Origin of the sequence: Prevotella sp. AM34-19LB (genome assembly GCF_003468525.1) — a bacterium.
GTDB lineage: Bacteria > Bacteroidota > Bacteroidia > Bacteroidales > Bacteroidaceae > Prevotella.
On record NZ_QSIG01000028.1, the window covers coordinates 1 to 43490 of the forward strand.

Genomic DNA, 43490 nt, shown 5'->3' on the forward strand with positions numbered 1-43490 from the left:
GGTCACCGCGATTTGCCGGGCATGCAGAAAGCCTGTCCCTGCTTCGATGCCACGAAGCTTCAGCCTCTGCTGGCTTCATAGCATCTCATGAAATTCTCCCAACCTGTATATTCTGGCAGGTTGGGGGAATATCCAGAGTTTCACGTCTTTCACTTCCGTACCTTGGTCGGCTTCATCTGCCCAAGTGAGCGATACTGACAAACCGCCTTCTTCCTCACCGTCATGAACATCATGGTCGCAACTTGCCAACAGGCATGGGACGCATAACAGCACCCATAACCAAATATTAAATCTTCTTTTTGCTTTCATTTTCTATCTTGTTTTATGGGTTACTGATGATTGTCTGTTGTCTCTACTCGGCGAGCTTTCTGGGCTTCGCGAGATCCGTCGCTTCCCTTACCTGCAGCCGAAATGCGGCTTGCCGCTATGCCTTTCTTTACCAGCCAGGCTTTCAGGGTTTCTGCTCGCTGGCGAGAAATGCGCTTGTTCACCGCTACGCTGCCCCTGGTGTCGCACCAGCCTGTCACCGTCACCTTCATATCCGGATTCTCCTTTAATATATGGAGGATTTCGTTCAGCTTGGATTCCTCGTCAGGTTTGATGGCGATACTGTTGAAATTGAAGTAGATAACAGGGAATTTCACCTCTGAGGTTTCAGCAATGTCTTGTTCTGCAACCTTGGTTTCTGCCTTATCCGCCTTGGCAGCCGACTCTTGCTGTTGGGTGTTCTCCTCTGGGGTAGTCAGCTGTTGCTGGACTTCCGGCTGAGGAATGATTGAGGTTTCCATCATCTTCCTTTTCTTTGCCTTGGTGAAGCTGATGCCCAGTCTGATGCCGCTTTCCCAAACGAAGTTGTTCTTGTGGAGATGTTCCGGCATTCCGTCCATACGTTCTCCTGTAAGACAGGTCAGACCGGAATAGATGCCCAATTTCAGACATGAGGTCAGTTGGTAGCCCACCTGCAAGTCTGCGCCATAACCCAAATGCCAGTTGGTAGAACCTTTCATTTCCTTGGCATCATCGGCTATAGTCTGGATATCAGCCTTGGTAGTTACTGCATATATATGAGGTGAAACAGCCAAATCCCATCGGCTGTCAGCTGTTTGAGGGAACAACCCAAGGAGGTTAACGTTCACTCTTGCCCCATATCTGCCCATTCTGACATGGCTTTTCAAATTGGCATACTCCCAACTGTCCATGCCTAAGACACCTGTCTTGTAAAGCACACCGTCGCTACCCAACCAATAGTTACGTTCTACGCAACAGTCTTGTGCTGACAAGTTCATTTCTCCATACTTGGCAGATAACTCTGCCGAGAATATGGAGTGAAACGATAGCCACCATATAAACCAGCAGCCCAACCGAGGTGCGTCTTGTCGTGTCCGAAACTTGAGAAAGTTGAGAAACCGAAAGGCATTCCACCCTCAATACCGACGTACCAGCCATGCGAAATTGCCTTTCCATCTTCTTTCACTTCTGCTTTCACAAAAGAAAATGGAAGAATAAATGCAAGCATTGCGACCAGCAACCGTTTTTCTATTGTTAAATAATTTATCATATCATTCATTTTTTTACCGTAAAAATAAAAATCTATCTCCAATTACAGGACAAGTATCCACCATAAAGCTAATTCATCCATTCTATCCGAAACTCACTCCAGGAAATACAAGAGGTTTGTTAGGAAGATAAATATGGATGCCAACAGCAAATAGATATAAAAGCGTTCTCTACTTGATGAAGTCACGAATGCTATAGCGAGCCTTCCAATGATTCTCAAGATACATTCTGTACTCATGTATCATGGCATATCCGAAGATAATACATGATATGAGTACAAACACCCCGATGATGATCAGGCTAATTCTATCCTTGGCATTGTTTCTATTACTTCTTTCATATTGCAAATATAGTGAATTTCTCCGAAAGAAGGTGTAGTTTTTACCTGTTCATGTGTCGCATTCGCAGGAATGCGACACCTTTTTGGCTGTTTTTCGTAGAAAAACAAAAACTCGTTGTACATCCACATAAGAACTTACAACGAGTTTTTAGTTATTTATATTGGGAGTTTTGACACGCCCTCCGCATGATTATTTATTTTGTTATATCAAAAGCTACATAATATTCTAGATCAGATTCTACTACACCGTCATGGCCTATAGTACCATGTAAATAGTAGCATCGTCCATCATCAGAACAATAATAATCAGCATAAGAATCTTTTACTATGCCTGCATTACATAAAAGTTCAAATTCTGCAAAGGTGACGAGTCGTCCCCCGATAGCCTCTGCCTTTGCTGCGGCTGCCTCTTTGTTTTCAGCTGCCGCTTGTATGGTCTTGCAGGCTACGACAGCAGAAGTGCCGGTAGAAGAGAAAACGATGCAGTCATAACTGCCGCTTTCGTTGGCAAGTATGTAGTCTTCACCAACATTCAGCAACTTACCTTCCTTGTCCGAAGTGCTCCAGGTGGTATTGACATCTATAAGGAATTGCTGGTTGACCTTTGCGCCATACTTTCCTGTGATGTAAGTCTGATAGTTAGCTTGTACGGGTACATTACTTATCGTCTTTTCTTCTTCTTCATTGTACTGTGTAATGAAATTATCAAGGTTCGCCTCATCCGCACTTGCCAACACGTAGAAACTGCCTATTTCCACAGGAGAATCGGTTGTCCCATGTATTTCGTTTTCGATGGACAGTGTCTTGGTGTCAGATTCTGTTCCTGTTGTCGTACCGTCTGCCACATTGAAGCTCGATGGGCGGCTATAAGTCACGGTCATGCTTCCAGGCTCCAACACATCGGTTTCCCTCAAAATTACTTTGGCTACAGCACGATTCAGCGTGACGTTTACCTGATTACCATTGCTTACTTTAACCGATTGGCTTGCATAAAAAGCCTCGGCATTGGCATCTGCCTCAGTGCTTTTCAAGTCTTTCACACTTGTCAAGTCCGCTGCGTCATAGTTCGTACTGCCATGGTCTGCCCAGAAAAGACACTTGTATGTACCCGGAGGCAACAGGATGGTAAAGCTGTTGTTTTCGAAAGTTGTTTCCTGCTTTACTTCTGTCGTACCAGCCTCATCATAGACAGCAACCACATAACGCAAGCCATCCACGGTAGCTCGTGTTTGGGGCTTCTCGTCGGTTGCGAGTGTGAAAGTCACTTGTTGTACTGTGTTGTTTCCCTTGTCGGTAAACAACTCCTCGTTCTGACTGCACGATGCCAGCATCGCTGCGATGCCCAGCATCAAAAAAACTTTTTTAATCATTTTCAAAAACATTTTTAATCATTTTCAAAAACATTTTTAATCATTTTCTAATTGTATATTTACTTGTTACTTAAAACCACACATTGTATATTCCGCTCCATTCGGTATTTATGTCGATGCCGCCCTTGTTGATGCCAGCCGTAAGAAAATTGCCATACACTGTCGTAAGGTGGCTATTCCGGTAATTTATCCGAACACCCGAAGCACGACATAACGTGTTACCTTGGTTGTCGGTTACGGTAACTGTAACATTGACAAGTGACTCTGTTCCATTTACCAACACCCAATCGCCGCCTACCAGAACCTCATTGTCAACATCATTATAATGAAGTGATACCTGCGAGTAACTTATACCACCTACGGCATCATTCGGTTTTCCTGTAGAAACATTAAATCCAGAGGGGAAATATCCCTCATACTGAACCTTTACCGTCAGATTCTTCAACGGGGGGTATATATCTGGCTTCGCTTCCATCAGCTTGCGGTAGTTTTCTACGTCTTTGGCTATGAGGCGGTACTTTGCCAATGGGCGTTGGAGTTGCACATTCATTGTTGCGCCCTCTTCGGCCAGCGTGATGTCACTTTTGTTATAGTACGCCGCATCCTTGGCATCGGTGTTCGCCGTGTATGGCTTCGTGACGATGGACACTGCTTTCAGGCTTTCCGTATGATAAAATGTGTCGGCAAGCGGATTGTCAGCGTGGGCATAGTCCGTCCACAGGCGCAGGTCGTAAGAGCCTTCTGCCAATTCAAGCTCCACGAGATATGTGCCGTCGGCTTGCGGGACGGGTGTCACGGCTTTGTGAAGCACCACGATGTCCGTGCCTGCCTTGCAGAGTTCTGCCACACACCTTATTGTATTGGCGGTTCCGGCGGCACGAGTCTTGCTCTTCTCTGGTGTGTAATCCGGCAGTTTCGGGGCGGGCAGCGTGAGCTGCAGACGGAGCGTGGACAGCGTGAAAACACCCCGCTGCAGGAAGACGGTGACAGGGCTGATGCCGTCCTCCGTCACATTCACCTCCGCTATGCCCGAAAGCAGGTTGGTCTCGTGGCTCATTTCCATCTCCAACCACTCGTGCAGGGCAGTGAGGGTAGAGGCCTCCGCCGCTTCTTCGTCCGCATTGATGACCACCGCTACCGTGTAGTGTCCGGCTTCTAAGGGATGCAGGACGGCAGCAATGCCCCGTGCGTCCGCATAGTTGTAGGTGGCGTAGAGGTTTCCCCCCGTGCCGTAGATGTAGAGCTTGATTGCCCCGATAGGCACGTCTGGACATTGGGTATTGTCGATGGTTACGGCCATACCCCTCTCTTCCTCGTGCGGGTCACGGTTGCAGGCTGTCAGGCACACGAACATGAGCAGCGTACATATCTTCAGATAGATGTATCTTCTTTTCGTATTCATCGTCTTTGGTTCTACTTTATTTCTTTTTCAGTCACGGCACGGATGCCCCATAGAGGAAAGAACAAGCCATCTCATTTTTACATAATTCATCTTCATATCTTTTGTTTTTGAATTAATAATTTCTTGTAAAAATAAATACTTTTGTGCGTTCTGTCGAATCTTACCACTATGCAGCGGCATTATCCACCGAACGACACCTGTTCTCTCATTGCCATTATATATACTGTGATTCCCAGAATGACGACAAAAGTCAATCCGAGAAACAGATAGATATAGAATCTCTCCCTCTTGATGAAATCGCAGGAGCTATAGCGAGCCTTCCAATGATTCTCAAGATACATCCTGTACTCATGTATCATGGCATATCCCAAGATAATACCTAATATGAGTACAAACACCCCGATGATGATCAGGGCTAATTCTATTCTTGGCATAGTTTCTAACATTTCTTTCATGGCACAAAGATAGTGTTTTTCATCAAAAAAAGGAGGCGCATTCCCCTGTCAATGTGTCTACTTCCTATGTTTTAGGTGTCTACTTCGTAGGAAGTAGACACCCATTTTAACGATTTATTCCCTTATATTATGCGTTTTTCTGGTATTTTCTTCTCGCCATTCGGTAGGCGTACAACCTTCCTTTGACTTGAATATCCGGTACAGATAGGTACGGGCAGAGAAGCCACACTCGGCAGAAATAATGTCATTACTATAGTCTGGAAATTCCAACATCATCTTCTTTGCCGCATTGAAACGTATATCACCAAGCCATATTCTGAATGTAGTTTTCAGATACTGGTCGAAGAATACAGATAACTCATCCTTGGAGATACAAAGTGTGCGAGAGAGGGTAAGCATATTCACAGTACTGTCCTTATATCCTAAATTCGCACACCATGCATCAAGACTTTTCTGGATGAAATCTCTGCGCTCATCGGAAAGTGGTTGTAAAGATTCTGTTCTGCTATCAGCAGAGGTCTGCTGTTTAGCAGAAAGTGCCCCCCCCATACCTATATTTTGTTCCCACCAAGGCATCGTTTTCCACTTCTTTATCCAATAGCTCTTCTGTTGGAATATAACTGCTGCCAAGAGCAATAAACGTAAGATTGAAGAACAACAAGGCAAGCAATTCGGCAGGACCTACTATATATAATAAGGTGGTAGAAAAGATGGCAACTGGCATAGCGAGTACTGCGAGCCATAGAATGATTACACTGGCACGCGAATATCTTACGTAAGGCAACAAGTCTGTTGCAGCCATTGTCTCCAACATATTTTTACGCCTAATCATCTCCTGAATAATCATGTATATGCAATAGATAACACTTACGCAGCACAGAGTCAGCATCAGATAAAGCCCTTCTCTGATATACAGGCTATGATGAAGACTGATTCCCACGCAAAAGATCAAAATGATGGCAGCATAAATGCCACTACACATCAATATCATCTTTCTGAGGTTGGAACTTGTGGTCTCTATGTTGTAGATTCCCATGGAGATAAGCGAAAAACAAGGAGTATAGATTAGAATATTGACGGTTGCCCCAAGACTGTCGTCGGCAGCACGGAATCCAAAAACCATCTGCACGGCATATTGTATCGCCAATCCTATTAATGCGGCAACAATCATCCATCGTGAACGCTCATACCGCTTGTTCTCCCATCTTACATGCAGATGAGAGAGTGCCACGAAGAAGGCATTGATGAGCATGAAGATGAAACATGCAAACTGAAGTAGAAATAATGAATCCATAGTTTTCTTATCTTATGTTTACTTTCTTGTATTTCTGGTTGCTTGCCGTAGGATTATCCGGATTAGTCATCTGCAAATATCCTGCTGCGACAAGGGAGGTGATGTAACGCTCACGGTTCTTGGTTTGATTGGATAAACCAAGGCGTTCCATAATCTCTGCGGTGGTTCGAGGAACTGAACAGAAATTTACTATGTCCCTTTGCTTATTAGACAATGACACTTTTTTAGTGTCAGAGTGTCTAAGTTGAGTGTCTAAGTTGGTGTTAGAGTGTCTAAGTCTGGTATCTAAGTCACTCTCAGAAGTATCTAAGTCGGTGTCAGAGTCTTGAACTTGGTTACTTTTTTCCTCGACTTGGTTACTTCCCTCCTCGACTTCGTTACTTTTTTGTTCGACTTGGTTACCGACTTGGTTACTTTCCCCCTCGACTTGGTTACTTTCTCCTCTCCAAACCGTGATGACAAATTCCTGCGCCTTGTCATTATTCGTAAACGTGACATTGATATCTTCGTCCAAAGCACGAGTGATGCCGCTACCTACACCAGTGTATGGCAGCAAGTATATAGCATTGTTAAAAAGGAACATATTGCGAGGCATGGAAGTTCCTGCCTTGATATCCTCAATAGTAAGTCCATTAGGCAATGCACCAGGACTATGAATCTCAACACGATTGTCGAAAATGAAAATGCGAACAGGGGCTTTCATGTTCAACGAGCGATGTACAAGACTGTTTACCGTGAATTCAACCAAACTGGTATAAGGTATTTCCAACTTTCCCATGCTGTTGAATTCTTCTCCCACCTGCACATTATGCAGATTACGAGTGAAGAAATCCATGATTGTGTCATACTGATGAAGCAGATTTCCCTCCATATCTACATCATTCACCTTGTCACGAAAAACCTTGCTGCCGACACTGTTGCCTGCAAAACAGATGCATTTGGCTGTCATCATTGGCATCCAGCGCTGGGTGTATTTGCCAAACAGAAGCATGGCAGCAACGGTCAGTGTGCCATCGGGACGGATAAATCGCAGATTGCGAAGTATCTTCTCACAGTCATGTCCCTTAGCTATGGCAGAGCAAATCATATCAAGTGATGCTTCATTAAAAGCGTCACCTGTCAAGCCTTTCTTCTCCAAAACTCTTTCAAAACGGTTGCCAAGAAACTGCTTGATGGTCGTTGCATCAAGGTCGTTGACAGTTGCATCCCTAACACCAGCCTCGTCTGGAGCAAAACTACCGCAGTCGGTCATCATTTCTGCAAGTTCTGCATTATCGAACACTTTACGCTTGTCGGCACCATTCTTCACCCATACGATTCCCTTATTGTCATGATAAGGCTTGTTGAGTCCTTCCTTCACAGTAGCAATAACCAAGTTGCCATCCTCGACCTCAACAGTATCTATCTTTATCAGAATGGATGGCACTACGTTTTCTGAAGCAATATCACTCAATAAGTTGGTAGTTTCTTGTACCTCAGAATACGACAAGGCATTGATTTCTCCAGTCTTATCCTTTATACCAACTACCAACTTGCCACCATGTGAATTACTGAACGCCACTAACTCACAGGCAATATCATATTTGTCGAGAATGCGTTCCTTGAACTGCACCCCTGACACCTCGCCAGCGTTTATCTGTTTCAATATATCGTCCATCATTCTTTGCCATACATTATTATAAAATAAGTAAATACGCTTGCAAAAGTACAATAATAATTTTAGAAAAAGGAATAATATTCTCAAAAATTTATGCAAAATACAAACTAATTGAGTATTTTGCAATAGATAGACTATGCTAACCTCGACAAAACCAAGACAGCTGCACGAAAGGATGTCTGCTGCACTGGCGGTGATAAATAACTTTACAGATTAAACGTTGCGGAAAAATCTCTTAAGAGAAGCTGGCGTTTCCCTTAAGGAAAAATATATTTTCCCTTAAGGAAAAAAATAAAAATCCTTAAGGGAAAATTCTCAACCTCTTCTTTCCCCATTTTCCTGGCGTTTTCGTCTGATACTCTCTTCCTTGAATATTGTTTACACGGATATGGAGAGAAAATGGGAGTTGAACAGGCATCTATTGCGATAGCTTTGCGATGTCACAGAGTCGCTTTTCTATTTCGTATGTCTCTTCAGGAAGATGCTGTGGTCGATGCAGGCTGGGAGCTCTTCCTTATAGTGGGTAACCATGATCATCGTCTTGTTCTTTCGCTTGCAGAATGCCTCGATGATATCCTTTACCAGGCGGCGGTTTCTGTTGTCAAGACCATGAAGAGGCTCGTCGAGGATGAGAAGCTCAGGATCCTTCACGAAGGCACGTGCCAGAAGTACCAGGCGCTGCTCGCCACTTGACAGCTTCAGAAAACCACGATCTTCCAAACCCTCCAGACCGAAGACTTTCATCCAGAAACGGCACTGGTCCATATCCTCTTCCTTTGGCTTTACATAGAGACCCACAGAATCGGTAAGGCCGCTCGCCACAATGCGGATGGCTGGCATATCACGCTGATAGGAACGGTGAAGCTCTGGAGATACATAGCCGATATGCTTCTTGATATCCCAGATGCTCTCGCCACTGCCACGAGGATTGCCGAAGAGGGCAATGTCGCAGGCATAGCTCTGCGGATTGTCGGCACATACCAGACTGAGCAGGGTACTCTTGCCGGCACCATTCTGTCCGCTCAGCGCCCAGCGCTCACCATTGTTAACCGTCCAGTCGAGATCGTTGAGAATGATGCGCTCGCCATACTGGATGCGGACCTTGTTCATCTTCACCACTTCCTGACTGTGATATTCCCGGTCGCTATATGGCAGGTCGATGATGGCTTGTTCTAATTCTTCGCATAGTACGTGGGCAGGGATGGGGTTGCGCTGTGCCAGATATTCTTCCTTGGTAAGCTTAGGATATACCTTCATATCCTTCACTTCTACCACGTGGGTGATGAACTCTGGGATATCATCGCTCTTGCTCAATACGAGAATAATCTGCAGATGATGCTCTGTGGTAAGTGACTTGAGAAGCTCCTTGAGCTGGTCGCGGGTGTCGGCATCCAGACCGATGAAAGGATTGTCCATGATCAGCACGCGAGGCTCAGAGAATAGGGTAGAGGCAAGCTTGAACTTGCGGAGCTCTCCACTGCTCAGCAGGATGGTGTATTTGTCGAGCAGGTGGTGCATGTGGAACAGCTCGTAGATGTGTTCCTGCAGCTGTCTGCGCTCAGGAGTATCTTCGCCAGCCATCTGATAAGCCTCTTCCAGCTTATCCTTGACGATAGGCGTGTTCTCATCTATTTCCAGCTGGTTCCAGCGCTGCTGCAGGAAGTAGGTGCGGTCGTTGTCGCCTCCGTAGGTATCACGGAAGGTGATATACTTGATATTGTCGCTCACCAGGGATTTGGTACTAGGAGAAAAGTCGTAATCAGGATCGTGCATCAACAGCGGGTGTCTGCCCACAAGGATGTCCACGAACATCGACTTACCTCCACCATTGGGACCTACGATAGCGATATGCTCGCCGTCGCATGCCTCGAAGTTAACTGGCTCAGCCATACGCCATTCCGGCATACGGGTTACGCCATTCTGAATACTGATAATCTTTTGCATCTCTCTTATTTTTTTTGATATGATTGCGTGATAACAGGGTGATATTCCCGGGCTGGGCTACTTGTGCGTGGTACGGTTGATAGCCGCCAGAAGCTTTGCCTGCGGGCCCGTCATACCTGTACCTTTCTCTATGCGGCTGGCGTTCTTGGTAGCAAAATCCTTCCAGCTGCTATAGTGCCTGTCGCCCGTTTCGGGTCTGCCCATCTGCAGGAAATGGCAGTAGGCAGCGCCCAGGGCATCGGTGGCATCCATGTATTTCGGCATCTCGTCTTCCCGGATGTTGAGCATGCGCTGCAGCATCGCCGCCACCTGCTCCTTGGAAGCCTGACCTTGTCCGGTAATTGCCATCTTGATTTTCAGCGGAGCGTACTCGTGGATGGGTACGTCGTGGTGGATGGCAGCAGCGATAGCCACTCCCTGCGCCCTGCCGAGCTTGAGCATCGACTGCACATTCTTGCCGAAGAAGGGAGCCTCTATCGCCATCTCGTCGGGCAGATAGGAATCGATGATGCCAGTCACTCGCTCGAAAATCCTTCCGAGTCGCAAGTAGGGATCTTTCTCCTTGCGCATGTCAATGACGCCCATCACCACCAGTTCTGCCTTGTTGCCGATGACGCGTATCACGCCATAGCCCATCACGTTGGTGCCGGGGTCAATGCCCAGGATAATCTTTTCTGTGTTCGATTTCTTCTGAATCATCTGAATGCTGTATCTTCTGAATCCTTGGAATTCTGAATGCTGTATCCTCCTGAATCTATCGGTCCATATATGGATTATGAGCCAATTCCTCGCCGATGCTGGTAGCCTCACCGTGGCCTGGCAGCACCTGTGTTTCATCCGGCAACATGCCGAGATGGCGCAGGCTGTTGATGATGCGGAACATGCTGCCGCCAGGGAAATCGGTTCTGCCGATGGAACTCTTGAAGAGGGTATCGCCCGAGAAGAGTACGTGCTCTGCCTCGCAATAGAAGCATACGGAGCCGTTGCTGTGGCCCGGAGTCTCGATGATGGTGAATTCGTGATTGCCGAACTTGATTACCTCATCTTCCTCAAAGAAATGACCGATAGGAGGGAAGTGGGTGTCGAGCTGCATCTGGTAGAATGTCTCTGCCTGATGAGCCAGACCCTTCATCAGCTTCTCATCGCCCTGTGCCACTTCCGGCTTCAGTCCGAACTCCTGGTAGATGGTGTCGTTGCCGAAATTATGGTCGAGATGACCATGGGTAACGAGGAGATGAACAGGCTTCAGATTGTTCTTTCTGATATACTCGGTGATTGCCTTGCGCTCTTCTGGATAGAAGGCACCGCAATCTATGATGACGCACTCGAGGGTGTCATCGCTGACCACGTAGCAGTTTTCCTGCAACATGTTGACTTGGATCTTTCGATATGTAGCATTTTACTTTGAACTTTGAGATTTGAACTTTGAACTTTATGATTAGTGAAGCTGATGAATTTTTCACTCTTCACTTCTATGCCGGAACATAAACCAGCTGCTTGTCCTGGCTGAACCACTCCTCATCGAAGAAGGTGTTGAGAGGGGTGATTTCCGAAATCTTATAATACTGCTTGAGCTCCTCCTTCAGATTGCCGCCCTTGAGGCAGAGCAAACCATTAGGCAGGGCATTCTGACCCGCCTTCTTGAAGTTCTTCTTGATGATCTTCATCAGGTCGGGCAACTGCATTACGGCACGGCTCACCACGAAGTCGTACTTGCCTTTCTCGTCCTCGCCGCGCAGGTGTTCAGCCACCAGGTTCTTGAGTCCGATAGCGCCAGCCACCTCATTGCACACCTTAATCTTCTTGCCGGTGCCGTCGATGAGCTTGAACTTGCACTCTGGGAAGAGGATGGCAAGCGGGATGCCCGGGAAACCACCGCCGCATCCGAAGTCGAGAATCTCTGAACCCGGGCGGAAGTTGATCGCCTTGGCAATAGCCAGAGAGTGGAGCACATGGTGCTCGTAGAGGTTGTCGATATCCTTGCGGCTGATGACATTGATCTTGGCATTCCAATCGCGATACAGACCGTCGAGGGCAGCGAACTGCTTCTTCTGCTCGTCGGTGAGGTGAGGGAAATATTTCTCTATGATATTCATTCTATCTTGTTTTTGTTTCTTTCTATCTAATACTATATTTATTAATGTATATAAACCGATGCAAAGGTAGTGCAAATTGTAGATAAAACAAAATAAAATTAGCTTTTTTTGTATATTTAGTAGTTATTTCGGGGCTAGTTAGCAAAAAAATGTGTACCTTTGCACCCGAAAAAGATGTTAGATAGTATTTATTTAATATAAAAAGTAATGATAAAAGCAGCATTATTCGACTTAGACGGCGTGGTTTTCGATACCGAAAGCCAGTATTCCGTGTTCTGGGGAATGATAGGCAGGGAGTATCATCCGGAGATGCCTGACTTTGCGCTTCGCATCAAGGGACAGACCCTGGTTCAGATCTACGACAAGTACTTCTCTGATGATGCCACATTCGCTCATATTGATGGATACACCGATTGCAAGTCGGAACAGGCTAAGATAACAGCCCGGCTCGATGAGTTCGAGCTGAATATGTCGTTTCCTTACATTCCCGGATTCGAAACTTTCCTGAAAGACTTGAAGGCGCATGGTGTGAAGTGCGCTGTGGTGACGAGCAGCAATCTGCAGAAGATGGAGCAGGTGTATAAGCATCATCCTGAGTTTAAGACCTATTTTGACCGCGTGCTCACCAGCGAAGATTTTGCCAAGAGCAAGCCGGATCCAGATTGTTATCTCAAGGGCGCTGCCTGTTTCGGAGCAAAGCCGGAGGAATGCGTAGGTCTGGAGGACAGCTTCAACGGACTGAAGGCAGTGAGAGCTTCGGGTGCATTTACCCTCGGACTCGCTACTACTAATTCTGCAGAGAGCATCCAGCCATACAGCGACTATGTGATAGCCGATTACAATGGATTCGGATACGATGACCTGGAGAAGATTGTAGAAAAGAGATTAAGATAATACTTTTAGTAAACACAATTATATGGGATATTTATCTACAGACAAAAAGAAAATCACAACCAAGACCTACGCCGAAATGAAGGCGGCAGGTGAGAAGGTTACGATGCTTACTGCCTACGATTTCACTACCGCAGGCATCATCGATGCAGCTGGCATCGATACCATCCTGATAGGTGATTCGGCTAGTAATGTGATGGCTGGAAATGCTGACACATTGCCTGTCACCGTAGATCAGATGATTTATCACGCACGCAGTGTGGCTCGCGCCTGCAATCATGCACTCGTGCTCTGTGATATGCCTTTCGGCAGCTATCAGATTTGTAAGGAGGATGCCTTGCGCAATGCCTGCCGAATGATGAAGGAGACAGGCGTGGATGCGCTGAAGCTGGAAGGTGGCGTGGAAATCCTGGATACTGTTCAGGCACTCATCAATGCCGGTATTCCTGTTTGCGGACATCTCGGACTTACTCCTCAGAGCGTGAACAAGTTTGGCGGTTACGGTATCCGTGCCAAGGAAGATGCAGAGGCCGAGAAGCTGGTCAGCGATGCTAAAGCACTGGATAAGGCTGGCTGTTTTGCCATTGTCCTGGAGAAGGTTCCTGCCAAATTGGCGGCTGAAGTTTCACGTCAGGTAAACGCTGTAACTATCGGTATTGGAGCTGGTAACGGCTGTGATGGACAAGTGCTGGTTTATGCCGATGCGCTCGGTATGACCCAGGGGTTCAAGCCAAAATTCCTGCGTCATTTTGCCCAGGTAGGCGAGGAGATGCAGAAGGGAGTTAAGGCTTATATCGACGCCGTGAAGAGCGTGGAGTATCCAAGCGCAGAAGAGAGCTACTAAGATGGATACGCAAAATACACCGGTGCATTTTAATCTGTGGCACCGTGACTTCTGGCGTCTCTGCTTCGCCAATCTCTTCCTGATGACGAGCATCTACATGCTCCTCCTGAGCATACCTTATTTTATGACTAAGGAGGGTTATTCCCTTGCTCAGGTGGGTGTGGTGTATGCAGCCTATGGCTTGGGCGTCTTTCTGCTGGGTGGTTTCTGTTCTTATCTGGTGCAGCGCTATCGTCGCAATCGGGTATGCCAGATATCCATCCTGGGCGTGGCAGTCAGTCTCGTCGTTCTTTATTATCTGGAAACCTTCTGGAATATCAAGGTGGGCTTCGAGATGCTGGTGGCGATGCGTCTGATTCAGGGCGCTTTCCTGGGCTTGGCAGAGATGTCGCTGGCGAGTACGCTGATTATCGATACCTGTGAATCTTTCCAGCGTACGGAGGCGAATTATATCACCTCCTGGTTTGCCCGCTTTTCCATTGCGGTAGGTCCATTGCTGTCGCTTCTGGTCTATGATGTCTTCAGTATGAAAGTCGTTTTTCCAGTAGCCTCGGTATTGGCATTGGTTGCCTTGGTGCTGGTTTCCAGGGTGAAATTCCCGTTCAAGGCTCCGTCAGAAAACGTGTCACTCATCAGCAGTGACCGCTTCTTCCTGCCTCAGGGATTTCCGCTGTTCATTAATATTGTATGCATCATGGTGATACCGGGCTTCTATCTGGCGCTGCCACATTCTCTCACCGTCTATGCGATGTTTTTTTGCGGACTGTTTCTGGCATTGGTGGCAGAGAAATACGTTTTTGCTGATGCAGAGCTGAAGAGTCAGGTAATCGTGGGACTGATATTGATGTCGGCTGCGGAATTTGTTTCCTTAAGCGATCAGAGCTTTGCCGTAGAGATGCTTGTTCCAGCCTTGCTGGCCTTGGGAGTGGGTATCATCGGAAGCCGATTCCTGCTTTTCTACATCAAGCTTGCCAAGCATTGCCAGCGTGGCACCAGTATGAGTTCCTTCTTCCTGGCGTGGGAACTGGGGTTGAGCTTAGGAATCGGATTGGGTTTCTGGCTGGTGAAGGACGTGTATCAGAAATCTCCTGATATGGATCGGGTGATATTGAATCCAGTGTATAGTGAACTTCTGTATCCGGCTGTCGGATTGACAGTGGTTTCTCTCCTGATGTATCATTTCCTAGTACATCCATGGTATATGAAGCATCGCAATCGCTGATGCTTCGTGTGCCAGCTTTATTAAAAGTTTCTAAAAATAGCGTTTGTGAAACTTTTTTAATATAATTTAGTTAGCTTTATTCGCTTTTGTGCTCATAATTGAGTACTTTTGCGTTTGATTTGAGGGCGGAGGGCATTTTTGGAGTGCCCTTTGTTCTGTTTTTAGAATGAATTAAACGTAAAATTGATATAAGATTATGGCAGAAGCTATTGATATCCGTGAGTTGAATATCCGGATTGAACAACAGAGTCAGTTCGTTACCAATCTGGTAATGGGCATGAACAAGGTCATCGTAGGTCAGAAGCACCTCGTTGACTGTCTCCTTATCGGTCTTCTCTCTGATGGTCACATTCTCCTGGAAGGTGTACCGGGTCTGGCGAAGACTCTTGCAATCAAAACATTGTCACAGTTGATTAGTGCAGACTATAGCCGCATACAGTTTACACCCGATTTGTTGCCTGCCGACGTGATCGGCACGCAGATCTATTCGCAGAAGGATGAAGCCTTCCATGTGAAGCGTGGACCTGTGTTTGCCAACTTCGTGCTGGCGGATGAGATCAACCGTGCCCCAGCCAAGGTGCAGAGTGCCTTGCTTGAGGCGATGCAGGAACATCAGGTTACCATCGGCGACCAGACTTTCCATTTGCCTAATCCATTCCTGGTGATGGCTACCCAGAACCCGGTAGAGCAGGAGGGTACCTATCAGTTGCCTGAGGCACAGGTGGACCGTTTTCTCCTCAAGGTTGTCATCGATTATCCTACCATCGAAGAAGAGAAGCTCATCATCCGTGAGAACATCCAGGGCGGTCTGCCTACCGTGACTCCGGTTACTACAGCCGAGGAAATCCTGAAGGCTCGCAGCATCGTCAACGAGGTGTATATCGATGAGAAAATAGAGCAGTATATTGCCGACATCGTCTTCGCTACCCGTTATCCAAACCGTTATGGCCTGGGCGAATTGAAGGATATGATTACCTTTGGCGGCAGTCCTCGTGCCAGCATCTCACTTGCCAAGCAGCCAGAGCCTACGCCTTCATCAAGCACCGTGGTTACGTGATTCCTGAGGATGTGCGTGCCGTGGCTCACGATGTGCTCCGCCACCGCATCGGTCTTTCTTACGAGGCAGAGGCAAGTGAAATCACCAGCGAGGAAATCGTCAGCCGTATCATCAACAAGGTGGAAGTGCCTTGATGAACTAAGTGAAAAGTGAAGAATTCACTTGCTTCACTAATCATGAAGTTCAATGTTCAAAATTCAAAGTTCAAAGTAAATAAAGTTGGATACACAAGATATCTTAAAGAAAGTTCGGAAGATCGAGATCAAGACTCGCGGATTGAGCCAGAACATCTTCGCCGGCCAGTATCATTCTGCCTTCAAGGGTAGGGGAATGGCCTTTGCCGAGGTGCGCGAATATCAGTATGGCGACGACGTGAGAGACATCGACTGGAATGTGACGGCTCGCTTCCATCGCCCTTTCGTCAAGGTCTTTGAAGAAGAGCGAGAGCTTACCGTGATGCTGATGGTGGATGTGAGCGGTTCGCTCGATTTCGGTACCATGCGCCAGATGAAGCGCGACCTGGCTACCGAGATAGCTGCAACCCTTGCCTTCAGTGCCATCCAGAACAACGACAAGATAGGGGTCATCTTCTTTTCCGACAGAATAGAGAAATATATCCCTCCCAAGAAGGGACGCAAGCATATCCTCTACATCATTCGTGAGATGCTCGACTTTCATCCCGAGAGTCAGCGTACCGATATCGGATGTGCCCTGGAATACTTCACGAGGGTGATGAAGCGCCATTGCACGGCTTTCGTCATCAGCGACTTCTACGATAACAAGGACTATCAGCACCAGCTGCAGATAGCCAACCAGAAGCACGATGTGGTGGGAATCCAGGTGTATGATCCACGTGCCAAGCAGCTGCCCGATGTGGGACTGCTCAAGGTGATGGATGCCGAGACGGGACACGAGATGTATATCGATACCAGTTCGAAGAAATTGAGAGTGGCTCACACCCAAAACTGGTTGCGACAGCAGGAGAATCTGCGACAGCTCTTTGCCAAGAGCAAGGTAGATTGGACTTCGGTAGCCACCAACGAGGACTTCTCGAAGGCGCTCCTGGTGCTGTTCAAACAGAGAGGCTAAAGTAAGATAACATGAAAATAAAGAATATCATATTGACGATGGCGCTGATGGGTTGCTCTATGCTGGCTTTCGGTCAGACCGTGGAGCAGCGCTTGGATTCCCTGCAGCTGCTTATCGGACAGCAGACCATCCTGCACCTCAAGGCTACTGCCCGGAAGGGTGCCAGGATTGTGCTGCCTTCCTTCAAGCCTCAGGACCAGATTGTACCTGGTGTAGAGGTGGTGGAGCAGAGCAAGGGCGACACGATGCAGATGGGTGATGATCGCATCCAGGTGAGCCGCGACTATACGCTTACCTCTTTCGATGAGAAGGTGTATGTGGTTCCTGCACTCGATGTGAAGATCGACGGCAAGAGCTATCACGGAAATCCGTTGGCGCTGAAGGTGCTCACCGTTCCGGTAGATACGGTGCATCCTAACCAGTTCTATCCGGCAAAGGGTGTACAGGATAATCCTTTCGAGTGGAGTGAGTGGAGCTTCGCCTTCTGGTTGAGCCTGCTGATGATTATCATCTGTGGTGCAATGATTTATCTCCGTAATCGTCTGAAGAAGAACAAGCCTATCATCGCCCGCATCCGCATCGTGAAGAGGGTGCCTGCCCATGAGAAGGCGCTGCGTGAAATCAATGACATCAAGCATCATCATACCAACGCCAGCCAGGAGACTCAGAAAGAGTACTACACCCAGTTGACCAATACGCTGCGTGCCTATATCGTGAGCCGCTTCGGATTCAATGCGATGGAGATGACCAGTGGAGAAATCATCGAGCACCTGCGTGCTTCGGGCGACCAGAAGATGATAGACGAGCTAAGAATGCTCTTCTCTACCGCCGACCTGGTGAAGTTTGCCAAGTACGAGATTCCGATGAACGAGAACGATGCCAACCTTGTGAATGCCATCAACTTCATCGACCAGACGAAGACCGATGAGCAGCCTAAGGAGGAGAAGATCGTTCCAACGCTCAGCACCGAAGACCAGAAGTCGCAGCAGCAGCGCCGACTCATCAAGACTCTGCTCTGGGTGGGCGGCATCAGTGTAGTTGCCATCTTTGGCTACATCGTTTATCAGGTAGCAATGCTCGTGATGTAAATGTCATCAGGCTCGGAAATCCAGAGCCGGTGATGTAAACAATAAAAAGAAATTAAGAAATGGAATTTGCAAGTAAAGCATATTTTCTGCTGCTCCTGCTGCTGATACCTTATATATTATGGTATTTCCTGGGCAGGAAGAAGAGCGAGCCTACGATGCGCATGAGTGATACACGCATCTATCAGTATGCTCCCAAGAGTATGCGCGTCAGACTCATCCATCTGCCGATGGTGCTGAGATGCATCTGCTTCGTGCTCATCGTCATCGCCATGGCCCGTCCGCAGACCCACTATTCCTGGGACAACAAGACCGTAGAAGGTATCGATATCATGCTTGCCATGGACGTATCAACCTCTATGCTTGCCGAGGACCTGAAGCCAAACCGTATGGAGGCGGCGAAGGATGTTGCCACTGAGTTTATCTCTGGCCGTCCTACCGACAATATCGGACTCACCATCTTTGCCGGAGAGGCTTTCACGCAATGTCCGATGACTACCGATCATGCCAGTCTGCTCAGACTTCTGCATGACACCCGCACCGATATCGCGGCTCGCGGACTCATTGACGACGGTACCGCTGTGGGTATGGGACTTGCCAACGCCGTGACCCGACTCAAGGATTCCAAGGCAAAAAGCAAGGTGGTAATCCTGCTCACCGACGGTAGCAACAACATGGGTGACATCTCGCCTATGACCGCTGCCGAAATAGCCAAGAGCTACGGCATCAGAGTATATACCATCGGTGTGGGAACCAACAAGGTGGCGCCTTATCCGATGCCTGTGGCAGGAGGCGTGCAGTATGTCAATATCCCGGTGGAAATCGATACCCAGACGCTGCGCGACATCGCTCAGACCACCGATGGAAACTTCTATCGTGCTACGAGTACAGCCGAGTTGAAGAAAATCTACAAGGACATCGACAAGTTGGAGAAGTCTAAGTTTAATGTGAAGCATTTTGCCAAGCGCTATGAGGCCTACCAGCCTTTTGCCCTGGGTGCACTCCTGATACTGCTTCTGGAGATATTGCTCCGCCTCACTTGGTTCAGAAGAATTCCTTGATGAAAGAGGAGTTTAGACAAAATAGATTATAACATCATATAAATATGTTAAGATTTGAAGATCCTACGTTTCTCTGGCTGCTCTGGCTGATACCGGTGCTCATACTGGTTCGTCTGGTAGGCTGGAGAAGGCGAAAGGCTAAGCTGAAAAGATTGGGCGATCCGGAACTGCTCAAGCAGTTGATGCCCAACATATCCAAATACCGTCCTACGGTGAAGTTTGTGCTGATGCTTGCTGCCTTGGCACTCGTCATCGTGATGGTGGCTCGCCCTCAGATGGGAAGCAAGATTTCTCACGACAAGCGTAACGGCATCGAGACGATGATCTGTCTCGATATCTCCAATTCCATGCTTGCCGAGGATGTGGCTCCTTCCCGTCTCGACAAGAGCAAGATGCTGATAGAGAATCTGGTAGATAACTTCAGCAACGACAAGATCGGCCTGATCGTCTTTGCAGGCGATGCCTTCGTGCAGTTGCCAATCACCAGCGATTATGTATCGGCAAAGATGTTCCTGCAGAATATCACACCGGGTCTGATCCAGACTCAGGGTACTAATATCGGCGATGCCATCTCGCTTGCCACCAAGAGTTTTACCCAGCAGGACAATGTGGGTAGAGCCATCATCGTGATTACCGATGGTGAGAACCATGAGGATGGTGCCAAGGAGGCAGCCGAGATGGCCCAGAAGAAGGGCATCAACGTGTTTATCCTCGGTATCGGTAATACCAAGGGTGCTCCTATTCCGATGGGCGATGGCTCTTATCTGAAGGATCATGCAGGCAATACCGTGATGACTGCCCTCAACGAGCAGATGTGCCGCGAACTGGCGCAGGCTGGCAAGGGTCAGTATATCCATGTGGATAATACGAGTGATGCAGAAAAGGCATTGAATGATGACCTTACCAAGTTGCAGAAGGGAGATATGACCAGCGTGATATACAGTGCCTATGATGAACAGTTTCAGGCTGTGGGCATTCTCATCATCCTCCTGCTCATCATCGAGGTCTGCATGCTGGAAGTAAAGAATCCGTTGCTCAGGAACATTAAGTTCTTCAAAAGGGATTCCTTGAAGCTGCCGAAATAATGCAGGCAGAAGCTTTAAAATATAGATGTTAAAATGAAGTATATACATTATATAATAGTAACTGTGGCAATGTTGCTGGTGGGTACGGCACAAGCCGGAGCCCAGACTGATCGCAACCTGATCCGTCAGGGCAATCGTGCCTTTAAATCTCAGAAATGGGCAGTGGCAGAAACCCAATATCGCAAGGCTATCTCCAAGAATCAGAAGAATCCACAGGCGATATACAATCTTGGTTGTGCGCTCATGGCGCAGCAGAAAGACTCCATGGCGATACAGCAGTTTACCAATGCTGCCCAGTTGGAAACCAACCGCCTCCGCCGTGCTGCCAGCTGTCACAACATGGGCGTAATCATGCAGAACCATCGTGACTATGCCCAGGCCATCGAATACTACAAGATGGCGCTGAGATGCAATCCACAGGACAATGAGACCCGTTATAATCTTGCCCTCTGCAAGAAGTTGCTCAAGAACAATCCGCAAAACAAGGATCAGAACAAGAACAACAAGGATAAGAACAAGGACAAGAACAAGAACGATCAGAATAAGGACAAGAACAAAGACAACAAGGATAAAAACGACGATAAGAATAATAAGAATAACAAGAATAATAAGAATAACAATAACAAGAATAATCAGAACCAAAACCAGCCGAACCAGGACAAGATGAGCCGCGAGAATGCCGAGCAGCTCTTGAATGCCGCCGTTCAGCAGGAGCAAGCCACCAAGCGCAAGTTGCAGAAGGCGATGAGCCAGCCACGCAGAAAGGCTTACGACAAGAATTGGTAAAAGATTAGATGAGATAAAAATACGATTTAAATATAATATTTAGCTATTATTTAAGATACGATATGAAAAGAATAGGTTGGTATTTGATATTGCTGATATGCTTGCTAGGCTACCAGGTGCATGCGGTGGCCCAGAATATCTCCGTGTCGGCTCCATCGCACGTAGCGGCTGGAGAAAACTTCCGTGTCGCCTATACCATCAACACCCGTGATGTAGAGGAATTCAGAATGGGTGCGGTGCAGGATGGACTCGAAGTCATCGCAGGTCCTTACACATCTTCGCAATCCAGTTATCAGATGATCAACGGACATACCTCGTCCTCTTCATCTGTAACCATCACCTACACCCTTTATGCAGCAAAGAATGGTACCTTCAACATTGGTGCTTCCCACGCCATCGTGGATGGTAGGAACCTGGCTTCTCGCGCCGTGAAGATTACGGTGTCGGGTCACGCTCAGCGTACCAACGGCGCGCCTAGCATGCACGGACAGAATAGCTACGACCAACCTCGTATGCGTACCGCTGGCTCTGCCATCTCAGGCAGCGATCTCTTCATCAAGGTGTCTGCCAACAAGAAGAGAGTACACGAGCAGGAACCTATCCTGCTTACCTACAAGGTATATACACAGGTGGAACTCACCCAGCTGGAAGGTAAGATGCCAGACCTGAAGGGATTCCACAACCAGGAAGTGCCTTTGCCACAGCAGAAGACCTTCCATACCGAAATGGTGAACGGTCGCCCTTACAAGTGCGTTACCTGGAGCCAGTATGTGATGTATCCTCAGATGACCGGTAAGCTGGAGATTCCTTCCATCACCTTCAAGGGCATCGTGGTACAGCAGAACCGCAATATCGACCCGATGGAGGCCTTCTTCAATGGTGGTTCCGGATATGTAGAGGTAAAGAAGAACATCAAGGCTCCGGGTATCACCCTGCAGGTAGATCCGTTGCCTCAGCGCCCAGCCAATTTCTCGGGTGGAGTAGGTAAGTTCAATATCTCTGCTTGTCTTGACAAGAAGGAAATCAAGGCAGGCGAACCTATTACGCTCCGTGTGATTGTGGGAGGTATCGGAAACCTCAAGTTACTGAAGCAGCCAGTAGTGAATTTCCCGAAGGATTTCGACAAGTATGATGCCAAGGTAACAGATAAGACCCGACTCACCGCCAATGGAGTGGAGGGTAATATGATATACGACTTCCTGGCTGTGCCTCGCAATCAGGGCAGCTATACCATTCCAGCCGTGGAGTTCACCTATTATGATACCAGCAAGAATGCGTATAAGACCATCAAGACCCAACCTTTCACTCTGAACGTGGAGAAGGGAGATGGATCAACATCCGAGTCGGCTGACTATACCAGCAAGGACAAGGATATCCATACCATCAAGTTGGGCAAGACCTCACAGCATCAGGCAGATGATATGTTCTTCGGAAGCTTCGGCTACTGGACCAGTCTGCTCATTCCGCTCATCGCCTTCTTCGTGCTGCTGGTGGTATTCCACCGCAGAGCCATCGAGAATGCCGACATCGTGAAGAAGCGCTCCAACAAGGCGGGCAAGATAGCCACCAAACGTCTGCGCATGGCCAACAAGCTGATGCTGCAGGGCAAGCAGGGCGAGTTCTATGATGAGGTGATGCGTGCCCTCTGGGGATATATGAGCTACAAGCTGAACATGCCGGTAGAGCAGCTCTCTCGTGAGAATATCCGTGAGAAACTCTTCGCCCACGATGTGGATGATGTTACAATACAGAAGTTTACTTCCGCTCTCGATGAGTGCGAGTTCGAGCGTTATGCTCCAGGCGACCCTGCCGGCAATATGAACCGTACCTTCGAATCAGCAATGACAGCGATTATGGAAATAGAAAATGCAATTAATGCGGCTCGCAAGAACGCCAAGAAGCATCCTGCCGGATATTCCTTCGTATGGCTGCTCCTAGCGATGCTGGGCTTCGGCGCTTCTCCGGTATCGGCAATCACCAAGAACAATGCCGATACGGAATACCAGAAGGGCAACTACCAGCAGGCTATCCGCGACTATGAAGAGCTGCTCAAGAATGGTGCCTCTGCCGAGATTTACTACAACCTCGGCAATGCCTACTATCGTACAGATAATATTACCAAGGCGGTGCTCAACTATGAGCGTGCCCGCCTGCTCTCGCCTGGAGATGAGGACATCAACTTCAATCTCCAGTTTGCGAGAAGCAAGACCATCGACAAGATTACCCCGGTAAGCGAAATGTTCTTCGTTACCTGGTATAAGGCGCTTGTCAACTTCACGAGTGTAGATAACTGGGCGAAGGCTGGCATCATCTCCATCATCATGGCGCTGCTGCTCGTGCTGCTCTATCTTTTCGGTCCGCACATCCTGATGCGCAAGATCGGCTTCTTTGGCGGTATCGGTTTCTTCCTCGTCTTCCTGCTGAGCAATCTCTTTGCCTATCAGCAGAAGCAGGCGCTTGACAACCGCAAGGGTGCCATCATCATCTCGCCTTCCGTGAACATCAAGAAGACGCCTGCCAAGACCAGTACCGATCAGTTTGTACTCCACGAGGGTACCCGTGTAGATATCATCGATAAGGGTATGACCGACTGGCGTGGCATCCGCGTAGGCGATGGAAGAGAAGGATGGATCGAGACCAAGCATCTCGAGGAAATTTAAAAAGTGAAGAGTGAAGAACTCTGAGTGAAGAATGAAGAGTGAAGAACAAAGAGTGAAGAACTCAATAGTCTAAGCTAATCATAAAGTTCAAAGCTCAAAGCTCAAAGTTCAAAGCTGAAAGTTCAAAGTTCAAAGCTGAAAGTTCAAAGTTCAAAGCTGAAAGTTCAAAGTTCAAAGTAAGTAAATGGATTTTAGTTCGATACAAAACATAGATTTTCAAGTGCTGCAGTGGTTCAACGGCAGTAACAATGTGATTCTCGACCAGTTGGTGATGGCACTTACTTCGGGTTTCACCTGGATACCGCTCTATCTTGTACTCTTTATCATCGTGATGCGCAATAATGAGACAATCGGGCAGATTGGTCTTATTGTAGGCTGCGCATTCCTGTGCATCTTTTTTGCCGATGGCATTGCCGAGGGAATCATCAAACCGCTTGCGGCTAGATGGCGACCTTCCAACGATCCGCTGGTAAAATATACCGTGCAGGTAGTAGATAATCTTCGCCTGAAGGACTACAGTTTCTGTTCGGCGCATGCAGCCAACACCATGGCGTTAGCCGTGTTCTTCTCGCTGCTTGTAAGGAGCAGGATGCTCACCTTCACCCTGATAGCATGGTCGCTGGTGAACTGCTGGACCCGCCTCTATCTGGGCGTTCATTATCCGCTGGACATCGTTTGCGGAATGCTGCTGGGCATGGTGATTGGTTCGCTGGTATATCTTTTCTTCCTTCGTATGTACCGACGTATCTCACCGGAAATCAAGTATGTTTCGAATCAATATACCTGTACGGGATATGATTGCGATGACATCGATATGGTTATGACCGTGCTGATGCTCACTCTCGTATATGTCATCCTGCGTGCCGTCGTTCTGATGACGGCAATATAGCAGTAAATAGCCTTTTCTGAAAAAAGGCAAATCATAAAGTTCAAAGTTTAAAGTTTAAAGCTCAAAGTTTAAAGCTCAAAGTTCAAAGAAATAATGGATACAAAACATATTAAGATAAGCGATTATAATTACGATTTACCAGATGAGCGCATCGCCAAGTTTCCTATCGCACAGCGCGACCACAGCAAACTGCTGGTCTATAAGCATGGCGAGGTAAGCGACGATGTGTTCTTCCATCTTCCCGACTATCTGCCAAAGGGAGCCATGATGGTATTCAATAATACCAAGGTTATCCAGGCGCGCATGCATTTCCGTAAGGAGACGGGAGCACTCATTGAGGTGTTCCTGATGGAGCCTGCTGCACCTACCGACTATGAGCTGATGTTCCAGACTTCGGGCCACTGCTCATGGCTCTGTATGATTGGTAACCTGAAGAAATGGAAAGAAGGAAGTCTGAAGCGTGACTTCGAGATCAAGGGTCATCAGCTTACTCTCTCTGCTACCATGCGACGTGGAGATGCTCTCAGCGCAGAGGCTTCTGAGATGGTAGCCAAGGGTGGCGGCACCAACTACTGGGTGGATTTCGACTGGGACAACGAGCACGTTTCCTTTGCCGAGATTCTTGAGGCAGTAGGAGAGTTGCCTATCCCTCCATATCTGAACCGCAAGACTGAAGAAAGTGACAAGACCACTTATCAGACCGTATATTCCAAGATCAAGGGTAGTGTGGCTGCCCCAACAGCCGGTCTGCATTTCACCGATGCGGTGCTCCAGGACCTGGATGCGCATGGCATTGACCGTGAAGAGGTAACCCTTCATGTAGGAGCGGGAACCTTCAAGCCGGTGAAGAGTCTTGAGATAGAAGGTCATCAGATGCATACTGAATATATCGTGGTTCATCGTCGCAGTCTGGAGAAGCTCATCAAGCACGAGTGCCAGGTCATCGCCGTGGGAACACCAGTGTGCGCACCATCGAGAGTCTCTATTATATGGGTGTGCATCTCATCAAGCATCCTGAGGCAAGTGAAGAAGATCTGCATGTAAACCAGTGGGATCCTTACGAGCTGTCGGCAGATGGCAATCTGGTGGATGACATCACTCCAGTGCAGGCTATCCAGGCAATTGTCGATTACCTCGACCGCAACGGATTGGAAGCCCTGCACTCCAGCACGCAGATCATCATCGCACCGGGCTACACCTATAAGATAGTAAAGATGCTGGTAACCAATTTCCATCAGCCTCAGAGCACGCTCCTGCTTCTGGTGAGTGCTTTCCTGCATGGTGATTGGAAGAAGGTATATGATTATGCCCTCTCGCATGATTTTCGCTTCTTGAGCTACGGAGATTCCTCCCTGCTCATTCCTTAGGAAGAAGAATAAAGTGAAGAGTGAAGAACGAAGAGTGAAGAATTCATTTGCTTTGCTAATCATAAAGTTCAAAGTTCAAAGTAAAATAGTATGATTTCAGTAGAAGGACTGAAAGTAGAGTTTGGCGTAAAGCCACTTTTCAATGATGTAAGCTTCGTAATCAACGACCGCGACCGCATTGCCCTGGTAGGTAAGAATGGTGCCGGCAAATCTACGATGCTGAAGATTCTATGTGGATTGCAGAAGCCAACTTCCGGCGTAGTGGCTATCCCTAATGAAACCACCATCGGCTATCTGCCGCAGGTGATGAAACTGCAGGATGATACCACCGTAAAGCAGGAAACCCGAAAGGCTTTCGCCCACAATACCGAGATGAAGGCGCGCCTCGACAAGATGCAGCAGGAAATGGCCGACCGCACCGACTACGAGAGCGAGAGCTATGCCCAGCTCGTGGAGAAGTTCACCCAGGAACATGATCGCTATATGATGATGGGCGGTGAAAACTACGAGGCAGAAATAGAGCGCACATTGAGCGGTCTGGGTTTCACCCGTGAAGATTTCGACCGTCCTACCCGAGAGTTCTCCGGCGGATGGCGTATGCGTATCGAGCTGGCAAAAATCCTGCTCCAGAAGCCGGATGTGCTCCTCCTCGATGAGCCTACCAACCATCTTGATATCGAGAGTATCCAGTGGCTGGAGCAGTTCCTGGCGCAGAGTGCCAAGGCGGTGGTGCTGGTAAGTCACGACCGTGCCTTTATCAATAATGTAACCAACCGCACCCTTGAGATTACCTGCGGAAGGGTAGAGGATTATAAGGTGAAATACGACGAGTATGTGGTACTTCGTGCCGAGCGCCGCGAGCAGCAGCTCCGTGCCTACGAGAACCAGCAGAAAGAAATAGCAGATATCAAGGACTTCATCGAGCGTTTCCGCTATAAGCCAACCAAGGCTGTACAGGTGCAGAGCCGCATCAAGCAGTTGGAGAAAATCGTTCCTATCGAGGTGGATGAGGTGGATACCAAGCAGATGCACCTCAAGTTCCCTCCTTGTCTCCGAAGCGGTGATTATCCGGTCATCTGCGATGAGGTGAGAAAGGATTATGGCGAGCATACCGTCTTCGACCATGTGAATCTTACCATCAAGCGTGGCGAGAAAGTGGCGTTCGTAGGTAAGAACGGTGAGGGTAAATCTACCCTGGTGAAGTGTATCATGGGCGAGATTCCTTTACGGGCAATCTCAAGATAGGTCATAACGTGCAGATAGGTTATTTCGCACAGAACCAGGCACAGCTCCTCGACGAGAATCTTACCATTTTCCAGACCATCGACAATGTGGCTACCGGCGAGATGCGTCTCAAGGTGAACGATCTCTTGGGTGCCTTTATGTTTGGTGGCGAAACTTCCGAAAAATATGTCAAGGTGCTGAGTGGAGGAGAGCGCAGTCGTTTGGCGATGATCAAGCTTCTGCTCGAACCGGTGAATCTCCTGATTCTCGATGAGCCTACCAACCATCTCGATATGCAGTCGAAGGATGTGTTGAAGGAAGCCATCAAGGCATTCGACGGCACCGCCATCATCGTGAGCCACGACCGTGAGTTCCTCGACGGACTGGTAGATAAGGTATATGAGTTTGCCGGTGGTAAAGTACGTGAGCATCTGGGCGGTATCTACGATTATCTCCGTGCCCACAATGCCGAGAGCATCAGTCAGGCACTTGCCAATCAGTCAGGAATGTCATCTGCCGGTTCTCCATCGGGTTCCGCTTCATCCTCTTCCTCTTCTTCAACCTCATCATCTGCTTCTTCTTCCGAAGTATCCTCCGGCAAGCTCAGCTATGCCGAGCATAAGGAGCAGCAGAAGAAGATACGCAAGGCAGAGAAGGCAGTGAAGGAATGCGAGACGAAGATAGAAAAGCTCGAAACCCGCAAGGCAGAGATTGATGCCCTCCTGATGAAGCCAGAGAATGCTACGAATATGGAACTCGTTACCGAATATACCGAGCTGATGAAGAGCCTGGATGAGGAAAACGAGAACTGGATGATGCTCTCAGAAGAGCTGGAGGAAGTGAAGAATTCGTAATTAATAAACAATAATAAATAACGAGAAAATGAAAATGAAGTACATCCTTCCGATGATGATGCTCGCAGCCATGCCTTTGGCTGCTGATGCTCAGAACAAGTCGGGACTTGTCTTGAGCAATCTTGACAAGACAGCAAAGCCTGCTGATGATTTCTATCAGTTTGCTACCGGTGGCTGGCAGAAGAACAACCCGCTTCCTGCTGCCTACAGCCGTTATGGTAGTTTCGATCAGTTGGCTGAGAACAACAACAAGCGTATCAACTCTATCCTTGATGAACTCAAGAAGAAGACCTACAAGGCTGGAACCATCGAACAGAAGCTTTCCGATTTCTATAAGTTGGCACTCGATATCGACCGTCGCAACAAGGAGGGCATTGCTCCTGTAAAGCCTCTCCTCGACGAGATTGCTGCTGCCAAGACCAAGACTGATCTCCAGAACTTGCAGGTGAAATATGCCATGCAGGGCTTGGGCGTAGGTTTCGGTACTGGTTTCGGTGCTGATGAGAAGAACGTTACCATGAACATCTACAATGTGATGCAGGGTGGCTTGACTCTCGGTTCCAAGGATTATTACCTCAACAACGACGCTGCTACCGTAGCTATCCGTGAGGCATTCAAGACTTACGTGGTAAAGATGTTCCAGCTCTATGGCTTCTCTGCTGCCGATGCTGCCAAGAAGGCACAGAAGGTATTCCTCCACGAGACCAGTCTTGCTACTATCTCCAAGAGCCGTACCGAACTCCGTGACCCACAGGCTAACTACAACAAGATGAGCCTGAAGCAGTTTAAGGAGAATTATCCAAACATTCCTCTCGAAGCTTTGGCTAACGGCGAGGGCATCAAGAGCGAATATATCCAGGAGATGATTGTTGGTCAGCCTGCTTTCATGGCTGGTTACGACAAGATTACTGCTGCTGAGGATGCTGAGACCTTGAAGGCTTTGATGGAGTGGAGTGTCATCGGCAGCTCTTCTGCTTATCTCACCGATGCAATCCGTGAGGCAAACTTCGATTTCTTCGGCAAGACCATGAGTGGCAGAAAGGAAGATCATCCATTGTGGAAGCGTGCTACTTCTCAGGTAGATGCTCAGATGGGTGAGGCGCTCGGTAGAATCTACTGCAAGAAGTTCTTCCCAGAGTCTTCCAAGAAGATGATGGAGACTTTGGTCAAGAATCTCCAGGTGAGTCTCGGTCAGCGTATCGATGCTCAGGAGTGGATGAGTGCAGAGACCAAGGCTGCTGCTCACAATAAGCTCGATAAGTTCTATGTCAAGATTGGTTATCCTAACCAGTGGACTGACTATAGCAAACTTACCATCGATCCATCCAAGAGTTTCTATGAGAACGTGATGGCTTGCCGTCAGTTCCGTAACAATAAGGAGATTGCTGAGAAGGCTGGTAAGCCAGTCAACAAAGATGAGTGGTATATGACTCCTCAGACTGTGAATGCATACTATAATCCTACCACCAATGAGATTTGCTTCCCAGCAGGTATCCTCCAGTATCCATTCTTTGATGCCAAGGCTGACGAGGCATTCAACTATGGTGCTATCGGTGTAGTGATTGGTCATGAGATGACTCACGGTTTCGACGATCAGGGTCGCCAGTATGATGCCAGCGGTAACCTGAAGGATTGGTGGACAGCTGCCGATGCTGAGGGCTTCAACAAGCGTGCAGATATGTATGCAGATTTCTTCAGCAACATCAAGGTATTGCCTGATTTGAATGCCAACGGTCGCTTCACATTGGGTGAGAACCTTGCCGACCACGGTGGTTTGATGGTATCCTTCAATGCATTCAAGAATGCGACAGCCAAGAAGCCATTGAAGAACAAGGACGGTTTCACTGCAGATCAGCGTTTCTTCCTGGCTTACGCAGGTGTATGGGGTCAGAACATCACCGAGAAGGAGATTCGCAACCGTGTGAAGAACGATCCTCATGCGCTTGGCAAGTGGCGTGTAGATGGTGCTCTTCCTCACATTGATGCCTGGTATGAGGCATTTGGTGTAAAGCAGGGCGACAAGATGTTCATTCCTAAGAATGAGCGTTTGGAGCTTTGGTAAAGATCAAATATGAAAAAGGCTGCGTTACCACCGGGTGACGCAGCCTTTTTTCATACATTTTTATTCTTCATGAATGTTGCGGTAAACTCCTTACACTTACGCATATCCTGTTTTGATGATGCAATAGAGTAGGGACTATATTTTTCAAACATGTCAAGACCACGTCCAAGCGTAATTGTCCATCCTGTATCTGTTTTGATACATCTGTCATGAAAGTCTCTGAACTTGTAGGTAAACTCAATGCCATAAGAAGCAAGGTCGTCCTTGATGTCATCAAGCTTGTCAATCAAGTCTGGTATCTTGTCTTCCTCTTCATTAGTGAAAAGGTTCAGTTTCAAGTCATCCACAGGACGTGTATTGATAAGCATCAGAGCAAACTCCATGAAGTTTTTGATCTGCCATGAAGCACGTATATATGGATCTTCAACGGTTATTTCCTTTGCTTCTCTCATATAAGGTGCAAATAACTTCTCATAACTTACGCCAGTCTGGCCCATTCTGAACGACATACTCTTTTCTTGTAGAATAGGTATGCGTGGACGTTTGGATTTCGGTTCTTCTGTATGATCTTCAGTCGTAGGTGGTTCTACTTTCTGATTGCTTCCTTGTTCCAATATCTCATTGCTTCCTTGTTCCAATGTCTCATTGCTTACTTGTTCCAAAGTCTCAATGCTTACTTCAGAACCGGTTTTCAGGTTGATGTACTTGAACTTTGCAGGCTCTGCCATGAATGTTTCATCAATCAGATAGAGCTGATCCTTCACACGTTTACGACCTTCTGCAGCAAAGTCAACCAGTTCATAGGCCTCCTGGTCGGTCATCTTACCATCAGGATAGATGAGTTTCATCATACCAGAGAATGTCTTACGGATAGCAAGATGGTCACGTTCTGAGAGAGAACCGTCAAACTTCGCATAGTCATTCAGCACAGCTGTTCTGTCGTCATTGCGCATTTCGTGAAGCACGGCTGCAATGTAGTCTGTTATGAGACCATATCCCTTGGAAAAACTGTTCTTCTTCAACATCTTGATTTCCCAACCTGGATTGTAGAGATGAATTCGGTCGAGGAACGCACCCTTGATGAATGATGTAGGAATGCTCTCAAACAGATGGCTGTTCTTCAACATATATGAAACAGTATGCTTGGTATTACCTACGAAAGACATGGATGCACTAGCCTCGTGGGTTCCCTTACCACGGTTGAACGACTTGTTGGCAAGATAGTTCTGCATCGTGTCGATGAGCACTGCATCCACATTACGGCCTTTCTGCTGTTCAAACTCGTCCCATGCCACAACATCCCAATAGCCTACCAGTCCGAGAATTTCCTTGTTGCCCTGGATTTTCACGAAAAGTCGGGCAGAGGTTACGTCACCACCACTGACAAGTACGCCATAAGGAGACAGTTCCTGGAATACATGAGATTTACCTGTTCCCTTTGGACCCAATTCCATGAAATTGAAGTTGTTTTCCACATGAGGGAGAAGACGAGCCAAAGTGATGAACTTCTCACGGCGGTTCATTGCCTCAGGGTTCAGACCCACGGTATGCATCAGGAAGTCAATCCATTCCTCCGTAGTGAAGTTCTTACGTTGGTCGATATATTCCTGCAGGTCGATATTTGAAATCTGGATAGGCTTCAATGTCTGGATTTCCCATCTCACCTTGACGTTTTCACCACTGATATAGCCAATGGTAACGATGCACCAAACTCCATTGCCACTCAGCAATTTTGGGTTCTTACGCACGTAGTCAGTACCGATAGGCACTCCTGTCAATCCCAGATTAGCAAATGTTGCCTGATACTCATCGTTTTTCTCGTTGAGTACAACAGTCACTTTGTCGATGATGCGATGTCTGCCATTCTCACGTATGATACCTTTTACCGATTCAGCTTCAGCACGGTGAACATAGTTGTTTTGGATCACTTGCTTCACCTTTTCCAATCCTTCGTTGATGATTTCTTCATCATCACTGGCGCAATACTGCCCCAGCAGGTATTCCAACACGTATGTAGGAACAGGCAGACCTCCCTTCACGAGGAAAGCCAAATCCTTTCTTACCACTTTGCCTATGAAGGCATTCATTACTTTCTGTTGTAAATCCATATGCAGTATTCCTTAAAAATCTTGTTCTATCATTGTATTGTTCTTCACTGTCTCACGCACAAGTGGGTTCAGTTTGTCATCCACATCGTAGATTCTAAGCTGTAACATACTTGCATTGACAGATTTATTCAGATTGAGTGTCACTTCAAACACGCGATTGTTCAAGTTCGTTGCATCAGTGCTATTCAGTGTCACTTCCTTTTCCTGGGTTACAGGGTCGTCACCATTATAAATACAGCAAACCACCTTGCGCTCCATCACGGTCATGCTTACAGCTTCCGACTGTATCATCTGGAACTTCAATCGACTGCTCACCATATTCAGGTTGTGGCTCATCAGCGCAACACCCACCTTTTCAGTCTTGTTTGTTCTCTTCTGCTGGCTTCTTATCACAGGAATAATCATTTCCTGAAGCGATGCGCCACCATGAGCAAAGTTGTAGCCACCCGGTGCAGCCAGGCGGTTGGTTCCGATAGGTACTGCAACCTGTAACGGCGTGGTACTCTTGATGGAAGATACCTTGTCAAGAGGAAATTTTACTATATCCTCAAAAGTATCGTTGCTATCTGTGAGATAGTATCTTGTCTTCTTCTCGACGGCAGACTCCTTGATGCTATGCTTATCCTTCTCTTCAAACTTCATATCATTATAGAGAAATCCATGATCTGCGGTGAGAAGCACATTTGCCACATTCCACGATGCATGCAGACGCTTTACCAGTACAGTCAGTTGCTCAATGGCTTTTCTGCAAGCACTGATCACCTCGAATGGATTTTGTGAATGTCCGGCTTCATCTATCGTATCATAGAATATATACACCAACGGGCGTTTAAAGAGTTCACGCATGGATTGTGCGTCGCCATTCATCACGTCTTCATAGCGTGTACAGATGGCTCCTTCCCGATATTTACCCAGATGGGCTGTTCGCTGTTCTGTTGTTGTCAGCAGGGTTCCATCCACCATCATGTCTGTGCCATTTAGCTCCAGCGAGTGATGGGGGAGGAGGGCAGGCTTGCAATACTTGGTTTCCGTAGGAGCATTGCCTGGTATGCGTCAATTGTAGCATATGCTTCTCCTTTGCCAGTTCCTGCATCAGTTCCTTTGCCACCTCATATCTCAGCGCATCGCATACGATGACCACCTGCTTCACGCTGGAATCAGACTCGTTCTTGTAGAAATCCTCCTGGCGCTTTAATCCGGTTTCAGTAAACCATGCGCCTTTTTCTGCTACGCATGTCAGCCATTCTAGGTTGAGAACGTTAGTCATCTTAGCATATTCCAAGTCCAACTGGCGTTTGGCTGAACTCAACGTTTGCTCTATAGGATTCTCCTTCGTGATGAGTTCGTGGAATGCTTCCAGGGTGCGGCGATAGTAGAGATCTGCAAGATAGAACTCTTCTGTATATTTTTCTACATATTCCCTGGTGCTATTGAGTTTCAGCGTTCCAAGACCCCTTACCTGAGCATAGTATAAAGCCGACTGCTCTATGAATCGGATGGCAATCTGAATATCACTATCTACAGGAAGCTTCAAAGACAACTCACGCATACGGTCGTTCACCAGCTCTGGGTCTGCCATCAGCTTTTCTTCTACAATCTCTTTCAGGATTGGCCAGCTGAGTGACTCTGTAAGACAATAGTAGTTGGCATCAATACCATAGATATTGATGATAGCCTCTTCCTTGATGTCTGTTGCCAAAATACTCATTGCCTGGGCAAACTTCTCTGACAGTTGGCGGTCGTGTGTACCCAACTCATAGATTTTGTTCACCTGGTCAAGTACCACCGAATTGCTGATCTTGTACTGCTTATAGGTGTCTCCCGGTACTGCGTCTAAAAGCTGAGTGATGCTATTGTACTTCAAACTCTCAGCCACGTTTTTCATCTTGATGGCAGCGTTAAAGTTAGGAGTTAAGCCAAAGAGCTTATCCAGCTTTTCCGAAAAAGCCTTTGAAGCATCAAAATTCTTGCTGAGCTTATACCAGAAATCAGTACGCTTTTTCTCTTCTGCTATTCCATCCAGAATAATCATCTTGATAATGAGATGTTCCCATTCCTGCAGCTTCTTCTCGCCAAGATAATTGGAAATGAAGGCACGGCAAACCATATCCTCGCTGAACGATGTACTGTCGATAAGCCCATTAAGGATGTTGCTTACCTTAGACGACATGATTTCGCCAATATTCTTCTTCACGAAACTGCGGAATTTTTCAGGAAGATTATACTGCTGCATGAAGCTGGCGTAGTCTTCTTCCTTATATTCCATGTTGGCTTTCAGCATGTCGAGTAGAGGGAAGCTGAGCTGCTGTTCCTCTGTATGAGGATAAACCTGTTCCGGGAAGAGCAGAACCACATGCTTGTCCTTCCAATCGTTCTCGATGGCATACTTGGCATTGAACCACGCTCCATCAAACACCTTATATATATAATCGTCATTCCACTGCTTCATCTCATCCAGTTCATTCTGGATGATGTTCATCCTGTCGAAGATGAAGAGCACATGAAGTTGTGGATTGCGCTCGAAGTAGTTGTATATTCTATCTTGTACCATATTCTTGGATGCTTTATAAATACGGATGTTACTTGTCTATATCTATTCCTGTTAATTTCAACAATCTGGCTTTAATGGCTCCTCTATTTCTAAGAAATATGTTCATGAGTTCATTAACAGATTTTCCTTCTTTATATAGTGTAACTAATTTTTTGTCATCAATTACAGACCAAGGCTCATAAGCGTTAGGAAAGATAGTTTTCTGCTGTTCTATATACGATAGAGGTTCAGTTTTAGAACTGGAATCCTTTATACCAAAAATCTCCATCAAATCCTTTATGACTCTTTCCTGGTTTTCCTTAACTGTGTCAGGAGTCCATGCATTCGGATATGTTTTGTATATTTTTTGAGAACTAGCAAAAGAACCTATATTCTTCTCGAAATATCTTTTTAGCTTCTCCTGATAATCCAAGTTACCTAAAGAAGAATTCTTTCGACGACCAATCAGGCATAAATTTCCGATTCTATGCGTATAATAGTCTCTCTGTTCTTCATTAAAATCCTTTACCCACTGACTTGTTGCTTTAGGATTTTGTGGAAGAATATGCTCAATTGATGTCGTCCCGAAATCTTTCCATTCGGACTTATCCTTGTATTTGTATTCAAGCAGCATCAGAAGTGCATAAGTATAGCGTCTTCCGTATATCTCAGATTGAATGTTAGCCATGAAAACTTGTTCATTAAATGAATAATAGTCATGAGCTTCAAGCACATCAGAGGTATTGCCTGCTTCTTCTATCAAAGTTAATGATATTATTCAAGTTGTCAATACGATACGATGGGGTTTTACCACATACTGCATCTGCAATATTTTTGCATGCCACCTTCTTATATCATTCACATTATCGCTTTCCCAAACGTAATGTCTCTGATATGAAGGAACAGTGTACCATTCCGCGAAAACCTGAGCAATAGTTTGCTTTCCAAATCCTATTTCTTTATTTCCAGATTTCATAATTCAATTTGATTTTGGATTATTTCTTTCTAATTTCTTCTTCCAATTCATTGATGCTTGGCAATTTCTCATTGAAATTGTTTGGAAGAATTTGTATTCCCTCATAAGCTGTAATAGCTATTGGCTGATTATAATGAGTTCTCTTGCTAAATCTCCAGTAGGATGAGGCATTGTTTGAGGAAAGTTGTTCACAGCTTTTCCTTGTCGTTCATATAACCCGTTATTTTTCCCTTTATCGCCAATCATATTCAGCAAAGTAGCCCTGGACCAACAGTTCTCTAATATTTTTGATGCGTAGAATATGGCTTTTTCAGGAGCATCTTCTAAGTAGTCAATAATTACTTTGTGATGACCCCATGGAATGGAAAAGATGTTCAATGGCATCGTCTGTGTTTCTGTTGGTACAGAATGCAATGACTTAGAAATTTCCCCAGCTTGGGGAAATTTCTTAAATATTTGACTATAGAGTTTGTAAAATCTTTTACAATAATATAAAGAGCCAGGTGTGAGTCCTGCTACTCCTGGTAAAGCTACACGAAGGTCTTTGCTTAGTATTTGTATGGCAGAACTGCCATATTTGCTCTCGAATTCTCGCTCGCAGATGTCTCGACCTAAGCTCCAATAAAATTCTAACTTGTCGGAGTTAACATGTATTGCAGCTTTTAACTGTTGCTTTTTGAATCGTTTTTCTATATCGCTAACCCATTGTTTATAGTCTGGGTCTGTTATTGCTGACGTCATTGTCTTTTTCATATTCTTCTAATTAATTTGCTGTTGCGGATATTACACGTCGCCCACTATTTTATTTTCTGTAAAATATCACCAAACTTGGCATAGTTCACTACCACGCCATCGTCGAGGTCAAAGCTGATGGCTTGCTCGGCTACTACTTGCAGGCGCTCGTGGTATTCACGGCACTCGTCGAGTTGCTTCTGCAGAGCCTGTAGCTGCTTGGTCTCTTTGGTAGAGAGTTCTGCACGGCGGGCATCGAGCTTGTCGATTTCAGCCTCCAGGTGTTCGATGTAAGGGAGGAGATACTTAGATCTTACTCGCTCTGCGGTGTAGGCATTCATGCGATGCATGTAGGCGATGACCTGGAAGGCACCCTTCTTGGATGAGAACAGCCAGTAGATAGGGCGGTTCTGATACATCTTCTTATGGTCTTTCCAGAAGTCCTTTACGAAGTATTGCTCCAGTGTCTTGCCGAGGCATTTCTCCACGTAGTTCAGGTTTGCCACATGCTCCTCGTTGCCCAATGCCACACGGATGAAGTCCGCAAAGCGGGCAGAGGCGTTGTCAGAGAAGCCACAGTCGTTTGGCATGAGCGGTATGATGCCGTCGTCATCTATTGCCCATTGTTCACCCTTGTATTCGTAAGGAGCAATCTCCTCGTCGGTTGGGTTAGGGTGGGCGATGTGAAGCCCCGGCTTGTCGAGGCGATAGCGTCCGAGCATGCAGCCCACAGCATAGCTGATGAGTTGCTTGATAATGGCATCATCGTGCCATACGATATGTTGTTTTGTATTATTTGCTTCCATTTTTATCATCATTATATAATATCACTTTCTTATCAACCTTCATTACTCTTCTTGTTCATAATAGTAAGAGTAGTCGATACCTTTCATAAAGGTTTCCCTATCGTTTATCTTGTCGGTCAATGCTGCTTTGAGTAACTGCTTTATGGGTGTGCTGTCAGCCACGCTTGCAGTCATAGCAGCCAGATAGTCTTTCTTGTTTACCATACTCCAGTCGATACATTGCTTCAGATTCTTTTTGAGCATGAGGTCGAGCCATATACGGGTAGTTCTGCCGTTGCCTTCACGGAAAGGGTGCGCCACATTCATTTCAACATATTTGTCGGCTATCTGCTCAAATGTTTCTTCGGGCATCTGTTCTATCTGTCGGAGCGTAGCGGGCAAGTAGGCTGCCATAGCAAACTGAAATCCTCCCTTGGCTATATTCACCGTGCGGATATGTCCGGCGAAGTCGTACAAACCGCCAAATAGGTAAGCGTGAATCTGTTGCAGTCCCTTCGCTGTTCCCACCTCAATGCTTTCTATCATACTGCTCTCGAACAAGGCATAAGCCTTCGATTTGCTCTTGCCGTCGATGCTTTCTTCGCTATTCGTGAGCCATGCTACAAAGCGTGAAGCCTTAGTGTTGGGGAAGCAGGCTGCCAGTTGCAGGATGCCGTCGGTATCGAGAACGTCGGTTTTATAGCGTTTACCATCTTGTGCCAGAAGTTTCAGTTGGTTAGTGGCACTAACCAACTCGTTTCCTTCCTTCTTCAGCTTTGTCTTCAGATACTTCCAATAGTTGCGGTTCTTTGTATAGTCGTCTTGGTCGTTGAGCACGCCAACGACATCCAAAACGGAAAACCACCATTTTGAAAGTTCTTCGTCCCATACGGCACGCACTTCGCGGTCGTTGAAGAAACGGATGGATACCTTCTGTATATTGTTATTACTCATTGCTTTCTTGATTTTCTTTTAGAGTTGATACTTGCTGGCAAGGATGCGTTATTGATACCAATTCAATTGCGCACACAGAGTATTCGCATTTGGATAGATAGTATAAAACTGGCGACAACGTTCCAGTTGACGTACACCAAATCCGCTTCCATATTCTGGCTCTATCTCTGTCGAATCTCTCTTCGCTCGGCATAGCCCAAGCAAGCTTGGCTCTGCGCTCACTCAATCGAGATCTCTCCCTGCTGAAGGATGGTGATTTCATTCAGTGGAACATCAGGAGTCAGCTCGTCTTGCAGACCATAGATGTCGATGAACTGGTGGTTGAGTTCTTCCTCGTTCTTATGCAGCTGCATGAACTTGCGCTCCCACTTCGTCTTGTATTGCTCCATGCGCCATTCCAGACTGCTGAGCTTTGGGGCAGCAGGGGAAATGTCAATATGTTCGCCCGTCTCCTCGAAATGCTTCTCCTTCTTGTAATCGATGTTCTCCATATAGGTGGAGGTGTCGATGGATAAGAGCTCGTTGCGCTGGAAATCCCAGGAGGTTTCGTGGGCGTCCCAGTCGGCGCGGGAGATGGCGATGTTCTGCTCAACTAATTGGTCAAATTCTTTCGAAGGAACTTCCATATATGGTAATTGTTTGAAATTGCCAATTTGGAAATGCATCGTTGGATTTAAAAAATGCGATAAAACGGCATAGAATTTTGTATTTAGCACACCCAGTAGATTTAGCCTATTAGGTGCGTCAAAACAACTCATTCCACAAACATCAAATATGAATCCTTTAGGATATACTTTAAATGAGTTTGAATTTGATGAAATATCAGACCAAGAAATTGATGGACAGAAATACCTTTCTGGATTTCTTATAACTGAGCGTTGTTTTCCCTTATTATCCATGAAGTTTTTAATTTCATATCCATCATTTTCCCAATTTACAACAGATTCTTGATTTCCATACCATCTTCGTTGTCCGCCACCTTTATTATATGGGAACCATTTTTTTTGCGAGCGAGCCGCTAACGCGGCATTTTCACAGCCGAATCCGATTCGGCTGTAGTTTGGCTCAAACCAAAGGCGGAGAAATCTCGCGTTGTCTGCTGTTTGCAGTCCCACACAGGGACTAGCAACAGCAGACAACGCGAGATTTGATGTAAATATCTCTTGAATTTTGGGTGAAACCCAATAGCCGATAGGCGCACCTGGAATCTTGCCAAAATTAAGCTGCTCCACATTAGGATAATAAATATGCTTACCATCCTCGTTTCCATCCTTATTGGCAAGGAACATCTGCTCTTTATCAGCACAGTTCTTGCCATCTACCAATCGATAGTAGATGCCTTTAGGGTTTCCGAGGACAATTCGTCCATATCCATTTCTGTGTCTTCGTAAAATCTTTGTTTCCAAATCTCTTGCTCAGATTTCGGCAAAGCCTAATTTCCGCCATGGTGATTCCACCGTATGGATCTTGAGGCTTGGTTAAAACGAGGCTGTGTTCTGTACCACTTCACCACTCAACTCATCGAACGTGCGAGGACCTAGGTGCAACATGCTGTCAATGGCATAATTGTGCAGGAAGATATGGCGCAAGCTCTTGAATGAAGAGAGGAACATCCAGCTCTGCATATTGATCTGCGCCATTTTGCCGCCATCAGCAAGACGCTCCATGCCCATGAACATGAACACAGAGAAGAGGTCTGCCTTACCCTCTTCATAGTTGTCCTTCACATACTTGCTCAATACGCTGTTCATCTTCCCTCCACCCATATAAGGCGGATTCATCACGAGCGCATGGTAATGCTCGGTGAGGGTAAGAATCACCTTGACACCCGGCAACAGCTGCTTGATGTTGGCAGGACAATCGTCGGTACCATTCTTTGTCCAATCCTCATAATGACTGCGGAGCATATTGTGGTAGTTCTCGTTGATATTGAATATCATGATGCTGCCGAGGTTGTCGGCTTCTTTCAAAAGTTCGAAGTCTTCCTCAAGCATCTCGCCAGCCACGTCATCGTAGCCACCTACAAACTGAAGGCAAGTCTCAGTCATTGCCTTTTTATCCAAGGCTGGTACCACTCCCGTCATGTCGAGTACATTCGGCAATACGTGCGCATCTGCAAAGGCTGCATCCTTCTGGCAAGCCTTCAGCAGGAGGGCAAACTGGCTCAACTGCTTGGCACGAGTGTCGAGGTCAATACCCGTAAGGTTGTGGCTGAAGATATTCTCCACAGCCTCTCCACGACCATAGCCTTCGGCAATATAAAGGTCATAGAGCAGGTCGAAGCATTCGTTGAGAATATGACCGGAACCGCAGGCGAGGTCTGCTACCTTCAAATCTGTTAACTCGTTGTATTTCAGTGAATACCTATCGCTTGGCTTTTCTGAAGGCTCAACGAGATAACGCCATTTCTTTTGCAGCTGTGTCTCGTATGGATTATTGTCCAGATAGATTCTGCCCACGGTGTTCTGCACCATGTACTTCACAATCCAGTTAGGGGTGAAGATCTGGGTGGCTGCAGGAATTTCATCAGCCTCGAACTTGCCCTTCTTGGCAAACACCTCGTCCTTGCGCTCAGAGATATAGAACTGATAAAGCCATCCAATCAACTCTGGTGACTGGAAGTCTTCGTCGGTGATAAATTCAGTATGGTTGAGCATATCCACGAACCCACCTGCTGCCAGAATATTGTTTGGCAGGAGCAACTCGGTGTAGTCGGCAATGCTGCCGAAACACTGGTTGATGATAGGGTTGTCGTGGCACCAGGCTGTAATGAGGATAGCAAACTGCTCTGTCACCTTGGTGTCATCATCGAGGAGTTCCACGAGTCGCTGGCGCAACTCTTCACCCCCTTCGTTTCCCCCGTTATCGGGGGACAGAAACATCTGCGGAATGCGTCCCTGTCGGGCTTCATCCACGATGACAGGAGTACGTGCAGCATCAGCATAGGCAATAACCGGACTGCAGAGATTGTTCTTCTGCAGGATGCGGATGGCGCAGAGACGGTTGAACCAGGTATAGGCAGCTTCCTCATACACCTCGTTGATACCCTTCTGCTGAATACGGTTATAGAGGGACATCCACTGATAGTAGAAGCCCTCTGTCTGCAACTGCTCATTCCAAAGAGAACCACCCTGCATCAGCTGAGGCTTGTTCTCTTCTGCCACATTGCCGTTCTTGTCGAAGCCAAGTGTCGTAATCTTGGCAGCAATACCGGCTTTCAATATATTTCGTGCTTCGGTAGCGAAGCGTTTGATTCTGTTTGTATCCATACTTTTTTGTATTTATTGAATAAGAATCTTATGCAAGTCTTTCTGTAAAGACTCTATCTCATCATAACCATTGGTGTGCAGGCTTTTATCAAGAATGTCGGTCTTGAAAGCTACGTCTGTTCCTCTACAAAGTAGAGTGCCGATATGGAGTATCATCTTATAAAGTAAGTGCCCTTGAATATGCAGATATGCGTTCTCCTCAGTTAGGGATTCAATCTTGCCAGTAGGTTGTTCTGAAAGATTCTTCAGTCCTTCTTCAAAACGGGATTTAATGACCGACAGATATTCCTTGCCGTTATTGTCCAATTCAGAGCGTTTGGGTTGCAAAGGTATGCAAGCATTGAACTTGGAGATATTCCACAGTTTGTTCAGATTACTGTCTGCTGAGTAGAAGATTAAATAGCGTAGAGGAGTATAGACAATCTTTGAGAATGCTGTGATAAACTCATTCATGTCAAAATCCACTTGCTCTATGTTATGTCTCATACGCTCTTGAATATGAACCGACTCGCAAAGATGATTTTCCCACGAGTAAGCATAGGTCTGAGCAACATGATTGTTCGCAGTCAGCCCTTCTTCACCCCGAAGCAGGCGCAAATCACTATCTATGCAGATAAAGAATTGGTCTGTAAGGTATGGTTTGAATCTGAGGCATTGTTCACATCCTCTGGTATCAGTGCCATTATTGTTCTTGCTATAGTACAAGTAGCGATAACGCCCAGGTTTGACATGTTGCAACTGATAATCCCAAAATCTCTCATCTTCCTGATCCTCCAGATGCACTATTGCCTGATAGCGATGGGTAAGGGCAAGGTTTCTGTATAGTTTGGCTTGTTTACTAATCCAGTCCATACGCTTTACTTTTGAGTAATTTCTTCCATGTACCAAACCTTGTCGCCCCATCCTTCACCGAAGAGGGCTGGAGAGTGGGTTGTAATGAAAAACTGGGCATTGGGGTTGAAACGAACAAGCAGGTTGACCAGTTCAAACTGCCAGTCGATGTCCAATGAGTTTTCTGGCTCATCAATCAATACCACAGCTTCACGACCATTGAGTAGAAACACTCTTAGGAGAATTAGTAGCATCTGCATCTCTCCAGAAGACAATGCGCCTACAGGCAATTTTTCTTTTTCCGTGATGACAGAAAACTTGCTACCCTCTATCTCTATCCGCTTGTGGGTCAATGCAAAAAGACGATTAACCGCATTCTGAAAATCAGCAATGCGAGATTTTAGCTTGGTTTGCACATCCTCGGAACTATCAATCATAGACATACGAAGACTCATCAATGAAGGACCAGTCTTCATATCGTAGATGTAATAATCCAAGTCTTGTGAAAGGGCTGTTGCAGTTTTTCGTTTGTCTCTCAACGCAATGTTGTCAATGGATGGCAAATAAACAACATTCTCCATACCTTTCATGTTTTCAGTCAAAGACTTGTACAGACGACTCAGAAAAGTAGTCTTACCACTGCCGTTGATGCCCATGATAATATTGACATCTGGGTGTGCAGAAAACTGAACTTTCTGATGATTCCAAATGCTTATATTTATGTCTTTAATACGTATCTCTGCCATAATTGTACATTATAAATTATCCTTAATTCCGCAACACTATAGTTTAACATTATTTATAAGTGCCTGAGCAACAAAAAGTTGCCCAGGATTTTGCCATGTCAGAATTTTCACTTACCTTAGTGTTGCGAAAAGAAGACAAGCAAAACTCTAATATGACATGCAAAGATACAAATTAAATCAGAGAAACTCACTCCTTTTGGGGGAATTTTTTCGATTATGGAGCAATTTGATGCTCTTTTAGCTCAAACCATAGATTCCACCTTGGGAT

Annotated in this window: 38 protein-coding genes and 3 pseudogenes; 15 read left to right on the forward strand and 26 right to left on the reverse strand. The window is 46.6% G+C overall.

Annotated elements, in window-relative coordinates; genetic code table 11:
- Window positions 1-75: 75 nt before the first annotated feature.
- From DW830_RS09730 to DW830_RS16105, 6 genes are all read right to left on the reverse strand, one after another.
- On the reverse strand, window positions 76-249 hold the full coding sequence (locus tag DW830_RS09730; protein WP_233544470.1) for a hypothetical protein: 174 nt from the start codon (window positions 247-249) through the stop codon (window positions 76-78).
- A gap of 80 nt (window positions 250-329) precedes the next feature.
- On the reverse strand, window positions 330-1286 hold the full coding sequence (locus tag DW830_RS09735) for an OmpA family protein (protein WP_119249745.1): 957 nt from the start codon (window positions 1284-1286) through the stop codon (window positions 330-332).
- Window positions 1283-1567, reverse strand: a complete 285-nt coding sequence (locus DW830_RS09740; protein ID WP_147487246.1) for a hypothetical protein — start codon at window positions 1565-1567, stop codon at window positions 1283-1285. Before DW830_RS09740 ends, DW830_RS09735 begins: the two co-directional genes overlap by 4 nt.
- Before the next feature lie 160 nt (window positions 1568-1727).
- Window positions 1728-1904, reverse strand: coding sequence for a hypothetical protein (locus DW830_RS09745; protein ID WP_233544471.1), 177 nt, complete (start codon window positions 1902-1904; stop codon window positions 1728-1730).
- A gap of 187 nt (window positions 1905-2091) precedes the next feature.
- Complete coding sequence (locus tag DW830_RS09750; protein WP_199656101.1) at window positions 2092-3267, reverse strand: fimbrillin family protein; 1176 nt, start codon at window positions 3265-3267, stop codon at window positions 2092-2094.
- A 70-nt stretch (window positions 3268-3337) separates the two neighbouring features.
- Entirely contained in the window at window positions 3338-4180 is an 843-nt protein-coding gene (locus DW830_RS16105; RefSeq protein ID WP_317125395.1) for a DUF6562 domain-containing protein, read from the reverse strand.
- On the opposite strand from DW830_RS16105, the gene DW830_RS16110 reads away from it, so the two are divergent.
- Complete coding sequence (locus DW830_RS16110) at window positions 4070-4426, forward strand: hypothetical protein (RefSeq protein ID WP_199656105.1); 357 nt, start codon at window positions 4070-4072, stop codon at window positions 4424-4426. The genes DW830_RS16105 and DW830_RS16110 overlap by 111 nt on opposite strands.
- Window positions 4427-4848: 422 nt before the next feature.
- Here the strand turns inward: DW830_RS16110 and DW830_RS09760 are convergent, their stop codons facing one another.
- From DW830_RS09760 to rsmG, 8 genes are all read right to left on the reverse strand, one after another.
- On the reverse strand, window positions 4849-5103 hold the full coding sequence (locus DW830_RS09760; protein WP_233544472.1) for a hypothetical protein: 255 nt from the start codon (window positions 5101-5103) through the stop codon (window positions 4849-4851).
- A gap of 135 nt (window positions 5104-5238) precedes the next feature.
- On the reverse strand, window positions 5239-5673 hold the full coding sequence (locus tag DW830_RS09765) for a helix-turn-helix domain-containing protein (RefSeq protein WP_089542919.1): 435 nt from the start codon (window positions 5671-5673) through the stop codon (window positions 5239-5241).
- Window positions 5651-6418: a hypothetical protein gene (locus DW830_RS09770; protein WP_119249751.1), complete on the reverse strand. Its 768-nt coding sequence runs from the start codon at window positions 6416-6418 to the stop codon at window positions 5651-5653. The genes DW830_RS09765 and DW830_RS09770 overlap by 23 nt, the downstream gene beginning before the upstream one ends.
- Window positions 6419-6425: 7 nt before the next feature.
- Entirely contained in the window at window positions 6426-8078 is a 1653-nt protein-coding gene (locus DW830_RS09775) for an RNA-binding domain-containing protein (RefSeq protein WP_119249774.1), read from the reverse strand.
- 453 nt (window positions 8079-8531) lie between these two features.
- Window positions 8532-10019, reverse strand: coding sequence for an ATP-binding cassette domain-containing protein (locus DW830_RS09780; protein WP_118311043.1), 1488 nt, complete (start codon window positions 10017-10019; stop codon window positions 8532-8534).
- A 57-nt stretch (window positions 10020-10076) separates the two neighbouring features.
- Window positions 10077-10718, reverse strand: coding sequence for a crossover junction endodeoxyribonuclease RuvC (gene ruvC, locus DW830_RS09785; protein WP_119249752.1), 642 nt, complete (start codon window positions 10716-10718; stop codon window positions 10077-10079).
- Between the two features lie 55 nt (window positions 10719-10773).
- A complete protein-coding gene (locus DW830_RS09790) occupies window positions 10774-11388 on the reverse strand; it encodes an MBL fold metallo-hydrolase (RefSeq protein ID WP_119249753.1) in 615 nt (204 codons plus the stop codon).
- A 103-nt stretch (window positions 11389-11491) separates the two neighbouring features.
- The gene (gene rsmG / locus DW830_RS09795) at window positions 11492-12115 is read right to left on the reverse strand and encodes a 16S rRNA (guanine(527)-N(7))-methyltransferase RsmG (RefSeq protein WP_119249754.1); all 624 of its coding nucleotides are present in this window, start codon (window positions 12113-12115) and stop codon (window positions 11492-11494) included.
- A 207-nt stretch (window positions 12116-12322) separates the two neighbouring features.
- Here rsmG and DW830_RS09800 point away from each other — a divergent pair, with 207 nt between their 5' ends.
- The 14 genes and pseudogenes from DW830_RS09800 (at window position 12323) to DW830_RS09865 (ending at window position 30291) form a co-directional block, all read left to right on the forward strand.
- Window positions 12323-13009 (forward strand): HAD family hydrolase, encoded by a 687-nt coding sequence (locus DW830_RS09800; RefSeq protein ID WP_119249755.1) that lies wholly within the window; start codon window positions 12323-12325, stop codon window positions 13007-13009.
- A 22-nt stretch (window positions 13010-13031) separates the two neighbouring features.
- Entirely contained in the window at window positions 13032-13850 is an 819-nt protein-coding gene (gene panB / locus DW830_RS09805; protein ID WP_119249756.1) for a 3-methyl-2-oxobutanoate hydroxymethyltransferase, read from the forward strand.
- 1 nt (window position 13851) lies between these two features.
- The gene (locus DW830_RS09810; RefSeq protein ID WP_119249757.1) at window positions 13852-15072 is read left to right on the forward strand and encodes an MFS transporter; all 1221 of its coding nucleotides are present in this window, start codon (window positions 13852-13854) and stop codon (window positions 15070-15072) included.
- A 196-nt stretch (window positions 15073-15268) separates the two neighbouring features.
- Window positions 15269-16263 (forward strand): annotated as a pseudogene (locus tag DW830_RS09815) (AAA family ATPase).
- A gap of 85 nt (window positions 16264-16348) precedes the next feature.
- A complete protein-coding gene (locus tag DW830_RS09820; protein WP_119249758.1) occupies window positions 16349-17218 on the forward strand; it encodes a DUF58 domain-containing protein in 870 nt (289 codons plus the stop codon).
- 11 nt (window positions 17219-17229) lie between these two features.
- Window positions 17230-18306: a BatD family protein gene (locus DW830_RS09825; protein ID WP_119249759.1), complete on the forward strand. Its 1077-nt coding sequence runs from the start codon at window positions 17230-17232 to the stop codon at window positions 18304-18306.
- A gap of 59 nt (window positions 18307-18365) precedes the next feature.
- Entirely contained in the window at window positions 18366-19364 is a 999-nt protein-coding gene (locus tag DW830_RS09830) for a vWA domain-containing protein (protein WP_118311050.1), read from the forward strand.
- Window positions 19365-19408: 44 nt separating this feature from the next.
- A complete protein-coding gene (locus tag DW830_RS09835; RefSeq protein WP_119249760.1) occupies window positions 19409-20449 on the forward strand; it encodes a vWA domain-containing protein in 1041 nt (346 codons plus the stop codon).
- A gap of 33 nt (window positions 20450-20482) precedes the next feature.
- Window positions 20483-21235, forward strand: a complete 753-nt coding sequence (locus tag DW830_RS09840) for a tetratricopeptide repeat protein (protein ID WP_119249761.1) — start codon at window positions 20483-20485, stop codon at window positions 21233-21235.
- 62 nt (window positions 21236-21297) lie between these two features.
- Window positions 21298-23895, forward strand: coding sequence for a BatD family protein (locus tag DW830_RS09845; protein ID WP_119249762.1), 2598 nt, complete (start codon window positions 21298-21300; stop codon window positions 23893-23895).
- Between the two features lie 220 nt (window positions 23896-24115).
- The gene (locus tag DW830_RS09850; protein WP_317125394.1) at window positions 24116-24784 is read left to right on the forward strand and encodes a phosphatase PAP2 family protein; all 669 of its coding nucleotides are present in this window, start codon (window positions 24116-24118) and stop codon (window positions 24782-24784) included.
- A gap of 93 nt (window positions 24785-24877) precedes the next feature.
- Window positions 24878-26151 (forward strand): annotated as a pseudogene (locus DW830_RS09855) (S-adenosylmethionine:tRNA ribosyltransferase-isomerase).
- Between the two features lie 90 nt (window positions 26152-26241).
- Window positions 26242-28229 (forward strand): annotated as a pseudogene (locus DW830_RS16925) (ABC-F family ATP-binding cassette domain-containing protein).
- A 28-nt stretch (window positions 28230-28257) separates the two neighbouring features.
- Window positions 28258-30291, forward strand: a complete 2034-nt coding sequence (locus tag DW830_RS09865) for a M13 family metallopeptidase (RefSeq protein WP_119249764.1) — start codon at window positions 28258-28260, stop codon at window positions 30289-30291.
- Between the two features lie 50 nt (window positions 30292-30341).
- On the opposite strand, the gene brxL is transcribed toward DW830_RS09865, so the two are convergent.
- From brxL to DW830_RS09925, 12 genes are all read right to left on the reverse strand, one after another.
- On the reverse strand, window positions 30342-32399 hold the full coding sequence (gene brxL, locus DW830_RS09870; protein ID WP_119249765.1) for a BREX system Lon protease-like protein BrxL: 2058 nt from the start codon (window positions 32397-32399) through the stop codon (window positions 30342-30344).
- A 12-nt stretch (window positions 32400-32411) separates the two neighbouring features.
- Window positions 32412-33386, reverse strand: a complete 975-nt coding sequence (locus tag DW830_RS16570) for a PglZ domain-containing protein (RefSeq protein WP_233544475.1) — start codon at window positions 33384-33386, stop codon at window positions 32412-32414.
- Window positions 33307-34950: a hypothetical protein gene (locus DW830_RS16575; protein ID WP_233544473.1), complete on the reverse strand. Its 1644-nt coding sequence runs from the start codon at window positions 34948-34950 to the stop codon at window positions 33307-33309. Before DW830_RS16575 ends, DW830_RS16570 begins: the two co-directional genes overlap by 80 nt.
- A gap of 28 nt (window positions 34951-34978) precedes the next feature.
- Window positions 34979-35692: an HNH endonuclease family protein gene (locus DW830_RS09880; RefSeq protein WP_119249766.1), complete on the reverse strand. Its 714-nt coding sequence runs from the start codon at window positions 35690-35692 to the stop codon at window positions 34979-34981.
- Between the two features lie 330 nt (window positions 35693-36022).
- Window positions 36023-36658: a DUF1016 N-terminal domain-containing protein gene (locus tag DW830_RS09890; protein WP_119249768.1), complete on the reverse strand. Its 636-nt coding sequence runs from the start codon at window positions 36656-36658 to the stop codon at window positions 36023-36025.
- A 44-nt stretch (window positions 36659-36702) separates the two neighbouring features.
- Entirely contained in the window at window positions 36703-37443 is a 741-nt protein-coding gene (locus DW830_RS09895; protein ID WP_233544474.1) for a BREX-1 system adenine-specific DNA-methyltransferase PglX, read from the reverse strand.
- 42 nt (window positions 37444-37485) lie between these two features.
- Window positions 37486-38376, reverse strand: coding sequence for a protein adenylyltransferase Fic (gene fic, locus DW830_RS09900; protein WP_119249769.1), 891 nt, complete (start codon window positions 38374-38376; stop codon window positions 37486-37488).
- A gap of 48 nt (window positions 38377-38424) precedes the next feature.
- Window positions 38425-38598 carry a DUF1016 N-terminal domain-containing protein gene (locus tag DW830_RS17360; protein ID WP_119249770.1) on the reverse strand — a complete coding sequence of 58 codons (174 nt, stop codon included), beginning with the start codon at window positions 38596-38598 and terminating at the stop codon, window positions 38425-38427.
- Complete coding sequence (locus tag DW830_RS09910) at window positions 38595-39002, reverse strand: hypothetical protein (protein ID WP_119249771.1); 408 nt, start codon at window positions 39000-39002, stop codon at window positions 38595-38597. The genes DW830_RS17360 and DW830_RS09910 overlap by 4 nt, the downstream gene beginning before the upstream one ends.
- An 852-nt stretch (window positions 39003-39854) precedes the next feature.
- Window positions 39855-41645 (reverse strand): BREX-1 system adenine-specific DNA-methyltransferase PglX, encoded by a 1791-nt coding sequence (pglX, locus tag DW830_RS09915; RefSeq protein WP_199656107.1) that lies wholly within the window; start codon window positions 41643-41645, stop codon window positions 39855-39857.
- A gap of 12 nt (window positions 41646-41657) precedes the next feature.
- Window positions 41658-42497, reverse strand: coding sequence for a DUF4435 domain-containing protein (locus tag DW830_RS09920; RefSeq protein WP_158573471.1), 840 nt, complete (start codon window positions 42495-42497; stop codon window positions 41658-41660).
- 5 nt (window positions 42498-42502) lie between these two features.
- Window positions 42503-43222 (reverse strand): AAA family ATPase, encoded by a 720-nt coding sequence (locus DW830_RS09925; RefSeq protein ID WP_119249773.1) that lies wholly within the window; start codon window positions 43220-43222, stop codon window positions 42503-42505.
- Window positions 43223-43490 lie beyond the last annotated feature (268 nt).

Coding starts and splice junctions, on each gene's coding strand:
- DW830_RS09735 (WP_119249745.1), bottom strand. CDS start 1,286: ATGAACTTGTCAGCACAAGACTGTTGCGTAGAACGTAACTATTGGTTG.
- DW830_RS09740 (WP_147487246.1), bottom strand. CDS start 1,567: ATGAATGATATGATAAATTATTTAACAATAGAAAAACGGTTGCTGGTC.
- DW830_RS09750 (WP_199656101.1), bottom strand. CDS start 3,267: ATGATTAAAAAAGTTTTTTTGATGCTGGGCATCGCAGCGATGCTGGCA.
- DW830_RS09760 (WP_233544472.1), bottom strand. CDS start 5,103: ATGCCAAGAATAGAATTAGCCCTGATCATCATCGGGGTGTTTGTACTC.
- DW830_RS09765 (WP_089542919.1), bottom strand. CDS start 5,673: ATGGGGGGGGCACTTTCTGCTAAACAGCAGACCTCTGCTGATAGCAGA.
- DW830_RS09770 (WP_119249751.1), bottom strand. CDS start 6,418: ATGGATTCATTATTTCTACTTCAGTTTGCATGTTTCATCTTCATGCTC.
- DW830_RS09775 (WP_119249774.1), bottom strand. CDS start 8,078: ATGATGGACGATATATTGAAACAGATAAACGCTGGCGAGGTGTCAGGG.
- DW830_RS09780 (WP_118311043.1), bottom strand. CDS start 10,019: ATGCAAAAGATTATCAGTATTCAGAATGGCGTAACCCGTATGCCGGAA.
- ruvC (WP_119249752.1), bottom strand. CDS start 10,718: ATGATTCAGAAGAAATCGAACACAGAAAAGATTATCCTGGGCATTGAC.
- DW830_RS09790 (WP_119249753.1), bottom strand. CDS start 11,388: ATGTTGCAGGAAAACTGCTACGTGGTCAGCGATGACACCCTCGAGTGC.
- rsmG (WP_119249754.1), bottom strand. CDS start 12,115: ATGAATATCATAGAGAAATATTTCCCTCACCTCACCGACGAGCAGAAG.
- DW830_RS09800 (WP_119249755.1), top strand. CDS start 12,323: ATGATAAAAGCAGCATTATTCGACTTAGACGGCGTGGTTTTCGATACC.
- panB (WP_119249756.1), top strand. CDS start 13,032: ATGGGATATTTATCTACAGACAAAAAGAAAATCACAACCAAGACCTAC.
- DW830_RS09810 (WP_119249757.1), top strand. CDS start 13,852: ATGGATACGCAAAATACACCGGTGCATTTTAATCTGTGGCACCGTGAC.
- DW830_RS09825 (WP_119249759.1), top strand. CDS start 17,230: ATGAAAATAAAGAATATCATATTGACGATGGCGCTGATGGGTTGCTCT.
- DW830_RS09830 (WP_118311050.1), top strand. CDS start 18,366: ATGGAATTTGCAAGTAAAGCATATTTTCTGCTGCTCCTGCTGCTGATA.
- DW830_RS09835 (WP_119249760.1), top strand. CDS start 19,409: ATGTTAAGATTTGAAGATCCTACGTTTCTCTGGCTGCTCTGGCTGATA.
- DW830_RS09840 (WP_119249761.1), top strand. CDS start 20,483: ATGAAGTATATACATTATATAATAGTAACTGTGGCAATGTTGCTGGTG.
- DW830_RS09845 (WP_119249762.1), top strand. CDS start 21,298: ATGAAAAGAATAGGTTGGTATTTGATATTGCTGATATGCTTGCTAGGC.
- DW830_RS09865 (WP_119249764.1), top strand. CDS start 28,258: ATGAAAATGAAGTACATCCTTCCGATGATGATGCTCGCAGCCATGCCT.
- brxL (WP_119249765.1), bottom strand. CDS start 32,399: ATGGATTTACAACAGAAAGTAATGAATGCCTTCATAGGCAAAGTGGTA.
- DW830_RS16575 (WP_233544473.1), bottom strand. CDS start 34,950: ATGGTACAAGATAGAATATACAACTACTTCGAGCGCAATCCACAACTT.
- DW830_RS09890 (WP_119249768.1), bottom strand. CDS start 36,658: ATGAAAAAGACAATGACGTCAGCAATAACAGACCCAGACTATAAACAA.
- DW830_RS09895 (WP_233544474.1), bottom strand. CDS start 37,443: ATGGAAGCAAATAATACAAAACAACATATCGTATGGCACGATGATGCC.
- fic (WP_119249769.1), bottom strand. CDS start 38,376: ATGAGTAATAACAATATACAGAAGGTATCCATCCGTTTCTTCAACGAC.
- DW830_RS09910 (WP_119249771.1), bottom strand. CDS start 39,002: ATGGAAGTTCCTTCGAAAGAATTTGACCAATTAGTTGAGCAGAACATC.
- pglX (WP_199656107.1), bottom strand. CDS start 41,645: ATGGATACAAACAGAATCAAACGCTTCGCTACCGAAGCACGAAATATA.
- DW830_RS09920 (WP_158573471.1), bottom strand. CDS start 42,497: ATGGACTGGATTAGTAAACAAGCCAAACTATACAGAAACCTTGCCCTT.
- DW830_RS09925 (WP_119249773.1), bottom strand. CDS start 43,222: ATGGCAGAGATACGTATTAAAGACATAAATATAAGCATTTGGAATCAT.